The organism is Ensifer sp. LC11, from assembly GCF_001695835.1.
Classification (GTDB): domain Bacteria; phylum Pseudomonadota; class Alphaproteobacteria; order Rhizobiales; family Rhizobiaceae; genus Ensifer.
The window spans coordinates 1-57,671 of sequence record NZ_MBSO01000039.1; the positions used below are offsets into that span (position 1 = coordinate 1).

Below are 57,671 nucleotides of genomic sequence, written 5' to 3' on the forward strand. Positions count from 1 at the left end.
GAACCTTCGACACGCTCTCAAACGCCCTTGGGTCCATCTGCAACCTCTTCAACAGAACCGAGTGCTGGAACTATCTCAAGGCGGCAGGGTATGCGTCTGATTAAACGTACGATGCTTTAAATGTATGTTTTTTAAGGATTATGTGGAACCAAATCGGATTTGGTCATCCCAATTTCGCTCGCGGTATGCGAATAGATTGCGCCCCGCCGTTATCCATGGTCTCTGATGAGACCATGGTGTCGACGGCCCCGGGGCGCCAAAATCCTACCGATCTGAGTTGGCCGGGCGACAAGGGCGTCTGCCGATGATGCGCAGCGGAAACGACGGTTCGCGCGCCTACCGTCGTGCCGATTGCACGGCGATCGCCAACAGATTTTGTAGAACCAGGCTCTCTTCAAGGCTCGCTCGACTGCGGCTCTGATAGATGGTGGTCTGCAGGCGATTGAGTTCGCGTCTTATCGCTGGGGACGACCAATGTTTGAGGGCGGCTTCAACGATCGGCTTGCGCCGGAAATGGAGGCCGCGGCCAAGCGTTGCGATCACCTGACTTGCCTGCTGCCGGCTCGCATCCATCTCGGCGCGCATCACATCGAGCTGCTGAAACTGGCGCAGGCAAGCCTGCAACACCAGAAAGGCTGGCGTCTTCGACGTGGTGATCTTCTGCATCGCATGTAGCAGCCCATCAAGATCGCCCTTCAGGACGGCGTCGACGGCGTCGTCGACGGAAATGGCGCTGGCATCGCCGACGATATCGAGAACGTCTTCCTCGTCCACCGTCGACTTTCCGCGACAATAGAGAGCGAGCTTGCGCAACTCGTTGCGCGAGGCGAGACGATCGCCGCCAAGCGCTTCCAGCAGCCGCTGGCGCGCACCCGGACTGATGCCCAGCTTCTCGTCGCCCAGTTCCTTGTCGATGAGCGCCTGCAGGCTGCGCACGTCGTCGCTGTAGCAGGCAATGCATGCGACCGAACGGGCGGTTTCACCGATCTTGCGGAGTGCTGCACCCTTTTTCAGGTCACCGGCTTCAACGATGACGTAGCTACCGGAAGGAGGCTCGGTGGCGAGAATCTGGAGTGCGTCGACAAGCGCCTTTTCGTTGGCGGCACCGCGAACCCAAACGAGCTTTTCACCGCCGAAGAGGCCGATCGCATTCACCTCGTCAAGCAGCCTGCCTGGCGACAGGGCCAATTCGCTGACGTCGAGTTTGAGGACCGAAAAGGGATCGTCGAGCGGCACGCCGGATCGCGACGCAATTGCCGACGCCCGCTCGGATACGAGCCCGCGGTCGGGCCCGTAGAGAATGAACAGGCGATAGACCCCGGCTGCCTTCTGGAGGAACGAGTCGAACTCGTGCGACTTGACTTCGCTCATTCCGGCACCGGCTAGCGGCTGAGGGCCGCGGCAATGTCGGCGCGGATCAGCTCAGCCAGTTCCTTTGCGGCGCGGTTCTCGCCGTCGCGTATAGCCCGCACCTTGGCAAACTCCTGGACCGGGAAGTCAACAAGGGCGACCGCCGAGCGGTTGCCGGACTTGACTGTCTCACCGGTACCGGTCTTCGTCAGGTTGTAATCCGCCTTGACGACGATGCGACCGGCGCCGGCTCGGTCCTTGGCTTGGTCGTAGAGCACGCCCATCGCCCGGCTGGTGACGTTCAGCGCCAGGTGATACTGCGGGTTTGCAGGCTCACCCTGGCCACCGGCGACCAGGAAGATCAGCGCGTTGCGAACTTCCTGTTCGACGCGGTCATCGGCGTCCGAAATCTCGATCGCTGCCAAGGCCGTGGACGTGCCGACGCTGTCGGAATAGAGCGGCCTGACCTGGCAGCCGGCGAGCGCGGTCAACATAAGCATGCCAGCCAGCACCGGAACAGACCGGATGCGGAAACCAGCTCTATCAGACAACGACATTGACGATCCTCTGGGGCACGACGATGATTTTCTTGGGGGTGCTGCCGTTGAGAGCGGACTTGACGACATCGAGCGCCAGGACGGCGCTTTCGATCGCACTCTGATCCGCATCGCGAGCGATTGTCAAATCGGCGCGCTTCTTGCCGTTGATCTGCACCGGCAGGGTGATTTCGTTCTCGACGACCAGGGCGGCGTCGAAGGACGGCCAGCCTTGTTCCGCGATCAGGCCTTCGCCGCCGATTTCACGCCAGCATTCCTCGGCAAGGTGCGGGGTCATCGGCGCGACGAGATTGATCAGGATCGTCGCAGCGTCTTTCACGGCGCTGGCAAGCGCCGGAGCTGCCTTGCCGGCTGCAACCTGGGTCAGCGGTGCGGCGAGCGTGTTCACGAGCTCGTAGATGCGCGCCACGGCCTTGTTGAAGGCCAGTTTGTCGTAGTCGGCCTCCACCGCGCGCAGCGTCTTGTGGGCGGCTTGTGAAACAGCGAGGCCCTCGCCGTCGAATGCCGGTTGAGCCTCGACCGTGCGCAGCTTCTCCGCTGCCTCGCTGATCAGGCGCCAGACGCGCTGGACGAATCGATGGGCGCCCTCGACGCCCGCTTCGGACCAGATCACGTCGCGATCCGGGGGCGAATCGGAAAGAACAAAGAACCGGGCCGTGTCGGCGCCGTAGGAGGCGATGATATCGTCCGGGTCGACGACGTTCTTCTTCGACTTCGACATCTTCTCGATCGAACCGATGGCGACCTCTTCGCCGGTCTCGATGAGGGTGGCGCGCCGCTGTCCATCAAGCTCTTCGATGCGGATTTCGGCTGGCGTCACCCATTCGCGCTGGGCGCCCTCGCCGCGGCTGTAGGTCTCGTGCACGACCATCCCTTGCGTGAACAGACCCTTGAACGGCTCGTCGACTGCGACGTGGCCGGTCGCCTTCATCGCGCGGGTGAAGAAGCGCGAATAGAGCAGATGCAGGATCGCGTGCTCGATGCCGCCGATATACTGGTCGACCGGCAGCCAGTGGTTGGCAACGGCAGGATCGGTCGGGTTGTCTTCCCAAGGCGCGGTGAAGCGGGTGAAGTACCAAGACGAATCGACGAAGGTGTCCATCGTGTCCGTCTCGCGGCGGGCATCCTTGCCGCAATGCGGGCAGGCGACGTGACGCCAGGTCGGATGGCGGTCAAGCGGATTGCCGGGCTTGTCGAAGGTAACATCCGGCGGCAGGACGACGGGCAGGTCGGCCTTCGGAACCGGCACGACACCGCAATCTTCGCAATGGATGACCGGGATCGGGCAGCCCCAGTAACGCTGGCGGGAGATGCCCCAGTCGCGCAGGCGGAAGTTCACCTTGCGCTCGGCGCGCGGTGTGCCGTCGAGCGTTTCCTTCTCGAGCTTCGAGGCAACGGTCTCGAAGGCCGCTTCGATCGACAGACCGTCGAGGAAGCGCGAGTTGATCATGACACCGTCGCCGACATAGGCCTCGTCACCGATCGCGAAGGTCGCGGCATCGGCATCCGCCGGCATGACGACCGGAACGACCGGAAGATCATATTTGCGCGCGAATTCAAGGTCGCGCTGGTCGCCGGAGGGGCAGCCGAAAATGGCGCCCGTGCCATAGTCCATCAATACGAAGTTTGCGACATAAACAGGCAGTTCCCAGCTCGGATCAAGTGGATGCTTGGCGCGAATGCCGGTGTCGATGCCCTTTTTCTCGGCCGTCTCCAGTGCGGCGAGCGACGTGCCCGCGCGTCGGCATTCCTCGCAGAAGGCATCGACGTCCGCATTGGTCGCCGCCACCTGCTTTGCCAGCGGATGGTCGGCGGCGATCGCCAGGAAGGAGGCGCCGAACAGCGTGTCCGGACGGGTCGTGTAAACCGTAAGCTCGGTCTCGTCGCCGGCGGTACCCTTCACCAGTTCCCAGCGCAGCGACAGGCCCTCCGAACGGCCTATCCAGTTCTTCTGCATCAGGCGGACCTTCTCGGGCCACTGATCCAGCGTGTCCAGAGCGTCAAGCAGTTCCTGGCTGAAGTCGGTGATGCGGAAGAACCATTGCGTCAGTTCGCGCTGCTCAACCAGAGCGCCGGAGCGCCAGCCGCGGCCGTCGATTACCTGCTCGTTGGCAAGCACGGTGTTGTCGACCGGGTCCCAGTTGACCTTGGACTGCTTGCGGTAGACGAGACCTTTTTCCAGGAAATCCACGAACAGGTGCTGCTGGCGCTGATAGTAGGCCGGGTCGCAGGTTGCGAACTCGCGGTTCCAGTCGAGCGAAAGGCCCATGACCTTCAGCTGCGCCTTCATCGAGGCGATGTTCTGGTAGGTCCAGCTCGCCGGATGCACGCCACGCTCCATTGCGGCATTTTCAGCCGGCATGCCGAAGGCGTCCCAGCCCATCGGGTGCAGCACGTTGAAGCCGCGGGCGCGCTTGTAGCGCGCCACCACGTCGCCCATGGTATAGTTGCGCACGTGGCCCATATGAATGCGGCCCGACGGATAGGGGAACATCTCGAGCACGTAGTACTTTTCGCGCGGATCATCGTTCTCGGTCTGGAAGACCTCGTTCTGTTCCCATTCCTGCTGCCAACGGGGCTCGGCATCACGCGGATTGTATCGTTCGCTAGACATGACTTTTCGATGTTCCGGAAGTTCTAGGGGCGCATGAAGCGCGCTCATGATAGTTGGGGTGACCTTCACCACGAAACCGCCTGACGGTCAAGTTTTTGAAGGGTTTGCCGCGACACTTTGGCGGATTTGCGCCCGTCACGAAGGGGGCGGTCTTGGCAAGTCGACCAACTTTGCCTAATCCGCTCGGTGAGTGGTTTGAGAAATCGGTTTCGGAGAAAAGGTCCATGGAAGTCCAAGAGCGGTTGCAGGATGTCGTGAGCCGGATTCAGGCGGCAGAAAAGTCTGCCCATCGCAAGGGCGCCGCTACGCTGGTCGCCGTCTCCAAGACCTTCGACGCTGATGCGATCCGGCCGGTAATAGCTGCAGGCCAGCGCGTGTTCGGTGAGAACCGCGTTCAGGAAGCACAGGGCAAGTGGCCGGAGCTGAAGGCGGAGACATCAGGCCTCGAGCTGCACCTGATCGGCCCGCTGCAGTCGAACAAGGCGGCCGAGGCGGTCGCCCTGTTCGATGTCATCGAAACCGTCGATCGCGAGAAGATTGCCCGCGCGCTCGCTGGTGAGATGCAGAAGCAGGGCCGAAACCTCAGGCTCTACGTCCAGGTGAACACCGGGCTCGAGCCGCAGAAAGCCGGTATCGCTCCGGAGGAAACCGCCGCTTTCGTCGATTTCTGCCGGCAGGAGCTGGGTCTTTCCATCGAGGGGTTGATGTGCATCCCGCCGGTCGAGGAAAACCCTGGCCCGCATTTTGCGCTGCTCGCCAAGCTTGCTGGCACCTGCAAGCTTGAAAAGCTGTCGATGGGCATGTCTGGCGATTTCGAGACGGCCGTCCAGTTTGGCGCCACCAGCGTGCGTGTTGGCTCGGCCATCTTTGGCGCGCGGTAACGCCACTTCGTCGCATTACGCTTTCGTCGGGGTTCCCCTGCTCTCTCATTAGCCTATCCTTGTGCACGAGGAGGCCGGATTTGTCCGGCAGCATGCATAGGGAGGAACGGAAATGGCGAGTCGCTATTCCGAGGTATACGCCGCCTGGAAGGCGGATCCACAGGGCTTCTGGTTGGTTGCCGCCGACGCCATCGATTGGTTCGAAAGGCCGGAGCGCGCCTTCGATGCTGAGCGCGGCATTTATGGCCACTGGTTTGCCGGCGGCACCACCAACACTTGCTACAACTGCGTGGATCGCCACGTGGAGGCTGGTCGCGGCGATCAGATCGCCTTCATCTACGACAGCCCGGTCACCGGGCGGGTCGAGCACATCTCCTATGCGGCACTGCTTGCCGATGTGAGGGCGCTCGCTGCGGTCTATCGCCGGCTCGGTGTCGGCAAGGGCGACCGCATTATCCTCTATATGCCGATGATACCGCAGGCGGCGATCGCGATGCTTGCGGCCGCCCGCATTGGCGCAGTGCATTCGGTGGTGTTTGGCGGTTTTGCCGCCAATGAACTGGCGGTGCGCATTGACGATTGCCAGGCAAAACTCGTGGTCTCGGCAAGTTGCGGCATCGAACCCAGCCGCACGGTTGCCTACAAGCCGCTGCTCGATGCGGCTCTCGAGATCGCGACTCATAAACCGGCCCATTGTCTCGTTTTTCAGCGGGATATGGCGGAAGCCGCCATGACCGATGGTCGCGACATCGATTTCGCGGGGGCGTTGGCATCGGCGAAGGAGGCCGGTGACGAGGCCGAGTGCGTGCCCGTCGCCTCGACCGATCCGCTCTACGTGCTCTATACGTCGGGCACGACCGGCCAGCCCAAAGGCGTGGTGCGCGACAATGGCGGCCACATGGTCGCGCTCAAATGGTCGATGGAGAATTTCTTCGGGGTTCAGCCTGGCGAGGTGTTCTGGGCCGCGTCCGATATCGGCTGGGTCGTCGGACATTCCTATATCGTCTATGGGCCGCTTTTGAACGGCAGCACCTCGATCCTCTTTGAAGGCAAACCGGTCGGAACGCCCGATCCCGGCACCTATTGGCGCATCATTGCCGAGCATGGCGTCGTGGTCATGTTCACCGCCCCGACGGCTCTCCGGGCGATCCGCAAGGAGGATCCGGACGCGACCTTTGCGGTCCGCTACGACCTGTCGCGGTTTCGTGCGCTGTTTCTCGCCGGCGAACGGGCGGATCCGGATACGATCCGATGGGCCGAGAAGGGGCTTGGTGTGCCTGTTATCGATCACTGGTGGCAGACGGAAACGGGCTGGCCCGTTGCCGGCAATCCCATGGGTCTCGGTCTGCTGCCGGTGAAATACGGCTCGCCCGCCGTTCCGCTGCCGGGCTATGACGTGCAGATCCTCGACGATGCCGGGCATCCGGTCGGTCCCGGCACACTCGGCAATGTGGTCGTCAAATTGCCGCTTCCGCCCGGCTGCCTGCCGACACTTTGGAATGCCGACAATCGGTTTCGTGCCGCCTATCTCGAGGAGTTTCCCGGCTACTACAAAACGGCCGACGCCGGCTATCTCGATGAGGACGGTTACATCTTCATCATGGCGCGCACCGACGACATCATCAACGTCGCTGGTCACCGTCTGTCCACCGGAGCCATGGAGGAAGTCTGCGCCAGCCATCCTGATGTCGCCGAATGCGCCGTGATCGGCATTGCCGACGCTTTGAAGGGCCAGGTGCCCGCGGGCTTTCTGGTGATCAACTCCAATGTTTCCCGTGAAACATCGGAAATCGAGCGCGAGGTCATCAGTCTTGTGCGCGAGCGCATCGGTCCGGTGGCCGCTTTCCGCATGGCGATTTGCGTCAAGCGGCTGCCGAAGACGCGATCGGGCAAGATCCTGCGGGCGACAATCCAGAAGATCGCCGATCGCCAACCCTGGAAGATGCCGGCAACCATCGATGACCCGGCCATTCTCGACGAGATCACCCTGGTGCTGCATGGCCGCGGTATCGGTCTCTGACGACTGATGGCCGGGATTGCTGAGCCGGCTCATGAAATGAGCCGGCGTCTCACTTGCATCAGGCCTTAACGATCGCCGAGAACCAATCGCTGAAAGCGGCGACCGCTTTTGAGCGCGTGGTCTTGGTGATGAGAAAATAGCCCTCGTCCTCAAGCGTCGCGATCTCGGACAATACTACGAGGTCGCCGCTTTCGATTTCTCGTCTGAAGACCTCGACCGGACAGAGGGCAACTCCGTGGCCGGCGATCACGGCTGTCGCGAGAAGATTGAAATCCTGGAAGACGGGGCCGCGCAACGTCTGTGTGGCCTCCTGCCCCGCCCGTGCGAACCAATCGCGCCAGCGTGACGTGGTTTCGTCATGCAGCAGATCGGCGGAAGCGATTGCCTGCGGTGAATTCAACGCACCCTTCCGTTCGCGATAGCGCGGGCTCGCGACCGGCCGGTTGATACGTGAAAACAGCCGATCGGAGCGCGTTCCCTCGCTTTTGTCGGCGCCGAGCGTAATGAGGATATCGCAGCCGGTCTCGCGCAGCTGCTGCTCGGCCATGGCATAGACGACCTTTACGTCGACTTCGGGGTGATTGCCGAGAAACCCGCTGAGTGCCGGGATCAGCCAGCGGGTGGCGATCGAGGGAATGCAAGCAACGCTCACCTGCGCCTTGGCGTTGAGCCGCAGAAGCTCGGTTTCCATGGCGATGCGTTCGAACGAGGCTGTCAGCGTCGCTGCCAGGCTTTCTGCTTCCGACGCCAGTCGCACACCGCGTTTCTCACGCAGGAAGAGCGGTCGGCCGAACCATGCCTCCAACAGCCGGATCTGATGACTGACGGCGGCATGCGTTACATGCAGCTCGTCCGCCGCGCGCGAAAAGCTGGCCAGGCGCGCTGCAGCTTCGAAGGCGCGCAGCATCCCGAGCGGTGGCAGTGTCATCTGTAAGATTTCCTCATCTATTGGCCGAGAAATCGTCGTTTGAAAGGCCAAGGATGTCAACGGATACTGATCTCACTGCGGATTTCGGCGAAGACCGAGCCCTCATGCATTAGAAATTCTTACAAAGGAGAGACCCATGTTCGTGCGCAGTCTGCGGGAGATCGAAGCAACGGATCATTTTGTCGAGTGGGGCAGCGGCACCAGCCATCGGTTGTTGACCGAAAGGGATGGCATGGGTTTCACCGTGTGCCACACGGTGGTGCGCGCCGGCACGGTGTCCCTGCTGGAGTACCGAAACCATCTTGAGGCCTGCTACTGCATTGCCGGCCAGGGAGAGGTCGAGGACATGCAGGGCAATGTCTTCCCGATCCGCAAGGGTGACATTTATGTGCTCGACCAGCACGACAAGCACTTTCTGCGCGGCGGACAGGATGAGGATCTGATCCTCGTCAGCGTCTTCAATCCGCCGCTCAAAGGAACCGAGCGCCACAACCTGAACAATCCGGCCGGCTCGGCCTATTGAAACGTACGCAATAAAAAAGCCCGGATCGCCGATCCGGGCTTTGTTCATTGGCCTTGAAGGCGATCAATAGTGATCGTCTTCGTCCTCGTCCTTGCGATCCGACTTCAGCGACTTGAGCTTGGCGAAGACGGCATCGGCATCGATTTCCTTCTCCTCTTCGCGCTCGTAGCTGAAACCGAGCTTCTCGGTTTCCTGGGCCGATTCGAGGGTCGCGCCGAGTTCGGCAGCGGTCGGCAGCGGACGGCCCTTGGAGGCGCGCTCGACTTCGAGATCGAGATCGATCTGCGAGCACAGGCCAAGCGTGACCGGGTCCATCGGCGTCAGGTTGGCCGAGTTCCAATGGGTACGTTCGCGGATCTGCTCGATCGTCGACTTGGTGGTGCCGACGAGGCGCGAAATCTGCGCGTCCTTAAGCTCGGGATGGTTGCGCACCAGCCAGAGAATGGCGTTGGGGCGATCCTGGCGCTTCGAAACCGGCGTGTAGCGCGGACCCTTGCGCTTCGAGTCAGGGACTCGAACCTTCGGCTCCGAAAGCTTCAGCTTGTGATTGGGGTTTCCCTCGGCGCGGGCGATTTCGTCGCGCGAGAGTTGGCCTGTGGCAATCGGGTCGAGCCCCTTGATGCCCTGCGCGGATTCACCGTCGGCGATCGCTTTTACTTCTAGCGGGTGCAGCTTGCAAAACTGCGCGATCTGGTCGAAGGACAGCGCGGTATTGTCAACGAGCCAGACGGCCGTTGCCTTGGGCATAAGCAGTTGCTGAGCCATGGATATAGTCCTTTTGTCCGCCGCGCCGGTGTCGCGGGCCGTGGAGTCTACCACTGATTTCCGGGAAATGTGGGCCTCTATACCGTCCTTGTCGCGAAATTGCAATTCTTCAGTTCCAAATGTCCTTTTGTCTAATTGCGGCGGGCATTTGACCTGCTATGAATGTCCGCGAAACGGGCTTGCCCTAGGAGGGGCGAGCCGCACTAGGAATGCGTAGGGAGGAAAATATGTCCGCCAAGATCTATCCGGTGTTGAAGTCTGCCAAGAGCCGGACTCTGCTCGACAATGCCACTTACCTGAAGTGGTACGAGGAGAGCGTCGAAGACCCGGCAAAGTTCTGGGGCAAGCACGGAAAGCGGATCGACTGGTTCAAGCCCTATACCAAGGTCAAGAACACCTCCTTCAAGGGCAAGGTCTCGATCAAGTGGTTCGAAGACGGCCTCACCAACGTCTCCTACAACTGCATCGACCGCCACCTGAAGACGCATGGCGAAAAGACCGCGATCATCTGGGAAGGCGACAACCCCTATATCGACAAGAAGATCACCTACAACCAGCTCTACGAGCAGGTTTGTCGCCTCGCCAACGTGTTGAAGAAGCACGGGGTCAAGAAAGGCGACCGCGTCACCATCTACATGCCGATGATCCCCGAAGCGGCCTATGCGATGCTTGCCTGCTCCCGCATCGGCGCCATCCATTCGGTCGTCTTCGGCGGCTTCTCGCCGGATGCGCTCGCCGGCCGCATCGTCGACTGCGAATCCACCTTCGTCATCACCTGCGATGAGGGCGTTCGCGGCGGCAAGCCTGTCCCGCTCAAGGAAAACACCGACACAGCGATCGACATTGCCGCCAAGCAGCATGTCATCGTCAACAAGGTACTGGTCGTGCGCCGCACGGGCGGCAAGACCGCCTGGGCACCGGGCCGCGACCTCTGGTATCACCAGGAAATCGCGACCGTGAAGCCGCACTGCGAGCCGGCGAAGATGAAGGCGGAAGATCCGCTGTTCATCCTCTACACCTCCGGCTCGACCGGCAAGCCGAAGGGCGTGCTGCATACGACCGGCGGCTATCTCGTCTACGCGTCGATGACGCACGAATATGTCTTCGATTACCGTGACGGCGAAGTCTACTGGTGCACGGCGGACGTCGGCTGGGTCACGGGCCACTCCTATATCGTCTACGGGCCGCTCGCCAATGCGGCGACGACGGTCATGTTCGAGGGCGTGCCGAACTTCCCCGATGCCGGCCGTTTCTGGGAAGTGGTCGACAAGCACAAGGTCAACGTCTTCTACACGGCGCCGACCGCGATCCGTTCACTGATGGGTGCCGGCGACGACTTCGTCAAGCGCGCGTCGCGCTCGTCGCTGCGCCTGCTCGGCTCGGTCGGCGAACCGATCAACCCGGAAGCCTGGGAATGGTACTACAACGTCGTTGGTGAGCAGAAGTCGCCGATTGTCGATACCTGGTGGCAGACCGAGACCGGCGGCATCCTGATCACGCCGCTGCCGGGCGCGACGGATCTCAAGCCCGGTTCGGCCACCCGGCCGTTCTTCGGTGTTCAGCCACAGCTCGTCGATAATGAAGGCAACGTGCTTGAGGGTGCCGCCGACGGCAACCTCTGCATCACCGACAGCTGGCCGGGCCAGATGCGCACGATCTACGGCGACCATGCGCGCTTCGGCCAGACCTACTTCGCCACCTACAAGGGCAAGTATTTCACCGGTGACGGCTGCCGTCGTGATGAGGACGGCTACTACTGGATCACCGGTCGCGTCGACGACGTGCTTAACGTGTCCGGCCACCGTCTCGGCACGGCCGAAGTGGAATCGGCGCTGGTCTCGCACCACCTCGTTTCGGAGGCCGCCGTTGTCGGCTACCCGCATCCGATCAAGGGCCAGGGCATCTATTGCTACGTTTCGCTGATGGCCGGTGAAATCGGCAATGACGAGCTTCGCCAGGCGCTGGTGAAGCATGTTCGTTCGGAAATCGGCCCGATCGCCACGCCGGACAAGATCCAGTTCGCACCGGGTCTTCCCAAGACCCGTTCGGGCAAGATCATGCGGCGCATTCTGCGCAAGATCGCCGAGGATGATTTCGGCGCGCTCGGCGATACCTCGACGCTCGCCGATCCGGCCGTTGTCGACGACCTGATCGCCAATCGGCAGAACAAGGCCTGACGTGTAAAAACCGCTGCACGTTGATTGGGCGTGCAGCGGGCTCTCCGCTGCAAACAGGCATAACCGCAGGGCTGCCACAATGAAGCGCGTTGGCTCGCAGATAATTTTGTGAGCCGGATTCAGATCGTCACGTAAGCGGCTGCGATTGTCAGCCGCTGCGTCAAAATCTAGAAATCGATCGCGCGACCCTTGATCTCCCAGTCGCCGAAGCGGGCCGGATCTTCACCGCCGCGACCACCGATCTCGGGCGGCAGCTCCTTCTTTTCCTCGGCCTGGCGTCGCTCCTCGGCTTCCTTCAGTGCCCGCAGCGCCGCGGGCGGCAACGGCCGTTTTGGCCGATCGGGGGCATTGTCATTGTCGTTTTGCATCTGAACGGTATCCGGATTCGCGCATCAATATTGAAGAATGGAGCGTTTGTACCCATCATATAGGGTGCTGTTCCCGTGACGGGAACCCTGATTCACGTGAAACATCGACGTCCCGGAGCCCGCTGATGAACCTTGTCCGTACCGCCATGCTGCTTGCAGTCATGACCGCCCTGTTCATGGCCGTCGGCTTTGCTATCGGCGGACGTGGCGGGATGATGATCGCCTTCGTCATGGCTGCGGCCATGAACTTCTTCTCCTACTGGAATTCCGACAAGATGGTGCTGCGCATGTATCGCGCGCAGGAGGTCGATGAGCGCAGCGCCCCGGAATATTACGGCATCGTGCGTGACCTCGCCGGCAATGCCGGCCTGCCGATGCCGCGCGTCTATGTGATTGACAGCCCGCAGCCAAACGCGTTCGCCACTGGACGCAATCCGGAAAATGCCGCGGTTGCGGCGTCGACCGGCCTGCTTCACGCCCTCAACCATGATGAGGTTGCAGGCGTGATGGCGCACGAGCTTGCCCACGTGCAGAACCGCGATACCCTGACGATGACGTTGACGGCGACCCTTGCGGGCGCCATTTCCATGCTGGGCAATTTCGCGTTTTTCTTCAGCGGCAACCGCGAAAACAACAACCCGTTGGGCTTCGTCGGCACATTGGTCGCCATGATCGTCGCACCCATGGCCGCGATGCTGGTGCAGATGGCCATCAGCCGCACGCGGGAATACTCCGCAGACCGTCGTGGTGCGGAAATCTGCGGCAAGCCGCTGGCTCTGGCCTCGGCGCTGCAGAAGATTGCCGGCGCTGCCCACCAAATTCACAACGACGATGCCGAGCGCAATCCGGCGACGGCGCATATGTTCATCATCAATCCGCTTTCCGGCGAGCGCATGGACAACCTGTTTTCGACCCACCCGAACACCGAGAACAGGATCGCTGCGCTCATGCAGATGGCGCAGGAGATGCCTTCGGTCTCGACGCCGCCGGTTCGTGCTGATAATCCCGTGCGCAAATCGCGCTCTGTGCCTTCTACCGGTTGGGGTCGCGGTGGTTCCGAACCGCCCAAAGGTCCCTGGTCCTGATGTCCGCAGAAAACAAAAACGATTCACGCCCGAAACGATCACCGCACAAAGGTGGCGCAAAATCCAGAAAGCCGGCACCAGAGCCGCGCGGTCCGGAAAAGCCGGGCATGAAGGCACGGCAGGCAGCGGCAAAGATCCTCGCCGCCGTCATCGACCGCAAGACGTCACTCGATGGCATGCTCGATCACGAACATGGCAATCCGGCCTATCGCGAGCTCAATGAGGCCGACCGCGCGTTGGTGCGCGCAATCCTGAACTCTGCCCTTCGTCATCTGCCGCGCATGCAGGCTGCCATCAATTCGCTGTTGCAGACACCGTTGCCGGAAGGCGCGCGCGCTCTTGAGCATGTGCTTGCCGTGGCGGCGGCGCAAATCCTCTATCTCGATGTGCCTGATCATGCCGCGGTCGACCTTGCCGTCGAGCAGGCGCAGGCAGATCCGCGCAATCGCCGGTTCGCCAATCTGGTCAATGCCGTTCTGAGGCGCCTTTCGCGCGAAAAGGATGCTCTTCTCGAGGCCACGCGTGACGTGCCGGCCATGCCGGAATGGTTTTACGAACGCCTTGTCAGCCGCTATGGCCCTGGCCAAGCCGAACAGATCGCAGAAGCGCAGTTGACGCCGGCGGCGATCGATCTGTCAGTCAAGTCGGATGCCACGATCTGGGCGGAGCGGCTCGGCGGCACGGTGCTGCCGACTGGCTCCGTTCGTCTCGGGGAATTTTCCGGAACCATTCCTTCCTTAGCCGGATTCGATGAAGGTGCCTGGTGGGTTCAGGATGCTGCGGCATCGATCCCGGCGCGGTTGTTTGGCGACCTCCGCGGCAAGAGGACGGTCGATCTTTGCGCGGCACCTGGCGGCAAGACCGCCCAGCTCATCCTCGCCGGCGCCGAAGTCACCGCACTCGATCAGTCCGGCAGCCGGCTTCGTCGTCTCAAGGGCAATCTGAAGCGGCTGGGACTGGAGGCCGAGACAAAGGAAGTCAACATGGCCGACTTCCAGCCGGAGACGCTGTTCGACGCGGCATTGCTCGATGCACCCTGCTCCTCCACCGGCACGACGCGGCGCCACCCCGACGTGTTATGGACTAAGGGGCCGGAGGATATCGAAAAGCTCGCCGCCTTGCAGGAACGGCTGCTGCGCCATGCGCTCACCGTGGTCAAGCCTGGTGGTATCGTCGTCTTTTCCAACTGTTCTCTCGATCCTCTCGAAGGCGAAGAGGTTGTCGACCGGGTCGTCGGTTCCGGCGCAGCCTATGAACGGGTCCCGATTTCGGCGGCGGATTGGCCGGGACTTGAGGACGCAATCACGCCGCTTGGTGAAATGCGGACGACACCGGCAATGTTGCCGCTCGACGCACCGTTCGCGAGCGGCCTTGATGGCTTCTACGCGGCAGTGATTCGCCGCAAATAGGATCTCTAGCTTGGTTTCGATGCTACAAGACGGGGCTCAAGCCCCTGTCTTGCCGCGTCATTTGACGCTTTCAAGCCAGAAGCCTATCAAAGATGGCAAGATTGATAAAAGTTTAATGGTCTTTCCAGCACCATGTCTTGGCTGCGCGAGGCCATGGCCCGCTCGGATACTATGAGCGGTCGTGCCAGAAATGAGGAAACCGGCGGCGTTGATGTTTTCCGGCAGGCGAAGGCTTTCTTACCTGTATATGCGTGAAGGCTGGCGCCGTGTGTCGCGTCGTCTGTCGATCGGGCGTGTTTCCGCCTTGCGTTTTGCCGGCTCGACGCCGAACCGCCTGATCGTTGCACCAACCGATCTGAGAGCCGTCGACCCGTTTGTTGCCGAAGAGATTCTCTCCGGGCGTTTCCCGCTTGCCGGTCGTGTTCTCGACACGGAGGGCGAATCGCCGTTCGAGATCGACCTTCCGTCGCGCGAGTTTGCATCTCGGCTGCATTCCTTCGGGTGGCTGAGGCATCTGCGGGCGATCCGCGAAGATGCCGGGTTTGTGCGCCTGCGCCAGATCGTTGACGACTGGATCGCCACCCATGGCCGCGACTTCGGCGGCGTTGCCTGGGATGCCGATATCATCGCCCAGCGCATCATAGCCTGGCTTTCTCATTCGCCCGTCGTCCTGCGCAACGCCGAGCACGGTTTCTATCGCCGTTTCCTGAAGAGCCTCGCCCTTCAGGTGCGCTATCTTCGCCATATCGCCGAGACGGTGCGTGACGGTGAGGCACGGCTTAGAGTGCGGCTCGCACTCGCCATGGCCTCCGTTGCCATGCCTGCCTCCCCCAGTGTCATTCGCAAAGCCGCGCGCCACCTTGACTACGAACTCGACCGCCAGATTCTGCCTGATGGCAGCCACTGCTCCCGCAGCCCACGGGCGGGCCTCGAGCTCTTGCTGGACCTGCTGCCGCTCCGGCAGACCTACGTCAATCTCGGTCACGATGTACCGTCGCGCCTGATACCTTGCATCGACCGCATGTACCCAGCCCTGCGTTTCTTTCGACATCAGGGGGGCGAACTGGCGCTGTTTAACGGTGCGACTTCGGTTCTGGCGCATGAGCTTGCTTCAGTGCTTCGCTACGATGAGACGGCCGGCGAACCTTTCCGGACGCTGCCGCATGCGCATTACGAGCGCCTGGCGATGGAAAAAACGGTTGTCATCATCGATACGGGCCGGCCGCATTCCGTCGATCTTTCGCGCAGCGCCCATGCGGGGTGCCTGTCCTTTGAAATGTCTTCGGGCAAGACGCGCTTCGTCGTCAATTCGGGTGCCCCAAAATTTGCCGGCGAACGTTTCCGGCAGATGTCGCGGATGACGGCGGCGCATTCGACGGTTACGGTCAACGACACCTCATCCTCGCGCTTCTCCCAGTCACGCTTTCTTGGACCGATCATGACGACCGGCGTTTCCAAGGTGATGGCGGCGCGCAAGGATGAACCAGGCGGGCTCGAGTCGGTAGCGGCAAGTCACGATGGCTACCTTGCCGCTTTCGGCCTGATGCACGAGCGCGACATCGGCGTCTTGAACGGCGGCCGCATGATCCGCGGTCGCGATCGGCTGACGCGCGCCGATGGCAGTGATCCCGAGGAAGGCAACACCGCCGTTGCGATCGCCCGCTTCCACATTCATCCGGCGGTCGCCATCCGTCCGAACAATGCGCGCGAGGTTTTTCTGACGGCGCCGGACGGTGAGGCCTGGCTGTTTGCGTGTCAGGACGGCGAACTCGCAGTCGAGGAGGATATCTTCTTTGCCGATCCCTCCGGCATCCGGGCCTCGTCGCAGCTGACCGTGACCTTCTCGGTCGCAAGCCACCCTGAGATCCAATGGACCTTCTCGCGGGCGAACTGAAGCGCTTATTTTAGCGCCGTGCGCATGCCTAAGGTTTCTTCGGCGGACAAGCTATGCTAACGGGCAGCCATCCCAACCGCCGGAGCTTTCTCCCGGGCTTCCGGCGCCGTCAAAGGAGCATGGTTGATGGCTGTCGCCTCCAAGAAAATCCCCGCCCCGAACGAGGTTCCGGTCCGCACCGCCCTCCTCTCCGTGTCCGACAAGAAAGGCGTCGTCGAGCTGGCGCGTGCGCTTAACGAAAAGGGCATCCGGCTCGTTTCGACCGGCGGCACGCACAAGGCGCTGTCCGAAGCCGGCCTGCCGGTGAGCGACGTTTCTGAACTGACGGGCTTTCCCGAGGTCATGGACGGCCGCGTCAAGACGTTGCATCCAGGCGTTCACGGCGGTCTGCTGGCGATCCGCGACGACGCCGATCATGTAGCGGCAATGTCGACCCATGGCATCACGGCGATCGACCTTGCGATCATCAACCTATATCCCTTCGAAGAGGTTCGCGCCCAGGGCGGCGACTATCCGACGACGGTCGAGAACATCGACATCGGCGGCCCGGCGATGATCCGCGCATCGGCCAAGAACCACGCCTATGTGACGATCGTCACCGATCCGGCCGACTATCCGCTGCTGCTGGAAGAACTGTCTGCCGGCAAGACGACCTATGCTTTCCGCCAGAAGATGGCGGCCAAGGCCTATGCCCGCACCGCGGCCTATGACGCTGCCATCTCCAACTGGTTTGCCGAGGCGCTCGACACGCCGATGCCGCGTCACCGGGTCATTGGTGGCGTGCTGAAGGAAGAAATGCGCTACGGCGAGAACCCGCACCAGAAGGCCGGCTTCTACCTGACCGGTGAGAACCGTCCGGGCGTGGCCACAGCAGCGCTGCTTCAGGGCAAGCAACTCTCCTACAACAACATCAACGACACGGACGCGGCCTTCGAGCTGGTCGCCGAGTTCCTTCCGGAAAAAGCGCCGGCCTGCGCGATCATCAAGCACGCCAACCCCTGTGGCGTTGCGACCGCACCGACGCTCGTTGAAGCGTATCGCCGGGCGCTTGCCTGCGATTCGACCTCGGCCTTCGGCGGCATCATCGCGCTCAACCAGGAGCTCGATGCGGAGACCGCTGAAGAGATCGTCAAGCTCTTTACCGAAGTGATCATCGCGCCGTCGGTCAGCGATGCGGCAAAGGCGGTCATTGCCCGTAAGCCGAACCTGCGCCTTCTTGCGACCGGCGGTCTGCCGGACCCACGGATTCCGGGTCTTGCCGCCAAGACCGTTTCCGGCGGCCTGCTCGTGCAGACGCGTGACAATGGCATGGTCGAGGATCTTGAGCTGAAGGTCGTGACCAAGCGTGCGCCAACGGCCCAGGAACTGGAAGACATGAAGTTCGCCTTCAAGGTGGCCAAGCACGTGAAATCGAACGCGATCGTCTATGCCAAGGAGGGCCAGACGGCCGGCATCGGCGCCGGGCAGATGAGCCGTGTCGACTCCGCCCGTATCGCGGCCATCAAGGCTGAGGAAGCGGCCAAGGCGCTGGGCCTTGCGACGCCGCTCACCAAGGGCTCTGCCGTTGCGTCCGAAGCCTTCCTGCCGTTTGCTGACGGTCTGCTCTCGGCGATCGCGGCCGGCGCCACGGCCGTCATCCAGCCGGGTGGCTCGATGCGCGACGAAGAGGTGATTGCGGCGGCTGACGCGCATGGCGTTGCCATGGTCTTCACCGGCATGCGCCACTTCCGCCACTGACTCAGTTCCGGAGAGGCGCTTCACGCCTATCCCGGAATCCCGGGTTATCCGTCTGAAACTTAGAAGCCGTCGCGTCCGAAGGATGCGGCGGCTTTTTTGCGTCCGTCGTCGGCCGGATAGGGCGTGCGCAGAAGAATGAGCAGGCCGACGACCAGGAAGGCGATGAGCGCCATCATGCCGATGCGGGCCGAGCCGGTGGCAAGCGTGATCGTGGCGACCGACGCAGGGGCGAGGAACGACGTGGCACGGCCGGAAAGCGCATAGAGGCCGAAGTAACGGCCCGCCTCATCCAGGCTGACGCTGCGGGCGAGGTAGGATCGCGACGAGGCCTGCACCGGGCCGAAGGCGACGCCGACCAAGAGGCCATAGAGAATATAGGCCTTCTCGGCCGCCGTGCCGAACAGGCTGCCGGAATCCTCTGTCGACAGCGGGACGAGGCCGAAGAGCGTGAAACCGGGGCCGGTTGAGACGATGCCGATCGTTGCCAGTGTCAGGCAGACGAGACTTGCGGTGACGATGACTTTGGAGCCGAGCCGTGTATCGAGCCTGCTTGCATAAAGGCAGCCGCCGATGGCGACGACGTTCAAGATAATGCCGTAGATGCCGAGCTCCAGCGTCCGCCAGCCGAACATCGCCGCGGCGAATGTGCCACCAAGCGCCAGAAGCCCGTTCACGCCGTCCTGGAATATCATGCGGGCGATCAGGAAACGCAGAATGCCCGCTCTTTCCTTGAGTTCGCCGAGCGTGCCCTTCAGTTCTCGAAGGCCAGTGACGGTCGCCTTTCCAAGCGACATGGTGGCCTTGGTCGCATCAGGGGTGAAGAGGAACATCGGCAAGATGAAGACGAGATACCAAGCAGCCGAGATCGGTCCGGTGATGCGTGCATCCTCTCCTTGCGCCGGATCCAGACCGAACAGGGGGTCGATGCCAGCCGCGGTCTTGCCGGTTTCCGGGCTGCCGGCAAGAAGCGCCACGACGGCGATGAGCACGATCATGCCGCCGAGGTAACCGAGACCCCAGGCGATGTTGGAGATGCGGCCGACGTCCTTCTCCGGGACGAGGCGCGGCATCATCGAATCGTTGAAGACGATCGAGAACTCTGCCGCGACCGTTGCGAGGATCATGAAGATTGCCGGATAGAGGATTGGCGAGCCTGGGGCCGCGAACCAGAGCATGGCCAGCGATACGATCTTGATCACCGCGAAAAAGGCGATCCAGGGTTTGCGCGGCCCGGTCGCATCGGCGATCGCGCCGAGCACGGGCGAAAGGACCGCGATGATGATGCCGGAAACGGTCAGCGTGTAGCCCCACATCGCCTGGCCGAGCGCATGATCCTCGGTCAGGCGGGAGACGAAATAGGGGCCAAAGATGAAAGTGGTGATGACCGTGAAGAACGGTTGTGCCGCCCAATCGAACAGCATCCAGCCGGCGATGCCCGCACGTGACGTGCGCGGTTGTTCTTCAGTCCGCTCGGCCGAAATCTGCAAAGTCCCCTCCCGAAAACGCCTGCGCCGCGCGTCCCTTCGAACGCGCGGCGCAGCCTATCTTCAATCTCATCGATTCCAAACGGCCTGGTGCGCGATGCGGGCGAAAAAACCGCCTGCATCTCAGCTCCTCCCCATGGATCAATTCCGAAGGGCTCGGATCACTTCGCCCTTGCGCGCGCCAAGTCGTTGAGGAGGCCGGCGGCAACCGTGATCTTGGCGAGCGTCGTTTCGCCCTTCTCGGTCAGCAGCCGCAGCTGGCCCGTTGCCTGGGCGACGCGTTCGCGTTCGTTCTCCCCCCAGGCGGCAACGGGGTTGCGCTCCTTCTTCTGCTCGCGCAGCGCTGCCTTGGTGATATCCCGCCTTGCGGCGGCGATATCGGATACGGCGCGCGACACAGCCATCGCCTCGAACTGTTCGGTTGCCGGTACGCGATCGGACGCCGCCAGAAGCCGGTTGATCCGAAGCGTCTCGGTGACGGCGAAGTAACCCTGTGCCGTGCGGCTCAGCGTCTCGCCGGTCTCGGTGGCGATCTGCATGATCTCCGGCACCAGAGTCATCAGCGCCAGTTCCGAAATTTCCTCGGCGAGCTTGGCGGGCACACCACCCTCGACGAAGGCCGCCGTCTTCAGACGCGCCTCTTCGGCGCTCTCGCCGGAGACCGCGGTCCGCATCGTGCCGCGCAGCTTCTGCAGGCCGTCACGCAGCCGTGAAACCGCCTCGGAGACCGAACCGGTCGCCGCATGGGTACGCAGCGCCCGCTCTGTGACCAGCGTGAAGATGCGACCGACTTCCTGGTAGAGGATGTTCTGCAGGCCACCGCCGATCTTGTTATCGAGCGCGTCGATCTCGTCATAGATCCGCGGCAGATCGAAGCCGTCGAGTGCCAGCACGGCAGCCTTGACGACGTCGGCCGAGAGGAAGCCCGTCGCGTCCGTCAGCGTCGAGACGAAGGCCGGGCCACCGCGGTTGATAACCTCGTTGGCAAGGATCGTCGCGATGATTTCGCGGCGCAGGCGATGGCCGTGAATGTCACCTGCATAGGTCTTGCGCATCTTCGCCGGGAAGTAACGCTCTACCGTTGCGGTGAAATATGGATCGTCAGGCAGCTTGCTTGCAATCAGCTCGTCGAAGAGAACGAGCTTGGAGTAGGAAAGCAGCACGCCAATTTCGGCACGGGTCAAGGGCTTGCCCGCCTGGTAGCGCTCGGTCATCGCCTGGTCGGTCGGCAGCGTCTCGACCTTGCGGTTGAGGTGGCCATCGGCCTCGAGGCGCGTCATGAGCCGGCCAAGCGTCGTGCGGTTGCCGAGCCCCTGCATGGCGGTCAGCGAAATCGCCAGCGATTGCTCGTAGTTGTTGCGCAGCACGAGATGGCCGACTTCCTCGGTCATCGAGGCAAGCAGCGTGTTGCGCTTCGGTCGGGTCAGGCGGCCATCGCGCATGGCAGAAGCGAGCGCGATCTTGATGTTGACCTCGACGTCGGAGGAGTTGACGCCGGCGGAGTTGTCGATGGCGTCCGAGTTGCAGCGGCCGCCATTGAGGCCGAAGCCAATACGGCCTTTCTGGGTGACGCCGAGGTTGGCGCCTTCGCCGATGACACGGGCGCGGACCTCTTCAGCCGTCACGCGGATCGCATCGTTGGCGCGATCGCCGACTTCCGCGTCGGTTTCGGAGCTGCCACGAATATAAGTGCCGATACCGCCGAACCAGAGCAGGTCAACCTGGCTCTTCAGGATCGCATTCATGATCTCGAAGGGCGTCGCCTTGGGCTTGTCGAGGCCGATCGCGGCCATCGCCTCAGGCGTCAGCGTCACGGACTTCTCGGCGCGAGAGATGATCATCGCACCATCCGACAGGGTCTTGCGGTCGTAGTCCTGCCAGCTCGAACGCGGCAGCGCGAACATGCGTGTGCGCTCGGCGAAGGAGCCATCGATATCCGGTGACGGATCGATGAAGATGTCGCGGTGGTCGAAGGCGGCGATCAGGCGGATCTTCTCAGAGAGAAGCATGCCGTTGCCGAAGACGTCGCCGGACATGTCACCAACGCCGGCGACCGTGAAGGGCGTCGTCTGGATATCGATATCCATTTCGCGGAAGTGCCGCTTGACGGTTTCCCAGGCGCCGCGAGCGGTGATGCCCATCTTCTTGTGGTCGTAACCGGCCGAACCGCCCGAAGCAAAGGCGTCGTCGAGCCAGAAGCCGGCTTCTTGAGCCAACCCGTTGGCGGTGTCGGAGAAGGTCGCGGTGCCCTTGTCGGCGGCAACGACGAAGTACGGGTCGTCGCCGTCGTGGCGCAGTGTGTCAGCCGGCGGCACGACGTCCTGGCCGACGATGTTGTCGGTGACCGAAAGCAATGTGCGGATGAAGGTCTTGTAGGCCTCCGTCCCCGCCTTGAAGATGTCGTCGCGGGTGCCGCCAACCGGAAGCAGCTTCGGATAGAAGCCGCCCTTGGCGCCCACGGGCACGATGACGGCGTTCTTGACCTGCTGCGCCTTGACGAGGCCCAGCACCTCCGTGCGGTAATCCTGGGCACGGTCCGACCAGCGCAGGCCACCGCGGGCGACCTTGCCGAAGCGCAAATGCACGCCTTCGACCTCGGTGCCGTAGACGAAGATTTCGCGGAATGGACGCGGCTCCGGCAGGCCTTCGAGCTGCTTCGGATCGAGCTTGAAGGCGAGAACCGCGCGCGGTTTGCCCTCGGCATCGTGCTGGAAGTAGTTGGTGCGAAGTGTTGCTTCGATCGCGTTGACGTAGCGGCGCAGGATGCGATCTTCGTCAAGGCTCGGAACCGCCGAAAGCGCATCCTCGATCGAGGCAAGCAGCGTATTGCACTTCTTGGCGCGCGGCTTGTCCTCGAGCTTCGGATCCATACGGGTGACGAACAGCTTGAAGATATCGGCGGCAATCGCCGGATACTTGTTCAGCGTGTCGGCGATGTAGCCCTGCGAATAGGTGATGCCGGCCTGGCGCAGGTAGCGGGCGTAAGCACGCAGCACCGTTACTTCCCGGGCGTTGAGCCCTGCAAGCAGGATCAGCCGGTTGAAGTTGTCGTCCTCGATCGTGCCGTTCCAGGCGGCAAGGAAGGCCTCTTCCAGGGGCGCACCCGTCTTGTCGAGGTTCAGCGCGTGCCCGTCGCGATGGATCAGCTCCATGTCATGCAGGACGACCTTGCGCTGCTCTTCACCGTGCGGGTTGACGCCGATGTCGTAGGTCTGTTCGCTGATGACCCGGAAGCCGAGATTTTCGAGCAGCGGCACGCGACGCGACAACGATACCGGCTCGCCGGCGTGGAAGATCTTCAGCTCGGCCGTGTCCGGACGGGTGACGGCGCGCGGGTAGTTGTAGAACGAGATCCGGATCGGATCGGGTCCCTTGCAGGCGGCAATGTCGGCCAGATCGGCATAGGCTTCCGCCGGCGTGAAGAACGACTGGTAGGCGCCATCGACATCGAGTTCGATGCCGTCCTTGCGGGCGAGCAGGTCGAACCGGTCGATCCAGCGGGTGACGATGCCGCGGACCGCTTCTTCGAGCTTTGCCTGCGGAATGCGTGGTGTTTTGCCGGCAGAGCGGCCGATGATGAAGTGGACGCGCGCCAGGCCGCCTTCGGGGAAGGCCGGGTAGTAGGCGGAGACGCGGCCGTCATAGACCGTCTTCAGATAGTCGCCGATCTTCTCGCGAACATCGGAATCATATTGCTCGCGCGGTACGAAGACGATGACCGAGACGAAGCGGTCGAAATGGTCGATGCGTGGCAGCACGCGGATGCGCGGCCGATCACCCAGCTCGTTGATCTGTTCGCAGAAGGCGGCGAGCAGGCCGACATCGATCTGGAAGAGGTCGTCGCGCGGGTAGGATTCCAGCGTGTTTGCCAGCATCTTGCCGGAATGGCTCTGCGGATCGTAGCCGAAATGATCGACGATCTTCTCGATCTTGTGGCGCAGCAGCGGGATTTCGGCCGCCTGGCGGGTATAGGCCGACGAGGTGAACAGGCCGACGATGCGCAATTCCCCGGCGACGTTGCCGTCGGCATCGAAGCGCTTGACGCCGATATAGTCCATATAGGCGCGGCGATGGACGACAGACTTGACGTTGGCCTTGGTGACGATCAGGAAATCCGGGCTTTCGAGGAAGGCGAGGATTTCCGGCGTCGTCAACACGGCGTCCTTGCCCTGGCGCAAAACGCGCACATCGGGATTGGAGAGGATGCCGAGCCCCCTGCCCTTGCCGCGCTCGACCGTCGCCTTTCCGCCCTTGCCGGAATAGGTGTACTCGCGCATGCCGAGGAAGGTGAAGTTGTTGTCGCGCAGCCAGCGAAGGAAGGCGAGCGCCTCGTCGCGGTCGCTCTTCTTGCGCGACGCGTTGTATGCCTCGAGTTCCTGCATGGCATGGTCGAGCAGCGCCGTCATCGCCGGCCAGTCGTGCACCGTCTGGTGCACCTGCTCCAGCACGTCGCGGATGCGGTTGCTGAGATGCTCCGCCTCGACCGGCGCAAGCTTTGTCAGATGGATCTGGATGTGGCTGACGCGGTGCGCCGGATCGCTTGGCTCATCGGCATCGAAGAGCTTGGCGGGCTTGCCCGGCTCCTGGACCAGGATGGGGTGGATTGCGAGGTGAATGTCGCGGTGGGTGCTGGTGATTTCCCCCATGACCGAATCATAGAGGAAAGGCATGTTGCGTTCGGTGACCGCAATGACCGAAACCTCGGTGCCGCCGGGTGCTACGCCAGCGACGGTCTCGACCGAAACCTGCGGCTTGCCGCCGTCCCAGCGGGCGAGTTCGCGGTGTGCATGGGCCGCGGTCAGCGCCAGCATGTCCGCCGAATAAAGATCGAGGTCGTCGTTGCTGGCTCCACCGAAGAGGATCTCCGGCGCCAGCGCCTCGACGCCCAGTTTGATGGCGGCCGCCTTCGCTGCGTCGATGTGTCTGTCCCGCTTCGGATTGTATTTCACGCCCATGAAGTCTCTCCCACTCATGATAGGCCAAACCCTATCAGAACCATGGCTAATGGCGACCGCTTTTTACGCCGATTTCGGCAAAATCGAGCCAAAAATTGGAGAATTTCACGTGAAAACAGCTTAAATCCATTTAAATCGAAGGCAATTTCGCGAAAATTGCTCGAAAATCGATGAAAAAGCACGAAAACGCCAGCGGCTTCCACGGGAGCTATCTGCCATCGCCTGTTGACAGGGCAGTGACAGTCGGGTGATCAGAGTTCCTAGATCGAAGGATTGGACTGGTCGATGCCCGAAATGCCCTCTCTACCCGGCGCAGTCATCGTTATCTCGAGCCATGTCGTGCGCGGCAAGGTCGGCAACCGGGCCGTGGTCTTTGCGCTGGAGACATTGGGACACCCTGTCTGGGCGTTACCGACCGTTATCCTGCCCTGGCATCCGGGCCATGGCCGCTCCACACGCATTGTCATCCCGGATGCGGATTTTCAGTCGGTAATCGACGATCTCATCGCTGCGCCGTGGGCCGGCGAGGTGCGGGCCGTGCTTTCGGGCTATCTCGGTTCGGCGGGTCAGGCAGAGGGGGTTGCCCGACTGGTTACGGCCCTGCGGCAGCGCGATCCCAAGCTGATCTATGCCTGCGATCCGGTCATTGGGGATGCCGGTGGGCTTTACGTTCCGGAAGCGACCGCAATTGCCATTCGCGATCAGTTGCTGCCGCTTGCCAGTCTGGCGACGCCGAACCGTTTCGAGCTTGCGTGGCTCGCCGGCGCGACGCTGGAAAGCAATACGGCCATCCTCGATGCTGCCCTCGGCCTTGGTCCGGCCCGTGTGCTGGTGACCTCGGCGGTGCCGATGATGAGCGGAGGCACTGGCAATCTCTTTCTGTCCGGCAATCATGCCCTGCTCGCCGAACACAGGCTCGTCGAAAATCCGCCGAACGGCACGGGCGACTTGCTGGCGGCGGTGTTTCTGGCGCGGCTTCTCGAAGGACATTCAGAGGAACGTGCGCTACAAATGGCGACGGCGAGCGTGTTCGAGATCATCGCGCGCAGCGTCAAGCGCGGCGCGGACGAGCTGACGATCGAGCAGGACGCGTCGAGCCTTTCGACGCCCATGGCGATGGTGCAGATGCGCCGCTTGGTTCATCCGAACCAGATACGCCGAAAATAGAAGAAGCTGTTCATGGACGATCGCCTGATGGCATCGTGGATTGAACTTTAGATCATGATGATTTTCATGACTTCGAGCGTGATGCGGGCGAAAGGCCGGTCATCACGCCTGAAGCAGCAGCGGAGTAAGCGATGGACAAGCAGCAGCGTTTTCCGGACCACCTTCTGAACGGCTATCACAATTTCATGAACGGCCGCTTCAGCGAGCAGCAGAAGCGCTACAAGGTGCTGGCGGAAACCGGCCAGAAACCGAAGACGATGGTCGTTGCCTGTTGCGATTCGCGGGCGGCGCCGGAAACAATCTTCGACAGCGGGCCGGGCGAGCTCTTCGTTGTCCGCAACGTTGCCAATCTCATGCCGCCCTATGAGCCTGATGGCCACTACCATTCGACCTCGGCTGCGCTCGAGTTCGCCGTGCAGTCACTGCGCGTCAGCGATATCGTCGTCATGGGGCACGGCCGCTGCGGCGGTATCAAGGCGGCGCTCGATCCGGATGCCGAGCCTTTGTCGTCCGGTGATTTCATCGGTCGCTGGATGCACCTCCTGAAGCCGGCCGCAGAGCAGATCCAGAGCAACGATGTCATGACCCAGGCCGAGCGGCAGCGAGCGCTCGAACGGGTGTCGATCCGCAACTCGCTTGCCAATCTTCGCACTTTCCCCTGCGTTCAGATCCTCGAATCCAAGGGCAAGCTGAACCTGCATGGCGCCTGGTTCGACATCTCGACCGGCGAGCTCTGGATCATGGATCCGACGACCGGCGATTTCTTGCGCCCGGGCATGTGATCGACGCCCGGTGATCGGCAAAAGGCCCGGCTCTTTCGAACCGGGCCTTTGACAATTCAGATTTTCGAAAGCGCCAAGCGCCCCTAACGGCGCAGGGCCTAAAGACCGTCGATTTCGGCGCCGATGATGGCGATCGCCTGCTGGTAGACGCTTGCGGCGTTCCAGCCCTGGATCGCGCCGTAATTCGCCTGGCCCTGTTGATAGCCGGCGCCCGGCTGCCAGCCATGGCCGCGCAGGAAGTTGGCGGTGGAAGCAAGCGCATCCGCCTTGGAGCGAACCATGTCGACATGGCCGTTGCCGTCGCCATCGACGCCGTACTTCAAGACATTGGCCGGCAGGAACTGGGTCTGGCCGATCTCACCATGGGCAGCACCGCGTGCATCCGGGCTCAGATCGCCGCGCTGCACCAGTTGCAACGCTGCATAGAGCTGGTTGGTGAAATAGTCCGAGCGGCGGCAGTCATAGGCAAGCGTCGATACGGCCGAGAGCGTATGCTCCTTGCCCATGAAACCGCCGAAACCGGTTTCCATGCCCCAGATTGCGATCAGCGGGCCGGCCGGAACGCCGTAGCGCCGTTCAATGCTGTTGAAGAGTGCGGCGTTCTGCTGCTTCATCTTCTTGCCGCGCGAAATGATCGTCTGGCCGCCGCGCTTCTGCATGAACTGCTCAAGCGACAGCTTGAAGCTCTTCTGGCCACGGTCGGCACGGATCGTCGCCTTGTTGTAGGAGACGCCCGACAAGGCGCGATCGAGGACCGCAGGGCTGATGCCGTTGCCGGAAGCTTCCTGCTTGAAGTTCTGCACCCAGGCGGAAAAGCCGCTTCCGTCGTTGCCGCATTGCGCGGCGGATGCCATCGTCGGAAAGATTGCCGTTGAAATCAGGGCAGCAAGCCCCACCGCTGCGCACTTTGCCCTGTGCATGAAATACCCCGTCATAGCCCGAATCTCTTGCTTTCAAAAATGCCAGCCTTCGCTGGCCCTGTCACCTGCCGAGAGCGCTGGTCACATTTTCGTGGTTTCACGTGAATCCTGGGATTGGCCGGTACCCCGTGAAACAGGAAACCCGCCAGGCCCCGGACGGGCCTGGCGGGAATGAATTGCCCTATTGCCGTTCTCAGGCCGCCTGCTTGCGCGGCTTGATGAGGCCGCGGTTGACGAGCAGCTCGGCGATCTGGATCGCGTTGAGTGCTGCACCCTTGCGCAGGTTGTCGGAAACGACCCAGATGTTGAGGCCGTTCTCGACGGTTGCGTCTTCGCGGATGCGCGAGATGTAGGTCGCGTCTTCGCCGGCGCACTCGTATGGCGTCACGTAGCCGCCGTTCTCATGCTTGTCGACGACGAGGCAACCCGGTGCTTCGCGCAGGATATCGCGCGCTTCGTCAGCGGTGATCTCGTTCTCGAACTCGATGTTGACCGATTCCGAATGGCCGATGAAAACAGGGACGCGCACGGCCGTGCAGGTGACCTTGATCTTCGGATCGAGCATCTTCTTGGTTTCGGCCAGAACCTTCCACTCTTCCTTGGTGTAGCCGTCTTCCATGAACACGTCGATGTGCGGGATGACGTTGAAGGCGATGCGCTTGGTGAACTTCTTCGATTCGATCGGATCGGCGACGAAGACCGCGCGGGTCTGGTTGAAGAGTTCGTCCATTCCGTCCTTGCCGGCGCCGGAAACCGACTGATAGGTCGAGACGACGACACGCTTGATCTTGGCGTGGTCATGCAGCGGCTTCAGGGCGACCACGAGCTGGGCCGTCGAGCAATTCGGGTTGGCGATGATGTTCTTCTTGGTGAAGAGCGAGATCGCATCCGGGTTCACTTCCGGCACGATCAGCGGCACTTCGGCGTCGTAGCGCCAGGCCGAGGAATTGTCGATGACGACGCAACCCTGCTGGCCGATCTTCGGCGAGTACTTGAGCGAAACAGCGCCCCCGGCCGACATCAGGCAGATATCGGTGTCGGAGAAGTCGTAGTTTTCGAGATTCCTGACCTTGAGCGTCTTGTCGCCGAAGGAAACTTCCGTGCCCTGGGAGCGGGCGGAAGCAAGAGCGACCACCTCATCGGCGGGAAATCCGCGCTCCGAAAGGATATTCAGCATCTCCCGGCCGACATTGCCGGTGGCGCCTGCAACTGCAATCTTGAAACCCATGATCTAAGCTCTCTTTCTGTCTCTCCTCTTCGGGTGGAGGGGGAACCGCGCACGTTGCCGCGAAGGTTCCTGTCCCCGGCCTTACCGGGGAGAGAGCGGTGGCCAGAGACGTCAGACGGTTTTCGTCGTCGTTTTGGCCGTTGTTTTGCAAGCGAACGAAAAATCGCAATCCCGCCACGCGGCAAGAGCCGGCAGGATCAAAGCAGCGATGGCTGGACCGATCGGTCGCATGGTGATTTTCCTCGTTCGTCGCTGCTCTTACGCGGTTTTGGAGAAGAGTCAAGATAGGGCGGCATCGCCGTGGCCCCGCGACGGGCTTCCGCGGTCGATCGCCGCATTAGACGAAAGTCATAAGCCGAAAGCATCTCTGCCTGCGCCGCTGGTTTTCTGACATCCTCTTCATCAGGCGCACCACGTCCGGCCATTCTCGGGAGGAATACCGGACCAGCCAATGGGCGCTCCAACAGACTGTTTTGGAGTGGAGGATAAACAAAATGGCAAATGTCGCGACAGCGGACGACGTAAAAACGCGTCCGATGACCGGCGAGGAGAAGAAGGTCATCTTCGCCTCGTCGCTCGGTACCGTCTTTGAATGGTACGATTTCTATCTCTACGGTTCGCTCGCCGTTTACATCGGCGCAACCTTCTTCAGCTCCTACCCGGAAACGACGCGAAACATCTTCGCGCTTCTGGCCTTTGCCGCGGGCTTCCTGGTACGCCCCTTCGGCGCACTGGTCTTCGGTCGCCTCGGTGACCTCGTCGGCCGTAAATACACCTTCCTCGTGACGATCCTGATCATGGGTCTGTCGACCTTCCTGGTCGGCATCCTGCCCGGCGCTGCCTCGATCGGCATTGCCGCCCCGATCCTGCTCATCGTCTTGCGCATGCTGCAGGGTCTGGCGCTCGGCGGCGAGTATGGTGGTGCCGCGACCTATGTCGCAGAACACGCGCCGAATGGTCGCCGCGGCTACTTCACCTCATGGATCCAGACGACCGCAACGCTCGGTCTGTTCCTGTCGCTGGTGGTGATCCTGCTCGTGCAGTTTGCGCTCGGCAAGGAAGCCTTTGCTGCCTGGGGCTGGCGCATTCCGTTCCTGCTGTCGTGCGTGCTCCTCGGTATCTCGGTCTGGATTCGTCTGAAGATGAACGAATCGCCGGCCTTCAAGAAGATGAAGGAAGAGGGCAAGGGCTCCAAGGCACCGCTGTCGGAAGCCTTCGGCCAATGGAAGAACGCCAAGATCGCGCTGCTCGCGCTGTTCGGTGCCGTCGTTGGCCAGGCCGTCGTCTGGTACTCCGGCCAGTTCTACGCGCTGTTCTTCCTGACCGGCGTGCTCAAGGTGGACGGTCAGTCGGCCAACATCATGGTCGCCGTTTCGCTTTTGATCGGCACGGGCTTCTTCGTGCTCTTCGGTTGGCTTTCCGACAAGATCGGCCGCAAGCCGATCATCATGGCCGGCCTTTTGCTTGCCATGCTGACCTACTTCCCGCTGTTCAAGGCGCTGACCTGGGCCGGCAACCCGGCACTCGCACAGGCTCAGGCGACCGTTCGTGCAACGGTGACCGCGGCCCCGGGCGACTGCAAATTCCAGTTCAACCCGACCGGTACCGCGAAATTCACGACCTCGTGCGATATCGCAACCGCGTTTCTCACCAAGAACTCGGTTCCCTATGACGTTGTGACGACGGCTGCTGCCGGCACGGCCGCAACGGTCAAGGTCGGCGAAACCACGATCAACAGCTACGATGCGATCGCCGCAGGCGATGGCGCCAAGGCTGCCAACGGTGCCTTCGAAAAGCAGGTCAACACGGCACTTCACCATGCCGGCTACCCGCTGGTTCGTGGCGCGGCCAAGGTTGCGGAATCGAAGCTCGACGGCTTCGTTGCCGCAAACCCGGAACTGTCGCTCGATGCGGCCGCCGTCCGCGGCGGCGAAAAGACCATGGTTCCGGCCGAAAAGCTCATCGCCGACAAGCTGCTGACGAAGGATGAAGTCGGAGCTGCCACCGAAATGGCCGTCTACACGATTGCCGGCGGCGGAACCTACGCGATGGTGGCGGATCCCGCCAACGTCAACTGGACGACGATCATCGCCGTTCTGACCGTACTCGTCATCTACGTGACTATGGTCTACGGCCCGATCGCCGCGCTGCTGGTGGAACTCTTCCCGACCCGCATCCGTTACACCGGGATGTCGCTGCCCTACCATATCGGCAACGGCTGGTTCGGCGGTCTGCTTCCGGCAACGGCATTCGCGATGAGTGCTGCCCAGGGCGATATCTATTACGGCCTCTGGTACCCGATCGTCTTTGCAGGCATCACGCTGGTCATCGGCATGCTGTTCCTGCCGGAAACCAAGGATCGCGACATCCACGCGATGGACTAACGTTTGAAGTGGTGCGGTTCCGGGAAAACCAGTCCCGTTTTTCCCGGAACCGATCAAATTCTTCCCCGAGCTATCACGGCTCTCCTGACTCCGGCGCGGTCTTCCGCGCCGGCTTTTTTATTCGCGGGGACCGCCGCGTTCCACCAGTGGCCATCCGCCTGGACCCAGGTCGAACAATCGGCCGTACTTGGCGAAGAGAAACGCCGTCATCACGGCTGACCAAAGGCCGAGCAGCAGCCCGGCGGCGACGTCGCTTGGGTAGTGCGCGCCGACGACGACGCGGGAAACGCCGATCGTCAGCGCCAGGACGAGGAAGAGCGGTCTGAGCTTCGGCAACAGCATGGCGAAGACGCCGAAAAAGGCACCGGCGGCAGTCGAATGGCCGGATGGAAAGCTCTCGTAGAGATCGGTGGTCGCAAACGGCGTCAGACTGTAGGCGCCAAGCTCGGCGAAGAGTTCCGGTCGGGCCCGGCCAAAGAGAAACTTCAGCGTATGGACCAATGCGCTGGCGGTGCCGATCGTCAGAAGGAAATAGGCGGCAAGATCACGGGCTGTGCGCGCCTTGCGCTGCAGCGGGGCCTGGCTTGCCGCCCGGCGCAGGACGAAAGCGACAGCAAGAACACCGCCGGAAAGGTAGATCATCCAGCCGAACGTGCCGAAGTCGGTGATCATCTCGTTGAAGTCGATGATGCTGTCCGGCAAGCCCTGCGCCCTTTGGGACAGGAACGGATCGAGCGGGATGAGAGCGAACACGAGGATGAGTGTCGTCAGCACGATCCATCCGGTGGCCGCAAGGGGGCGGTTCATCATTCTCCGTCCTGCCGCCGTGCATCGTGGCTTGCGGCAATCGCTTTCTGTTGGACGGCGTAGACCGTCTTCTCTGCCCGATGTGTCGGTTCTTTTGGCAATTTCAAGGCCGCGAAACGCAAAACCCCTCCGGCGGTGATCCGGAGGGGGTGTTTTCACGGTACCGGCGGGCGTCGGCGTGACGCCTTCAGGGGCGTCCGTCGCTCAGGCCGACAGCGCCTTGAATTCGGCAAGGATGGCGTCGCCCATCTCGGATGTGCCGACCTTCTGCGCCCCTTCGGCCATGATGTCGCCGGTGCGGATGCCCTGGTCGAGCACGGCGGCGATCGCCTTTTCGAGATTGTCGGCTTCCGTCACCAGGTTGAAGGAATAACGCAGGCACATCGCAAACGAGGCGATCATCGCGATCGGGTTGGCAATGCCCTTGCCGGCAATGTCGGGGGCCGAGCCATGCACCGGCTCGTAGAGCGCCTTGCGCTTGCCGGTGACACCATCCGGGGCGCCGAGCGAGGCCGACGGCAGCATGCCGAGCGAACCGGTGAGCATCGCCGCCACGTCCGACAGCATGTCGCCGAACAGGTTGTCGGTGACGATGACGTCGAACTGCTTGGGCTGACGCACCAGCTGCATGCCGCCGGCATCGGCCAGCATGTGCTCGAGCTGGACGTCGGCATATTTCGCCTTGTGCGTCTCGGTCACCACCTGGTTCCACAAGACGCCCGACTTCATGACGTTGCGCTTTTCCATCGAGCAGACGCGGTTCTGCCGGGTGCGGGCGAGCTCGAAGGCGACGCCGGCGATGCGTTCGATCTCGTAGGTGTCGTAGACCTGGGTGTCGATGCCGCGCTTCTGGCCGTTGCCGAGATCGATGATCTGCTTCGGTTCGCCGAAATAGACGCCGCCGGTGAGTTCACGCACGATCAGGATGTCGAGGCCTTCGACCAGTTCTGGCTTCAGCGACGAGGCGGCCGCCAGCGCCGGATAGCAGATCGCCGGACGCAGGTTGGCGAACAGTTCGAGATCCTTGCGCAGCCGCAACAGCCCGGCTTCCGGACGGACCTCGTAGGGCACCGCATCCCACTTCGGACCGCCGACGGCGCCAAACAGCACCGCATCGGCGGCAAGCGCCTTTTCCATGTCCGCTTCCGAGATCGCCTGGCCGTGGGCGTCATAGGCCGAACCGCCGACCAGGCCCTCGTCGGTCACGAAGCCGGCGCCAAGCTCGGCATTCATGTAGGCGATGATCTTGCGGACTTCCGCCATGGCTTCCGGGCCGATGCCGTCGCCGGGCAGAAGGAAGAGGTTGCGCACAGTCATGGAAAGTCCTTCTCGCGGGGGAAAACCGGCTGCATGTTTCCTGAAATCGCAGTCGATTTAAGGAAACATGCAGCCCTCTTAAGTTCTGCAGCGGCCGCGGTGCGTCTGAACAGGCGCACGGCGCTGCCGGGCGCGTTCTAGCGCAACTTCGTATCGAGGGAAATCGGCGAAACGAAAGATTTGTGCGCGCTCGCGAGCGACGCGTTCCCGACGGAACAGCTGCGCTGCCAAGGGAGTGCCATGCTCCTTTTAAGGTCGCACCTGCCTGGTCATCGACCCTTCTAGGAGAAGAACATGCGCAATTTCGTCCACGCAGTCGCCGCACATATCTGCGCCACGGCCAAGAGCTTGATCTTTGCTGACAGGCAGGCTGGCAAGCGGCCACCCGCATCGTCATATAGCTGGCTTAGCTTTCCTCTTGACTGAATCGGTGCCTCCGGATCGAATGCGGGCAACACAACCGGGAACCCGCCATGTCCGAGACGCTGCTGATCGGAGCTTTTCTCGCTGCCCTTTCCTATGTCCTCATTCCCGGACCGGCGTTTCTGGCGCTGCTCGGCATTGGCGCTGGCCAGGGGCGCAAGGCAGGCGCCCTGTTCATGGGCGGACACCTCGCCGGTGATATCCTCTGGTCAACCCTGGCGCTGGTCGCAATTGTCGGCGCGCGCTCGGTCGGCACGACCATCTTCGATATTCTCGGGCTGTTCTGCGGTGCCTATCTCGGCTGGATCGGCTGGACGGCACTCCGTGCGAGGCCGGCCGGTGAGAACCGCGCACTCCTGACGGTCGAGCGTCCCTTGCGCCGTGGACTGATCTTCGGGCTCACCAATCCCAAGGGCTATCCGGTGGCGCTCGCAACCTTCACCGCCCTGCTTGCCAGCTCGGCCAACGCGCTCGAATTCGACGCCCTGCCGGCGCTGCTTGGCGTTTCGCTCATCGGCTTTCTCGTTGCCGACCTGATCCTGATCATCGTCATCGGCACCTCTGTGGTGCGGCGTTTCTACCGACGCCACGAACTGGCGATCGTCAGGCTCTCCGGTCTCCTGTTCATGGGCTTCGCCGTTCAGGCGATCTGGCACGCTGCGCCCGGTCTTCTCGGCCTGCGCAAACCTTGAAGCCCTCCCTGCCGGCAACCACCTTCATTTTCGCCGCTTCCTGATGTCATGGGTCAGCGGCGCCCCTCCCCGGCCCCACGCCGGACCGCATGCGAAAGGATTTCTGATGACCACCAGCACCCCGCTCAATCCCGCACTTACGTCATGGACAGGCCACGAGGGTCTGCCGCGTTTCGATCTGGTGAAGGACGAGGATTTCGCGCCGGCATTCGAGGCGGCTTTCAAAGAGCATGAGGCGGAGATCGACGCGATTGCCGAAAATTCCGCCGCTCCGACCTTCGAGAACACCGTCGTTGCTCTCGAAATCGCCGGCGATGCACTTTCGCGTGTATCCTCGATCTTCTGGAACAAGGCCGGGGCCGACACCAACGAGACGATCCAGGCGCTGGAGCGCGAGATCGCGCCAAAGATGTCGCGGCATTATTCCAAGATCGGCATGAACGCGGCGCTGTTCAAGCGTATCGACACGCTGTGGGAAGCACGCGAAACGCTTGGCCTCGATCTCGAAGCGACCCGCGTGCTGGAACGGCACTGGAAGGGTTTCGTCAAATCCGGCGCCAAGCTTGCGAAGCCCGAGCAGGAGCGACTGGCGGCAATCAACGAGAAACTCGCGGGCATCGGTGCCAAGTTCGGCCAGAACGTGCTTGCCGACGAAAAGAACTGGGTGCTGTTCCTGGAAAGTGAGGAGCAGCTCGCCGGTCTGCCTGATTTCCTGCGCGACGCGATGGCTGCGGTGGCCGAGGATCGGGGCCAGAAGGGCAAATATGCCGTCACCCTGTCGCGCTCGATTATCGAGCCGTTCCTGACCTTCTCGGACAATCGCGAAATCAGGGAACAGGCTTTCCGCGCCTGGATCGCGCGCGGCGAGAACGGCGGTGACACCGACAATCGCGGGCTTATAGCCGAGATGCTGGCCCTTCGGGCGGAAAAGGCGAAGCTGCTCGGTTATGAAAACTTCGCTTCGCTGAAGCTCGACGACACCATGGCGAAGACGCCGGCAGCCGTGAACGGTCTGCTGATGCAGGTCTGGGAAAAGGCCGTTAGCCGCGCCCGTGAGGAAGAGGCCGAGCTTGCACGGCTCGTTGCCGCAGAGGGGCGCAACCACGACGTCATGCCGTGGGACTGGCGCCATTACGCGGAAAAGCTCCGGGCAGAGAAGTTCAATTTCTCCGAAGGCGAACTGAAGCCCTATCTGCAGCTGGAAAAGATCATCGGCGCCTGCTTCGATGTTGCCAAGCGTCTGTTCGGCATCACCGCGACGGAAAAGAAGGGTGTTGCCGGCTATCACCCCGATGTCCGGGTTTTCGAAATCAAGGACGCATCCGGCAAGCTGGTGGCGCTCTTCCTCGGCGACTATTTCGCTCGGCCGTCGAAGCGCTCTGGAGCGTGGATGAGCTCGTTCCAGTCACAGCACAAGCTCAAGCTTAAGAACGGTGCTGAAGGCGAGTTGCCGATCATTTATAACGTCTGCAACTTTGCCAAACCCGCCGAGGGCAAGCCGGCACTGCTGTCGCTTGATGATGCTCGCACCCTCTTCCACGAGTTCGGCCATGCGTTGCATGGCATGCTATCCAACGTCACCTATCCTTCCGTTTCGGGTACCGGGGTGTCGCGCGACTTCGTTGAACTGCCGTCGCAACTTTACGAACATTGGCTGACGGTGCCCGAGATCCTGAAGCGTTACGCGGTTCACTATCAGACCGGCGAAGCGATGCCTCAGGCCTTGCTCGACAAGGTGCTGGCGGCGCGAACCTTCAATTCGGGATTCGCGACTGTCGAGTTCACTTCGTCCGCGCTCGTCGACATGGCCTATCATACGGCCGAAACGGTAACGGATCCGCTGGCGCTTGAGGCGAAGAAGCTCGCGGAGATCGGCATGCCGAAGTCGATCGTCATGCGCCACCGCAGCCCGCACTTCCTGCATGTCTTCTCCGGCGACGGCTATTCGGCGGGTTATTATTCCTACATGTGGTCGGAAGTGCTCGATGCCGATGCCTTCGCAGCCTTCGAGGAGACCGGTAACGCCTTCGATCCGGCGATGGCTGCGCGGCTCAAGGACAACATCTATTCGGTCGGCGGCTCGATCGATCCCGAGGATGCCTACAAGTCCTTCCGCGGCAAGCTGCCGAGCCCGGATGCGATGCTGGCGAAAAAGGGCCTTGCCGCCTGACGGCTGCTTGATGGTTGAGCATTTGATCGGTCACGCCATCCGGCGTGATCGGTTCGTCCAGAGGGCCTGCGCGGTTTCGCAGGCAACGTCGAAGTCATCGGCGTTGCCAAGGCTGAGCAGTGCGGCGGCGGCGGTGGTGATGACGGTTGTCTCCGTCCGCTCGTTACGTGCGGCACCGGTCCAGACCGCCTGCCAGTATTCGCGGTTGCTAAGCCCGATCCGTGGTTCAGCCGGTGGCGCTGTTCTCGCCGGCACGATGAAATCGCAGGCCACGCCATCGGTGAGCCGAAAGAGTGTCGTCTGGCGATAGGGCGTGAACTCGGCATGGTCGCGCGTGTTGCCGAGGATCGTCAGTTGCCTGTCACCGAGCCGCAGCGCGATGTCGCGGCTCAACGTCAGGCTCGACGGGTTGGAGACCCCGAGCAGGCTCGCCCGCGCGCCCATCGGATTGACAAGGTGGATGGCGGCGTTCAGCGGCATGCGCATCTCCATCAGCCGATAGAGTCCAAGCAAGCGATAGATCTGCGGTGATAGGGCCGAAAGCGGCAGATAGGCGATGCCTGCTGAATCGAGTGCCGTCGTCGCCGCGCCGATCGAGTTGCAGATCGGGATGCCCGCCGCACTGGCGGCGATCTCAAGCTTGTGCCGTTGTTCACTGTCCTCGCCGCAGCTGCCGCGCAGCACGACGCGGTGCCCGGCTTCAGCGAACCAGGGCGCAGTCTTCAGCTTCGGCGAAAGATAGCAGGGCCAATCGAGGTCGGCGATGCCTTGCCGAGGGATAATGGCCCCGACGTGGCTGCGCAGTGCGCGCACGAAGCCCGCGATCACCGTGGCTGTTGGGCCGCGATAGTGCGGCACGGTCATCAGCGCGCCGATTTGCACCGGGTCTGCCTCACCGGCGAGGATGATTGCCAGCGCGTCTTCCGCTTCGCTCTCGGCCAGCGGCCGGCTGCGGCCGGCGCCCGTGCCGATTGTGGCAATGCAGCGGGCCAGCCGCCGCTCCGGTGCCGCGTCGCTGCCGATTTCGGCAAGTTTCGCCGCAAAGGCCTCCGGCGCCGGCTCGCCCTCGAGAAGGCGGGTCGGCCGGACCGCCAGAGGCGGCGTATCGGTCAGTCCCGGCCCTTCCCAGCCGGAATGCCTGGTTTGCGCGGGCGCAGTTTGGCTCGCGCGTGCGTCGAGCAAGGCTTCGGTTTCTGCGGCAAGAGCACGCACCCGCAGCCGCAGCGCTTCGGCAAGCGGCGTCGGACGCAGCCCGTGACCGGTGCGCAGGAACAGCGGATCGGCATAGTCTTCGCGCAATTGGCCGAGCAGCCGGCTTGACCGCCTCCGTCGCCAATATCTAAGTGGAGTTCATTACTCAAGATATATGCGGGGCGAAAGATGATGAAGCGGGTGGGGCTTGCGATGGAAACCGGTGGTCGACGGCAGAAGGCCGACCATTCGATCCAGAGCGGCTCAGATGGCTGGCAGCGTCGCTTCGTCTGCGCCTGCCTTGCCGGCACGGCGCTGACGATGCCGGTGGAGGCGCTGGCGCAAAAGGCCAAGGAAAAGGACAAGGAAAAGGCGACCGAACTCGAGCAGATCGTGGTGACGGCGGCAGGCTTCGAGCAAAACGTCAAGGAGGCGCCGGCGAGCATTACGGTCATTACCGGCGAGGACCTGCAGAAGCGGTCGTTTCGCGATCTGACCGATGCGCTGAGGGACGCTCAAGGCGTGGCGGTGACCGGCGTTGCCAACGAGCGCGACATTTTCATCCGCGGCCTGCCCGGCTCCTACACCTTGATCCTCGTCGACGGCAAACGCCAGAGCACGCGCGACGCGCGCACCAACGGCAATTCCGGTTTCGAGCAGAGCTTCATTCCGCCTGCCGCCGCCATCGAGCGGATCGAGATCGTGCGCGGCCCGATGTCGTCGCTCTACGGTTCGGATGCCATGGGTGGCGTCATCAACGTCATCACGCGCAAAGTGGCCGACACCTGGACCGGCTCGGTGACGACAGACGGTACGGTGCAGCAGCACAAGCGCTTCGGCAATGCCGGGCAATTGTCGTTCTACACCAGCGGCCCGATCCTCGAAGATACGCTTGGCATGCAGATCTGGGGCCGTGGCCTGAAGCGCGGCGAGGACAAGTTCCTCTCCGGCATCACCGGCTCGCGTGAGCATGACCTGACGGCCCGGCTTGCCTATACGCCGAACGAGGATCACGACTTCTTCCTCGAAGGCGGCACGGCGCGGCTCAGGCGCGATGCGAATGTCGGCAACACCATCGCGCTTGGTCCGCGGGCAGTCAGCACCTACAACGACAACGACCGCGATCATTGGTCGTTCTCCCATACCGGGCGCTGGGGACCGACGACCTCGGACTTCTCCATGCTTCAGGAATGGGCCGAGCGGCGGAACTACAACTACAGCCAGGCTGACGGCCGCTTCATCAAGCAGCCCCGCGCACCGGAGGTGCGCAACACCGTCATCGACGGCAAGTTCACCACCCCGTTCGAGCTTGGCGGCAGCCACACGCTGATGACCGGCGGGCAATATTTCGAAGCACGGCTTTCCGACCAGAACCCGGGCCGGCGCACCGGGAGAAACGAAACCTTCTCGGCGACGCAGTCGGCGCTGTTTGCCGAGGACGAGTGGCGCATGGCCGACAGCTTCGCGCTGACCACTGGCCTGCGCCTGGATCACCACGAGGAATACGGCTACCACTTGAGCCCGCGCATCTACGGCGTCTGGGACGCGACCGATATGCTGACGGTGAAAGGTGGCATTTCCACCGGATTCCGCGCGCCCGATATCCGCAGCATCGCGCCGGGCTATGCCTATACGACCGGCGGCGGCAGTTGCACCTATGGGCCGACCGGCACCTGCGGCGTTATCATTGCCGATCCGAGCCTGAAAGCCGAGTCGAGCACCAGTTATGAAATTGGCGCCATCTGGGACAATGGCGACGTCATCCTCGGCGGCACCTATTTCTATACGGATTTCAAGGACAAGATCACCAACATGCCGGTAGTGGATGCCGCCGGCAATCCGGTACGCTGGAGCGAGGACCCGAATTACCGCCTCTGGTACAACTACAATATCGACGATGCGGTCATTCAGGGTGTGGAGCTGACGGCGACCTGGAATGCGACCGCGGATCTGACGTTTCGCGCCAGCTACACCTATACTCAGTCTGCGCAGAAGACCGGAGATTTCGCCGGCTTCCCGCTGGCACGCACGCCCGAGCACATGGCCAATCTCAGGGCCGACTGGTACACGCCGGTCGAGGGGTTGGAGGCCTGGGCCTCCGTCAACTACCACGGCGAGGAGATCGGTGCGGGCCCGCGTATCCCAACCAATGGCAAGCCGGTGACGATCAACGGCAAGCTGGGTCGCAAGTACGACGCCTACACGACCGTCGACATCGGCACGAAGTACGACGTCGGCGAGGGGCTGACGCTCAATGCCGCCGTCTACAACCTCTTCGACAAGGAGGTCGAGCAGACCGACTTCAACGCTGTCGGAGAAGGCCGCCGCTTCTGGATGAGCCTGACGGCAACATTCTGAACCCGGCCCAGCCGGCCCCTGCCCGTCTCGGCGTGATCACGGAACGGCGCCACGTGGCGCCGTTCTGCCTTCTGCTCAAGCGCCCTGATCGATCCCGAGGGTTGATAGCAGGCTCTGCATCCGCTGTACTGCCAGTTCCGGCCGGTCGAGCACGTTGGCCCGGTCGGCGAGGCGGAAGATGTCTGAATAGTGCAGCACCCCACGGGCGGACTGCATGCCGGCGGGCATGGTGAAGTGGCGCTGGTGGCCGTTCAGCCAGGCGAGAAAGACGACGCCCGCCTTGTAATATTGCGTCGGCGCTTCGAAAATCTTGCGCGACAGAGGTACGGTCGGCTCGATCACGCCTCGGAAGGTCTTGACATCCCCGCCTGCGAGGGCGGCCAATGCCTTGGAAGCGGAGGGTGCCACCGCATCGAAGATGCCGAGCAGGGCGTGGCTATACTTCGTGCCGTCGCCTTCGATCAGTTCGGCATAGTTGAAGTCGTCGCCGGTGAAGCAGAGAACGCCTTCCGGCAGCCGATTGCGCAGCGCCACTTCCTTGGCATTGTCGAGCAGCGAGATCTTGATGCCTTCGATCCTGTCGCGGTTCGCCTCGATGATCGACAGCACGGTATCAAGCGCCTGGTCGAAGTCCTCCGAGCCCCAGTATCCCTTCAGTTGTGGGTCGAACATGTCGCCGAGCCAATGCAGCACCACCTTGTGCTGCGTCTGACCAAGGATGCGCCCGTAGACATGGCGGTAGTCGTCGGCCGAGCGGGCGACGCGGGCGAGCGCCCGGCTCGCCATCATGATCGCCCTGCCCCCCTCGCCTTCGACGAAACCGACCTGTTCCTCATAGGCCGCAATCACGCCGTCCAGCGACCGCGCGTCGGCCGGCACCAGATGGTCGGTGCCGGCGCCGCAGGCGAGATCGGCGCCCGGAACCTGCCGCGCGTCCGCAAGCGACCGGCGGATCAGCTGCTGTGCGCCCGGCCAGGCAAGGCCCATGCCACGCTGGGCGGTGTCCATCGCCTCGGCGATCTTGAAACCGAGGCTCCAGAGATGATGGCGAAACGCCATTGTCGCCTCCCAGTCGATCGCCGGATTGCCCCAGGGGTCGAGATCGCGAAGCGGATCGGAGACCACATGGGCGGCGGCATAGGCGATGCGGCTGAAAGCGGGCGGCGTTTGTGGTCGTTCGATCGGCGTTCCCGCCAAGCGGTATTCTTCGAGCGAGCCGTCTTGGCGTGGCAGCGTCAGGCTTGTCATCGGGATTTGTCTCCTCCGCAGAAGTTTGTCTTGAAATACTTTGGATCGTTCCAAATGGCAAGCAGCAATGTTTTTAGGAACTCGCCACCGGCGTTTTACGTCGTGGCAATCATGCGAAAATAGCGTTGATTTACATATATTTATACCGCTCTAAAGGTATCGATTGCGGTGCTATTCCAATAGCGATTAGCGGCACGAAGTTCCATGGAGTCGGAAAAAGTGATCAATCATCTCTTGACGAAATTGGAACGTTCCAATTATGAAGGAGAAAAGCAGGCAGGAAAATTCGGGAGGATGCTGTGGTCAAGGAAAGGGTGACGGTCATCGATATTGCGCGCGCCGCCGGCGTGTCGAAGTCGACCGTGTCGCTCGTTCTCCAGGGCAGCTCGCTCGTCAATGAGGCGACTCGCGCCAAGGTGAACGCCGCCATCCGCGATCTCGGTTATGTCTATAACCGCAGTGCCGCCAATCTTCGTCAGTCGACGTCCAAGATCATCGGCATCGTCGTCAACGACCTGACCAACAGCTTCTTTGCGGAGCTTGCCGTCGGCGTCGATGCCGTCGTTCAGTCGGCGGGTTTCGTGCAGTTTCTTGCCAATACCGGCGAAAAGATCGAGCGCCAGCGCGAAGTGGTGGCGTCGATGCGCGAACACGGCGTTTCCGGCCTGATCGTGTCGCCGGCGCGCGGCACCGAGGCGGTTGATCTTGCGCCTCTGGTCGAGAGCGGCATTCCCGTTGTGCTCGTTGTGCGCGATATCGCGGGTGCCGCGGTTTCCTCTCTCACTTCCGACAATCATGCCGGTGCCATGGCCGCCGTGCGGCATCTGATCGAGCGCGGCCATCAGCGCATCGCCTTCCTTGGCGGCTTTCCCGACACCGCCGTCTTCGAGGCGCGCATGCGCGGCTACCGCGATGCCCTGACCGAGGCCGGCATTCCGGTCTCCGATGCGCTGATCATCGGTTCGGCGCCGTCGCGCGCCGGCGGGGTGACGGCGGTCGAGCAGGCGATGATGCTCGCCGACCGGCCGACGGCGGCGCTCTGTTTCAACGACGCGGTCGCCTTCGGTGTCTGCGACGGCCTTCGGGCGCGGCGGCTGGAGCCGGGCGCAGACTTCGCCGTCATCGGCTTCGACGACGTGATCGAGGCAAAGACCGCGGTGCCGGCACTGACAACGGTTTCCGTCGATCCTCAAGGGATGGGCCAGCGGGCTGCCGAATTGCTGCTGAAGCAGATCAAGGCCGGAAAGGCGGAGCCCGAGGCGATCGTCGGTTCGGTCCGCCTCGTCGTCCGCCAGAGCTGCGGCGCTGCGGTCGAGAGAAAACGGGAGGTTTTGGCATGACGCGGTGGGGTCTGATCGGCGCAAGCACGATTGCGCGCGAATGGGTGATCGGCGCGATCCGCGCCGCCGGCGGCGAGGTCGTCTCCGTCATGAGCTCCAGCGCTGAGCGCGGCGCGGCTTACGCTGAAGAGAACGGCATCGCCAAGTCGGTGACCTCGGTCGCGGACCTGGTCGGCGACCCCGACATCGATGCTGTCTACATATCGACGACCAACGAACTGCATCGCGAGCAGACGCTGGCAGCGATCGCTGCCGGCAAGCACGTGCTTTGCGAAAAGCCGTTGGCGATGAATCTCAATGATGGCTGCGAAATGGTGCTGAAGGCGTGTGAGGCCGGCGTCGTGCTCGCCACCAATCATCACCTGCGCAACGCCGCCACGCACCGCGCCATGCGTGAGGCGATCGCCGAAGGATGGATCGGCCGGCCGATCGCCGCGCGCGTCTTTCATGCCGTGTATCTGCCGCCGCATCTTCAGGGCTGGCGGCTGGAGCGGCCGGACGCCGGCGGCGGTGTCATTCTCGACATCACCGTACATGATGCCGATACGCTTCGTTTCATTCTCGATGATGATCCGATCGAAGCGATCGCCATCAGCCACAGCGCCGGCATGAGCAAGGAGGGGCTGGAGGATGGCGTCATGGGCGTGCTTCGCTTCCGCTCCGGTGTCATCGCCCAATTCCATGATGCCTTCACCACCAAATTCGCCGAGACCGGCCTCGAAGTGCACGGTACCGAGGGTTCGTTGATCGGCCGCAAGGTCATGACGCAGAAGCCGGTGGGCACGGTCACGCTGCGCAATACGGATGGCGAGACTGAGCTGACGCTCGACCATCGCAACCTCTACGAAACAGCGCTTTCCGCCTTCCATGCTGCCGTCAAGGGCAATGGCCGCCCGTCGGCGACGGGTGAAGATGGCGTCTGGTCGCTGGCAACGGGTCTTGCCGTCGTCAAGGCAGCGGCGACCGGCCAGGCCGTGGCGATCGAAACGGGACTTTGAACTGATGTCGATGAACAAGCATATCTCGCCGGCCGAAGCGGCCGCCCTGATTCCCGATGGCGCGGTGATTTCCGTCTCGTCGTCCAGCGGTCTTGGCTGCCCGGACCTGATGCTGAAGGCGATCGGCGAACGCTTCGAGACGACCGGCCACCCGCGCGACCTCACGACCCTGCATCCGATTGCCGCCGGCGACATGAGCGGCATCAAGGGCGTCGACTACATCGCCAGGAAAGGTCTCCTGAAGAAGATCATCGGCGGCTCCTATCCCTCCGGCCCGTCGAGTGCTGAACCGCCGCTGATCTGGCAGATGATCGGCGCTGACGAAGTGGCCGCCTACAACATTCCCTCCGGTATTCTCTTTGACATGCATCGCGAGGCAGCAGCCAAGCGGCCGGGCGTGTTGACCAAGGTCGGGCTTGATACCTTTGTCGATCCGTCACGCGAAGGCTGCGCCATGAATGCTTCGGCTGCGGCCGAGCCGGTCGTAAAGAAGGTTTCCTTCGAGGGTGAGGATTGGCTCTATTTCAAGGCGATCGCGCCTCAGGTGGCGATCATCCGGGCGACGACGGCGGACGAGCGCGGCAACCTCACCTATGAGCACGAGGGCGCTTATCTCGGCGGCCTCGATCAGGCGCTCGCCGCCCGCAACAATGGCGGCATCGTCATTGCCCAGGTCAAGCGCATCACCAAGGAAGGCTCGCTGAAGCCGCACGACGTGCGGGTGCCGGGCGTGCTGGTGGATTACGTCATCGTCGATCCCGATCAAAAGCAGACGACCCAGACGCTCTACGATCCGGCGATCTCGGGTGAAATCTTCCGGCCGCTCGACAGTTTCCGCCTGCCGGAATTCAACATCCAGAAGGTGATTGCCCGCCGCGTGGCGCAGGAGCTGCAAGCCGGCAGCGCCGTCAATCTCGGCTTCGGCATCTCGGCCAACGTGCCGCGCATCCTGCTCGAAGAAGGCCTGCACGGTGCGGTCACCTGGGTGATCGAGCAAGGCGCCGTCGGCGGCGTCCCGCTGCTCGACTTCGCCTTCGGGTGTGCCTCCAATGCTGACGCTTTCATGCCTTCCCCCTACCAGTTCACCTATTTCCAGGGGGCCGGCTTCGATGCTTCGCTGCTTTCCTTCCTCGAGATCGACCGTCACGGCTCGGTCAACGTGTCGAAGCTCTCCTTCCGTCCGCATGTGACGGCCGGCGCCGGTGGTTTCGTCGACATCACCGCGCGGGCCAGGAAGATCGTCTTTTCCGGCATGTTCAATGCCGGCGCCAAGCTCGCAATCGCGGACGGCAAGCTGGTGATCGAGAAGGAAGGCAAGCTGAAGAAGCTGGTCAACGAGGTGGAACACGTCACCTTCTCCGGCCGTCGCGGCATCGAGCAGGGCCAGGAGATCACCTATGTGACCGAGCGCTGCGTGATGAAGCTCACGCCCGAGGGCGTCATGCTGACGGAGATCGCGCCGGGCATCGACCTGCAGGCGCATATCCTCGAGCAGTCCGAGTTCCCGCTGATCGTGTCTGACACGCTGAAGACGATGGATGCCGCGCTGTTCCAGGATGCACCAATCGGGCTCGAGCTTCCCAAGAAGGCGCAACGCCGGCTCGACGGAGGCCACAATGGCTGAGGGTCGTATCCGCATCGAGGTGGAGGGCGCGATCGCGATCATGACGATCGCCCGTCCGGAAAAGCTCAATGCCTTCGACATCGACATGCTGAAGGCGCTGTTCGCCGCCTGCGATACGGTCGAAGCCGACCGCAATATCCGCGTCGTGATCCTCACCGGCGAAGGCAAGGCGTTTTCGGCCGGCGGCGACATCAAGGCCTGGGGCGGCATGGACGCGCCCGAGTTTGGCCATGACTGGGTGCGCTTCGGCCATCGCGTCTTCGAGCGGCTGGCGACATTGCGCATGCCTGTGATCGCCGCGCTCAACGGCCATGCGCTCGGTGGCGGGCTGGAGCTTGCCGCGGCCGCCGACATCCGTCTGGCCGAAGCCCAGATCAAGATCGGCCTGCCGGAGACGAGCCTCGGCATGGTGCCCGGCTGGTCGGGCACGCAGCGCCTGGTCTCTCGCTTCGGTGCCCAGATTGTCAGGCGCATGGTGCTCGGCGGCGAGATGTTCACCGCCGAGACTGCCCTCAAGGAAGGCCTGGTCGATGCCGTTGTCGAGACCGGTACGGCGCTCTCATCCGCCCGCGATTATGCGGTGCGTGTCGCCAAGCGTGGCCCCGCGGCGCTTGAAATTTCGAAACTGATGATCGCTTCGGCGAATGGCGAGGACAATGGCGCGGCCGTCGAGGCGCTCGGCTCGATCCTCGTTGCCAAGACCGGCGACCTCAAGGAAGGCGTCGCTGCCTTCTCCGAGAAGCGTGAAGCCCAATTCAAGGGAGAATGGTAATGACCGTGCTCGTGAAACCCAAGCCGATCGAGGGCCACAAGGTCCACGCCTTCCAGATGCTGATCGACGGCAAATGGGTGGATAGCGCCGAGGGGCGCACGATCGAGCGCGTGGCGCCCGGCCATGGTGTCGTCGTCAGCCGCTACCAGGCAGGCACGAAGCTTGACGCCGAAAAGGCGATCGCCGCCGCACGCCGCGCGTTCGATGAGGGGGCATGGCCGCGTATGACCGCCTCGCAGCGTTCGCTCGTGCTGCTGCGCGCCGCCGATATGATTGCAGAGCGCGCGGACGAACTGGCCTATCTCGATGCGATCGAATCCGGCAAGCCGATCAGCCAGGCAAAGGGTGAGCTTGGCGGTGCCGCCGATATCTGGCGCTACGCCGCAGCCCTTGCCCGCGACCTGCATGGCGAAAGCTACAACACGCTTGGCGACGGCACGCTCGGCGTCGTGCTGCGCGAGGCAATCGGTGTCGTCTCGATCATCACGCCCTGGAACTTCCCGTTCCTGATCGTCAGCCAGAAACTGCCATTCGCGCTAGCTGCCGGCTGCACCACGGTCGTCAAGCCGTCGGAACTGACATCGGCTTCGACGCTGCTGCTCGGCGAAATCCTCGAAGCGGCCGGTGTTCCTGCCGGTGTCGTCAACATCATCACCGGCACGGGGCCGGAGGTCGGTGCGCCGATGACGACGCACCCTGATGTCGACATGGTGTCCTTCACCGGTTCGACCGGTGTTGGCCGCCTGACCATGGCCAATGCCGCGCAGACATTGAAGAAGGTTTCGCTGGAACTCGGCGGCAAGAACCCGCAGATCGTCTTCCCCGACGCCAATCTCGACGAGTTCATCGATGCCGCCGTCTTCGGCGCCTATTTCAACGCCGGCGAATGCTGCAATGCCGGTTCGCGGCTGATCCTGCATCGCGATATCGCCGACGAGGTGACGCGCCGCATTGCCGAACTCTCGGCAAAGGTGAAAGTTGGCGATCCGCTCGATCCGGAAACCCAGGTCGGTGCGATCATCACGCCGCAGCATTTGGAAAAGATTGCCGGCTATGTTTCTGCAGCGTCGAAAGAAGGCGCGGCGGTCGCCCATGGTGGCACGGCGCTCGATCTCGGTATGGGCCAGTTCATGGCGCCGACGATCCTTTCAGCCGTACGCCCCGACATGGCGGTGGCGCGTGAAGAAGTGTTCGGCCCGGTTCTCTCGGTGCTGACCTTCGAGACGGCGGAAGAAGCGATCCGCATTGCCAATGCGATCGACTACGGTCTTTCGGCCGGCGTCTGGAGCCGCGACTTCGACACCTGCCTGACGATCGGTCGTCGCGTGCGCGCCGGCACCATCTGGATGAACACCTTCATGGATGGTGCGTCGGAACTGCCGTTTGGCGGCTATCGCCAGTCCGGCCTCGGCCGCGAGCTCGGCCGGCATTCGGTTGAGGATTACACCGAGACCAAGACGCTCAACATGCATATGGGCCCGCGCACCGGCTGGTGGATGCCGCGCTAAAGCTGAAAAGCGGAGGAGGAGAGAGCATGCGGACCTGGGATGGAGTAGGGAGGCAAGAGGCGGCGCCACGCGGCGCCTTCCTGCGCGCCCGTTCCGTCCGCTCAGCCAGCCATGCCGAAGCTCGAGGGGATCTGCGGACAGAGCAGCAACTGCAGCTTGCTGACGTCGCTCTCGCCGCCAATCTTCTGCAGGAGCACCCGGCCCATATCCTCGCCCGTCGCCGTCAGGTCCTCGTAGATCGTCTCGACCTGCGGCTGGATGGCGCTCAAGAGATGAGAGGTCTGCTTGGCGACGATGTCGTATTCGCGGCCGAGCGTCAGGCCGCAGTCGCTCATGCCGGTGATGGTTGCAAGCGCGCAGACCTCGCCGCCGCACATGAAGCTGTCGGGCGGATCAGACTCGGCGTAACGCTGGCGGACTCGGTCGCGGATCGCGCCTGCCGGGCTGTCGAGATCGATGCCCGAGAGGATTTCGTAGGCGCAGCCAGCTTCACGCACGGCGGTCATGAACCCGTGCTGCAAATGGCCGGCGAACGTGAAGTCGGCCGGGCCGCTGATCAGCGCCGGTTTGCGCCGGCCCTTGGCGATCAGTCGCTTCGTCGCCTGATAGGAGAAGGTGAAATTGTCGTAGTCGACATAGGGATGCGGAGTGGAAAGCTCCGTGCGCCCGTGCGTGACGAAGGGAAAGCCCAAATCGGAAAGCAGCCGGACGCGCGGATCGAGCGGTTCAGTGCGCGAAAAGATCAGGCCGTCGGCCATGGCATTGCGGGTGATGTAGTGCACCGCCTCGACATTGGTCTTGTTGAGGAAGTTCGGCATGACGATCAGGTGATAGGCAGTCCCTTGCAGCGCCTTGGCGATGCCGCTCATGATCGAGGTGCCGTAGCCGAGGATTTCCTCGTGCGGGTCGAGCAGCACGCCAATCACATTGGTGCGGCCGGTCTTCAGGCGCTGGGCGGCGCGATCAGGCGAATAGCCGATCTCGTTGGCAATCTCGCGCACGCGCTTGCGGGTCTCGAGCGAGATCTGCGGCGCGTCGGAAAGCGCACGGGAAACGGTGGTGACCGCAAGGCCGGTGATTTCCGCGATCGTGCGAAGGGTCGGCTTGCCGCGTCTGGCGGCAGAACCACTGTCTTCGGTGTGAGCGGGCTTGGAGTGATCGGCCAATGCTAGTCATCCTGAAAGCGGGCGAGAGCGGTTTTTGTAACGTGGTGCGAACGCTTAGGCAATCGAATCATGAAAACGTTTTAAATCTCGCAATGCGACATGGATTGCTGCAGCGCAAAAGCCAAAGTGTGCTATATAATTCTGTAAATTCAATCGGTTCCGAAGGTGCTAAAATACAAAATGGCGGAATGCTTGACTTGCTGAATTTATAACGTTTTAAATGGCCAGCCGCTGGCTCAAGCGGTGCGAATTCCGGGGTGGAGGAGGTTCCGCCTCGTTAACTTGCAAACGGGAGGATAACGATGCGCAAGTTGATGACGACGACGGCCGTTGTGGCGCTGATGATGGCGGCCACCGCCGCGCGCGCAGCCGAAAATGTAGAAGTTCTGCACTGGTGGACATCCGGTGGCGAAGCCGCCGCACTTGACGTTCTGAAGAAGGACCTGGAAAGCAAGGGTATTTCCTGGACCGACATGCCGGTTGCCGGTGGTGGTGGTACCGAAGCGATGACCGTTCTGCGCGCTCGCGTTACCTCGGGCAACGCTCCGACCGCGGTGCAGATGCTCGGCTTCGACATTCTCGACTGGGCCAAGGAAGGTGCGCTCGGCAATCTCGACGAGACCGCTGCCAAGGAAGGCTGGGACAAGGTCGTCCCGACGGCTCTACAGCAGTTCTCGAAGTATGACGGCCACTGGATTGCAGCGCCGGTCAACGTGCATTCGACCAACTGGGTCTGGATCAACAAGGCTGCCCTCGACAAGGCCGGCGGCAAGGAACCGACCAACTGGGACGAACTGATTGCGCTGCTCGACAACTTCAAGGCCCAAGGGATCACGCCGATCGCCCATGGCGGCCAGCCCTGGCAGGATGCGACGATCTTCGACGCGGTCGTGCTTTCGCTCGGCACGGATTTCTACAAGCAGGCCTTTATCGACCTCGACCCGGCAGCGCTCGGCGGCGATAAGATGAAGGAAGCCTTCGATCGCATGACGAAGCTGCGCTCCTATGTCGACGACAACTTCTCGGGTCGCGACTGGAACCTCGCTTCCGCCATGGTCATCGAGAACAAGGCCGGCCTGCAGTTCATGGGTGACTGGGCGAAGGGCGAGTTCCTGAAGGCCAAGAAGGTACCGGGCACTGATTTCGTCTGCATGCGCTTCCCGGGCACGCAAGGGTCGGTCACCTTCAACTCCGACCAGTTCGCGATGTTCAAGGTTGCTGACGACAAGGTTCCGGCCCAGCTCGCCATGGCTTCGGCGATCGAGAGCCCGACCTTCCAGTCGGCCTTCAACGTGGTCAAGGGTTCGGTTCCGGCCCGCACCGACGTTCCGGACACGGACTTCGACGCTTGCGGCAAGAAGGGCATCAAGGACCTCGCCGAAGCCAACACCAACGGCAAGCTCTTCGGTTCCATGGCCCATGGCCATGCCAACCCGGCTGCCGTCAAGAACGCGATCTACGACGTGGTGACGCGTGAGTTCAACGGCGAACTGACGTCCGAAGAGGCCGTCAAGGAATTGGTCGCTGCCGTCGCGGCTGCGAAGTAACGGGCTCGCTCCGGGGCGCCGCTAGCGCCCCGGACACCCACTCCGACATGCAAGCGCCGTCGAACCGCCGTGGCCAATGGGACGCGGGGAAGGGCGTTTTGATACCCAGAACCTCGCGCGGTGCCGATATCAGGGTCTTCCCGGCGGCCGAGCGCCCGAAATGGTGAACGTCCATGGATAGCCGCAGTCGACTGCAGGAACTGGTGCCGAAGCTGGTCCTTGCCCCGAGCTTCCTTATCGTCCTCGTCTTTGTTTACGGTTTCATCGCCTATACCGGCTTTCTGTCGATGACGGACAGCAAGATGCTGCCGTCCTACAATTTCGTGGGCTTCAGCAACTATGCGAAGCTGTGGGCGCTGCCGCACTGGTGGCGGGCGGTGAGCAACCTGGCGATCTTCGCCGTGCTCTACATTGCCATCTGCTCCGTACTCGGCCTCGGCCTGGCGATCCTGCTCGACCAGAAGATCCGCGCCGAAGGGTTCTTAAGGCCGATCTATCTCTATCCCATGGCGCTCTCCTTCATCGTCACCGGCACCGCCTGGAAGTGGTTCCTCGACCCCGGCATCGGCCTGGAAAACACCATGCATCTCTGGGGCTGGGAGAGCTTCTCCTTCAACTGGATCAAGGATCGCAACTACGCGATCTACTGCGTCGTCATCGCCGCGGTCTGGCAGTCGACCGGTTTCATCATGGCCATGTTCCTGGCGGGGCTTCGCGGCGTCGACAACGAGATCATCAAGGCGGCGCAGATCGACGGCGCCAAGACCTCGACGATCTATCGCCGGATCATCATTCCCTTGATGCGGCCGGTGTTCCTCTCGGCTTTCGTCGTGCTCGCCCACCTCGCGATCAAGGCCTATGACCTGATCATCGCCTTGACCGGCGGTGGCCCGGGGCAGGCGACCGAACTGCCGGCGACCTTCATGTATTCCTACACCTTTACCCGCAACCAGATGGGCATCGGCGCGTCCTCGGCGATCATCATGCTGGTGATGATCTTCTCGATCATCGTTCCCTATCTCTACTCCGAAATCCGGGGAGCAAAACGCTGATGAGCGCTCCGAGCCCAGACAACATCATCTCGCACAACCGCCTCACCCGGGCGCTGATCTATACCGCGCTGATCCTCTTTGCGCTGTATTCGCTGCTGCCGCTCTACGTGATGCTGGTCAACTCGCTGAAGCCGCTTGACGAGATCCGCCAGGGCGGCATGCTCAACCTGCCGCAGACCTGGACGATCGAGCCCTGGCTTCAGGCCTGGTCGACGGCGCAGATCGGCGTGCAGCCGACCGGCCTCAAGCCCTTCTTCCTCAACTCGATCCTGATGGTCGTGCCGGCCGTGGCGATCTCGACGATCGTCGGCGCGCTCAATGGTTATGTGTTGACGAAATGGCGCTTTCCCGGTGCCAACATCTTCTTCGGCATGCTGCTGCTCTCGTGCTTCATCCCGTTCCAGATCGTGCTGATCCCGATGGCGCGCATCCTCGGCATCCTGGGGATCGCCGGCTCAATCTGGGGCCTGATCATGGTTCACGTGGTCTACGGTATCGGCTTCACAACGCTCTATTTCCGCAACTACTACGAGGCGTTTCCGACTGAGCTGGTGCGTGCGGCCCAGATCGATGGCGCGAGCTTCTTCCAGATCTTCTGGCGCATCCTGCTGCCGTCCTCCGGCCCGATCATCGTCGTTTCGGTCATCTGGCAGTTCACCAACATCTGGAACGACTTCCTGTTCGGCGCGTCCTTCTCAGGGCCCTATTCAACGCCGATGACGGTCGCGCTCAACAACCTCGTTTCGTCCTCGACTGGCGTCAAGGAATACAACGTTCATTTCGCGGGCGCGATCCTCGCCGCCCTGCCAACGCTCATCGTCTACATCGTGTCCGGCCGCTACTTCGTTCGCGGGCTGATGTCGGGCGCCGTGAAAGGATAAGCTCATGTCTTTCTTGAAAATCAGCAATCTGCGCAAATCCTACGGCTCGCTCGAGATCCTGAAGGACATCAATCTGGAGATCGAAAAGGGCGGCTTCCTCGTGCTCGTCGGCCCCTCCGGCTGCGGCAAGTCCACCCTGCTCAACACCATCGCCGGGCTGGAGCCGATCACCTCGGGCGAGATCGCCATCAACGGACGGTCGGTTGCCGATCTGCATCCCTCCAAGCGCGACATCGCCATGGTGTTCCAGTCCTACGCGCTCTATCCGAACATGACGGTCGCCGGAAACATTGCCTTCGGCATGGAGATTCGCGGCGTGCCGAAAGAGGAGCGCGAGAAGGCGATCAAGCAGGTCGCCGACATGCTGCAGATCGGCCATCTGCTCGACCGCAAGCCGAGCCAGCTTTCCGGCGGTCAGCGCCAGCGCGTCGCCATGGGCCGCGCGCTGGTACGCAACCCGCAGGTCTTCCTGTTCGACGAGCCGCTTTCGAACCTCGATGCCAAGCTGCGTGTCGACATGCGCACGGAGATCAAGCGCCTGCACCATCGCATGAAGACGACGATCGTCTACGTCACCCACGACCAGATCGAGGCGATGACGCTGGCGACCAAGATCGCGGTCTTGAAGGACGGCGTGCTGCAGCAGTTCGGAACGCCGGCGGATATCTACAACAATCCGGCCAACATGTTCGTGGCCGACTTCATGGGCTCGCCGGCCATGAACCTGTTGACGGCGCGCATCGAAAAGAGCGGTTCCGACGTTGCCGTCACGCTCGCGCGCCCGAACGCCGAGCCGATGAAGCTGGCGGTGCCGCATAACGGCGCCCTTGCCGCCTATGCCGGCAAGGACGTCGTCTTCGGCATCCGTCCGGAAGCGCTGACCGATCCTGACGGGGCCGACCGCAATGCCAAGGCGATCGTCGAAGGCGATTGCCTGATCGAAGTGGTCGAGCCCGCCGGTTCCGATACTTTCGCGGTGACCCGTCTCGGCGGCAAGGAGGTCGTTGCTCGCCTGCGCGCCGATGCGCGCATCGCCCCCGGCCAGACCTCGCGGCTTGCCTTCAACCTCGACAAGGCGGTGTTCTTCGACCCGCAGAGCCAGCAGCGGATCGCGTAACCGACGATGCAGACGCAGCCGGATATCGTCATCATCGGGTCGGGGATTGGCGGCTCCACCCTTGCGGCGGGACTTGCCGGATCAGGTGCTCGCATAGCCATACTCGAACGTGGCGAACGCCTGCCCGACACACCGGAAGCGCGCAGCTATAGCTCGATCTTCGTCAAGGGCCATTTCCGACCCAAGGAGATGTGGCGTGAAGCTGATGGTACGGAGTTCAATCCGGGAAACTTCTATTTCGTCGGCGGCAATTCCAAACTCTTCGGCGCGGTGCTCCTGCGCTACCGTGCCGAGGATTTCACCGAGATGCAGCATCTCGGCGGCATCTCGCCTGCCTGGCCCTTTCCGTACGAAGAGCTGGAGCCGTGGTACGGCAAGGCCGAGCAATTGTTCGAGGTGCGCGGCGAACTGGGCCAGGACCCGACCGAGCCGTTCCACGCCACGCCTTACCCTCACGGTCCGGTGCCGGACGAGCCCGCCATCGCCCGCGCTCGCGCCGAGCTGAAGGCGCAGGGGCTCAACCCGGCGACGCTGCCGCTTGGTGTCGACATCGACACGTGGCTCGCCGGCGGGCGCACGCCATGGGACGGGTTTCCGAATACCGGTAAGGGCAAGAAGGATGCGGAGACCGCATCGCTTGCCGCCGCAATGAATGATCCGAACATCGAGCTGATCACGTCAGCGCATGTCGACACGCTGGAGGCCGGTCCGGGCGGCCGGATCGAGGCAATCCACTACACCCACCGGGGCGAGAAGAAGAAGCTGTCGCCGAAGCTGGTGATCCTGTCGGCGGGTGCGATCAACTCAGCCGCCATCCTTTTGCGCTCCGGTGACGGTAAGGGCTTGGCCAACGCCTCCGACCAGGTCGGACGCAACTTCATGAACCACAATTGCAGCGCCATGCTGGCGATCAATCCGTTCAAGCGCAATGACAGCATCTACCAGAAGACGCTGATGTTGAACGACTATTACCTGACCGGGGGCAGGGGCGGTTTGCCACTCGGCAACGTCCAGCTGCTCGGCAAGATCAACGGCGACATCCTCAAGGCCAATGCACCGGTCTGGGCGCCGCGTTTCGCCTTCGACTTGATGGCCGGTCACGCGGTCGACTGGTACATGATGACGGAGGATCTGCCGAACCCGGAAAGTCGCATCATGGTCGACGGCAAGGGCATCATCATGCAGTGGCGGCGCTCCAACATGGAGGCGCTTTCCGGGCTCGAAGCGAAGATGCGCGCGCACTTCAAGGCGGCTGGCTATCCGATCGTGCTTTCCCAGGCCTTCGACAAGCGCACGCCGTCGCACCAGTGCGGCACGGTGCGGATGGGCACGGACCCGAAGGATGCGCCGCTCGATGTCTATTGCCGGGCCTTCGAGCATCCGAACCTCTTCGTCGTCGATGCCGGCTTCCTGCCGACCTCAGCCGCTGTCAACCCGGCGCTGACGGTTGCCGCCCAGGCGCTGCGCGTCGCCGACCATATCGCCACGAAGGAGATCCGATCATGACGTCATCGACGCGCCCCGTCGCCGTCGTCACCGGCGGCCGCCGCGGCATCGGTCTCGGCGTTGCCCGTGCGCTTGCGCGAGAAGGGTTCGACATCGCCATCACCGGTCTAGGGACGGCAGACGGCGCCACGGCTCAGACGCTCGCCGAACTGTCGGGTGACGGCGGCCGCGCGATCTACATCGAAGCCAACCTCGCCGATGTCGGTGGTCATGCCGCAACCGTCGAGCGTGTCCACGCCGAACTCGGCCCGATCCGTTGCCTGGTCAACAATGCCGGCATCGCCTCGGTCGTCCGGGGTGATTTCCTCGACCTGCTGCCGGAGAATTTCGATGCGATCGTCGCCACCAACCTGCGCGGCACGGTGTTCTTCACCCAGGCCGTTTTGGTGTCGATGCTGACCGATCCGGCCGATCTGACGCCGCGGTCGATTATCAACATCACCTCGGTCTCGGCGACGATGACATCGCCCGAGCGGCTTGACTATTGCATGACCAAGGCCGGGCTTGCCGCCTTCAGCCAGGGGTTGGCGCTTCGCCTTGCCAATACCGGCATCTCGGTCTTCGAGATCCGCCCGGGCATCATCCGCTCCGACATGACCGCCGGTGTCTCGACGAAGTACGATACGTTGATCGATGGCGGACTGGTGCCGATGCGGCGCTGGGGCGAGCCCGATGATATCGGCAACATCGCGGCGGGGCTTGCCGGCGGCAAGTTCGGCTTTGCCACCGGCTCGGTCATCCAGGCGGATGGCGGCCTTTCGATCGGCCGGCTCTAGGAAGCAGGCAGGACATACGAACGCTCGCAAGCGGGCAGGCTTTGGAGTTATCACGCCGAAAATTTGGAACGTTCCAAATGACGGGCGGCGGAGGAAGACAGGGAAATGACCTACGACTATATCATCACCGGCGCCGGTCCGGCCGGCTGCGTTCTTGCCAACCGGCTCTCCGAGGATCCGTCGGTCCGCGTTCTCTTGCTGGAAGCCGGTGGCGGCGACTGGAACCCGCTGTTCCACATGCCGGCGGGCTTCGCCAAGATGACCAAGGGCGTCGCGAGCTGGGGCTGGGAGACCGTGCCGCAGAAACACATGAAGGGCAGGGTGCTGCGCTATACCCAGGCCAAGGTTGTCGGTGGGGGCTCGTCGATCAACGCCCAGCTCTATACCCGCGGCAACGCCGCTGATTATGACCTCTGGGCCTCGGAGGATGGCTGCGCCGGGTGGGATTATCGCAGCGTGCTTCCCTACTTCAAGCGCTGCGAGGACAACCAGCGTTTCGCCGACGACTACCACGCCTATGGCGGGCCGCTCGGGGTCTCGATGCCGGTTTCGGCGCTGCCGATCTGCGATGCCTATATCCGCGCCGGCCAGGAACTCGGCATTCCCTACAACCATGATTTCAACGGCCGCCAGCAGGCGGGCGTCGGCTTCTACCAGCTGACCCAGCGCAACCGCCGCCGCTCCAGCGCATCGCTCGCCTATCTCTCGCCGATCAAGGATCGCCGCAACCTGACGGTCCGCACCGGCGCGCGTGTCGCCCGGATCGTCCTTGAGGGCACCCGCGCCGTCGGCGTCGAAGTCGTCACTGGCAAGGGCAGCGAGATCATCCGGGCGGATCGCGAAGTGCTCGTCTCCTCCGGCGCCATCGGTTCGCCGAAGCTGCTCCTGCAGTCCGGTATCGGTCCGGCCGATCACCTGAAATCGGTGGGTGTCTCGGTGAAGCACGACCTGCCCGGTGTCGGCGGCAACCTGCAGGACCACCTCGATCTCTTCGTCATTTCCGAATGCACCGGCGATCACACCTATGATGGCGTGGCGAAACTCCATCGTACGCTATGGGCTGGCCTGCAATATGTGCTGTTCCGTTCGGGTCCAGTCGCCTCCTCGCTCTTTGAGACCGGCGGCTTCTGGTATGCCGATCCCAACGCCCGTTCGCCGGATATCCAGTTCCACCTGGGGCTTGGCTCCGGCATCGAGGCCGGCGTCGAAAAGCTGAAGAATGCCGGCGTGACGCTGAACTCCGCCTATTTGCATCCGCGCTCGCGCGGCACGGTCCGGCTTTCCTCCTCCGATCCGGCGGCAGCGCCACTGATCGATCCCAATTACTGGGAGGACCCGCACGATCGCAAGATGTCGATCGAAGGGTTGAAGATCGCCCGCGAGATCATGCAGCAGGCGGCGCTGAAGCCCTTCGTGCTGGCAGAGCGTCTGCCGGGCAACTCGGTCATGAGCGATGAGCAGTTCTTCGATTACGGCTGCGCCAATGCCAAGACCGACCACCACCCGGTCGGCACCTGCAAGATGGGCACGGACGCCATGGCCGTGGTCGGTCTTGACCTCAAGGTGCGCGGACTGGAAGGTCTGCGCGTCTGCGACAGCTCGGTGATGCCGCGCGTTCCCTCTTGCAACACCAACGGGCCGACGATCATGATGGGGGAGAAGGGCGCCGACATCATTCGCGAGCGCCAGCCTTTGCCGCCAGCGATCTTCGCCCACGAACGTAACGACAGCCGCCCGCGCGCCCGCGCCGATATCCGTTGAGGTCCCATGATCCGCCACTGCGTCTTCATCCGTTTCCGTCCTGAAATCACCAGCGGGGAGAAGGCGGCGATCTTCGACGAGATCGTCGCGCTGAAGTCCCGGCTGCCCGGGTTCATGGCGGCCCATATCGGCGGCAATGTCAGCCCGGAAGTGGGCATGGACAAGGGCCATGGACTGGGGTTCATCGTC

General features: G+C 62.5%; 42 protein-coding genes (1 of these 42 running past the window's edge). 27 read left to right on the plus strand and 15 right to left on the minus strand.

Translation table 11 applies throughout. The features are described from left to right. Positions 1-336: 336 nt before the first annotated feature. The 3 genes from holA to leuS are packed head-to-tail and all read right to left on the minus strand — an operon-like array spanning position 337 to position 4,521. On the minus strand, positions 337-1,371 hold the full coding sequence (gene holA / locus BBX50_RS23320) for a DNA polymerase III subunit delta (protein ID WP_065777702.1): 1,035 nt from the start codon (positions 1,369-1,371) through the stop codon (positions 337-339). A gap of 11 nt (positions 1,372-1,382) precedes the next feature. After that, positions 1,383-1,907 carry an LPS assembly lipoprotein LptE gene (lptE, locus tag BBX50_RS23325; protein ID WP_065777703.1) on the minus strand — a complete coding sequence of 175 codons (525 nt, stop codon included), beginning with the start codon at positions 1,905-1,907 and terminating at the stop codon, positions 1,383-1,385. Beyond that, positions 1,894-4,521 carry a leucine--tRNA ligase gene (gene leuS / locus BBX50_RS23330; protein WP_065777704.1) on the minus strand — a complete coding sequence of 876 codons (2,628 nt, stop codon included), beginning with the start codon at positions 4,519-4,521 and terminating at the stop codon, positions 1,894-1,896. The genes lptE and leuS overlap by 14 nt, the downstream gene beginning before the upstream one ends. 224 nt (positions 4,522-4,745) lie before the next feature. On the opposite strand from leuS, the gene BBX50_RS23335 reads away from it, so the two are divergent. After that, positions 4,746-5,402, plus strand: coding sequence for a YggS family pyridoxal phosphate-dependent enzyme (locus tag BBX50_RS23335; protein ID WP_065777705.1), 657 nt, complete (start codon positions 4,746-4,748; stop codon positions 5,400-5,402). 112 nt (positions 5,403-5,514) lie between these two features. Beyond that, on the plus strand, positions 5,515-7,422 hold the full coding sequence (locus BBX50_RS23340; RefSeq protein ID WP_065777706.1) for a propionyl-CoA synthetase: 1,908 nt from the start codon (positions 5,515-5,517) through the stop codon (positions 7,420-7,422). A 58-nt stretch (positions 7,423-7,480) separates the two neighbouring features. Here BBX50_RS23340 and BBX50_RS23345 read toward each other — a convergent pair whose 3' ends face one another. Next, positions 7,481-8,350 (minus strand): LysR substrate-binding domain-containing protein, encoded by an 870-nt coding sequence (locus BBX50_RS23345; protein ID WP_065777707.1) that lies wholly within the window; start codon positions 8,348-8,350, stop codon positions 7,481-7,483. Positions 8,351-8,486: 136 nt separating this feature from the next. Here BBX50_RS23345 and BBX50_RS23350 point away from each other — a divergent pair, with 136 nt between their 5' ends. Beyond that, positions 8,487-8,873 carry an ectoine synthase gene (locus BBX50_RS23350; protein WP_065777708.1) on the plus strand — a complete coding sequence of 129 codons (387 nt, stop codon included), beginning with the start codon at positions 8,487-8,489 and terminating at the stop codon, positions 8,871-8,873. A gap of 63 nt (positions 8,874-8,936) precedes the next feature. Here BBX50_RS23350 and BBX50_RS23355 read toward each other — a convergent pair whose 3' ends face one another. Continuing rightward, complete coding sequence (locus tag BBX50_RS23355; protein ID WP_065777709.1) at positions 8,937-9,638, minus strand: DUF1013 domain-containing protein; 702 nt, start codon at positions 9,636-9,638, stop codon at positions 8,937-8,939. A gap of 227 nt (positions 9,639-9,865) precedes the next feature. Here BBX50_RS23355 and acs point away from each other — a divergent pair, with 227 nt between their 5' ends. Continuing rightward, entirely contained in the window at positions 9,866-11,815 is a 1,950-nt protein-coding gene (acs, locus tag BBX50_RS23360; protein ID WP_065777710.1) for an acetate--CoA ligase, read from the plus strand. 167 nt (positions 11,816-11,982) lie between these two features. On the opposite strand, the gene BBX50_RS23365 is transcribed toward acs, so the two are convergent. Beyond that, positions 11,983-12,183: a DUF1674 domain-containing protein gene (locus BBX50_RS23365; RefSeq protein WP_065777711.1), complete on the minus strand. Its 201-nt coding sequence runs from the start codon at positions 12,181-12,183 to the stop codon at positions 11,983-11,985. 125 nt (positions 12,184-12,308) lie between these two features. Here BBX50_RS23365 and htpX point away from each other — a divergent pair, with 125 nt between their 5' ends. The 4 genes from htpX to purH all read left to right on the plus strand — a co-directional run bounded on the left by htpX (position 12,309) and on the right by purH (position 18,308). Continuing rightward, a complete protein-coding gene (htpX, locus tag BBX50_RS23370; RefSeq protein WP_065777712.1) occupies positions 12,309-13,268 on the plus strand; it encodes a zinc metalloprotease HtpX in 960 nt (319 codons plus the stop codon). Continuing rightward, positions 13,268-14,677, plus strand: a complete 1,410-nt coding sequence (locus BBX50_RS23375; RefSeq protein WP_065777713.1) for an RsmB/NOP family class I SAM-dependent RNA methyltransferase — start codon at positions 13,268-13,270, stop codon at positions 14,675-14,677. Before htpX ends, BBX50_RS23375 begins: the two co-directional genes overlap by 1 nt. Positions 14,678-14,885: 208 nt before the next feature. Continuing rightward, positions 14,886-16,571, plus strand: a complete 1,686-nt coding sequence (locus BBX50_RS23380; RefSeq protein ID WP_065777714.1) for a heparinase II/III family protein — start codon at positions 14,886-14,888, stop codon at positions 16,569-16,571. A gap of 126 nt (positions 16,572-16,697) precedes the next feature. Next, the gene (gene purH, locus BBX50_RS23385; RefSeq protein ID WP_065777715.1) at positions 16,698-18,308 is read left to right on the plus strand and encodes a bifunctional phosphoribosylaminoimidazolecarboxamide formyltransferase/IMP cyclohydrolase; all 1,611 of its coding nucleotides are present in this window, start codon (positions 16,698-16,700) and stop codon (positions 18,306-18,308) included. 59 nt (positions 18,309-18,367) lie between these two features. Here purH and BBX50_RS23390 read toward each other — a convergent pair whose 3' ends face one another. Both BBX50_RS23390 and BBX50_RS23395 read right to left on the minus strand, forming a co-directional pair. After that, positions 18,368-19,795, minus strand: a complete 1,428-nt coding sequence (locus BBX50_RS23390) for an MFS transporter (protein WP_065777716.1) — start codon at positions 19,793-19,795, stop codon at positions 18,368-18,370. 158 nt (positions 19,796-19,953) lie between these two features. Then, the gene (locus BBX50_RS23395; RefSeq protein ID WP_065777717.1) at positions 19,954-24,747 is read right to left on the minus strand and encodes an NAD-glutamate dehydrogenase; all 4,794 of its coding nucleotides are present in this window, start codon (positions 24,745-24,747) and stop codon (positions 19,954-19,956) included. Between the two features lie 285 nt (positions 24,748-25,032). On the opposite strand from BBX50_RS23395, the gene pdxY reads away from it, so the two are divergent. Together pdxY and BBX50_RS23405 are read left to right on the plus strand one after the other, a co-directional pair. After that, a complete protein-coding gene (pdxY, locus tag BBX50_RS23400; protein ID WP_065777718.1) occupies positions 25,033-25,914 on the plus strand; it encodes a pyridoxal kinase PdxY in 882 nt (293 codons plus the stop codon). A 131-nt stretch (positions 25,915-26,045) separates the two neighbouring features. Next, entirely contained in the window at positions 26,046-26,696 is a 651-nt protein-coding gene (locus BBX50_RS23405) for a carbonic anhydrase (RefSeq protein WP_065777719.1), read from the plus strand. Positions 26,697-26,794: 98 nt separating this feature from the next. Here BBX50_RS23405 and BBX50_RS23410 read toward each other — a convergent pair whose 3' ends face one another. Both BBX50_RS23410 and BBX50_RS23415 read right to left on the minus strand, forming a co-directional pair. Beyond that, on the minus strand, positions 26,795-27,616 hold the full coding sequence (locus tag BBX50_RS23410) for a lytic transglycosylase domain-containing protein (protein WP_065777740.1): 822 nt from the start codon (positions 27,614-27,616) through the stop codon (positions 26,795-26,797). 193 nt (positions 27,617-27,809) lie between these two features. Further along, positions 27,810-28,844, minus strand: coding sequence for an aspartate-semialdehyde dehydrogenase (locus BBX50_RS23415; protein WP_057251996.1), 1,035 nt, complete (start codon positions 28,842-28,844; stop codon positions 27,810-27,812). Between the two features lie 494 nt (positions 28,845-29,338). Here BBX50_RS23415 and BBX50_RS23420 point away from each other — a divergent pair, with 494 nt between their 5' ends. Further along, positions 29,339-31,228 carry an MFS transporter gene (locus tag BBX50_RS23420; RefSeq protein WP_065777720.1) on the plus strand — a complete coding sequence of 630 codons (1,890 nt, stop codon included), beginning with the start codon at positions 29,339-29,341 and terminating at the stop codon, positions 31,226-31,228. 117 nt (positions 31,229-31,345) lie between these two features. On the opposite strand, the gene BBX50_RS23425 is transcribed toward BBX50_RS23420, so the two are convergent. After that, positions 31,346-32,035 carry a phosphatase PAP2 family protein gene (locus BBX50_RS23425; protein ID WP_065777741.1) on the minus strand — a complete coding sequence of 230 codons (690 nt, stop codon included), beginning with the start codon at positions 32,033-32,035 and terminating at the stop codon, positions 31,346-31,348. Positions 32,036-32,239: 204 nt separating this feature from the next. Next, positions 32,240-33,352 carry a 3-isopropylmalate dehydrogenase gene (gene leuB / locus BBX50_RS23430; RefSeq protein ID WP_065777721.1) on the minus strand — a complete coding sequence of 371 codons (1,113 nt, stop codon included), beginning with the start codon at positions 33,350-33,352 and terminating at the stop codon, positions 32,240-32,242. A 473-nt stretch (positions 33,353-33,825) separates the two neighbouring features. Here leuB and BBX50_RS23435 point away from each other — a divergent pair, with 473 nt between their 5' ends. After that, positions 33,826-34,467, plus strand: a complete 642-nt coding sequence (locus tag BBX50_RS23435) for a LysE family translocator (protein WP_065777722.1) — start codon at positions 33,826-33,828, stop codon at positions 34,465-34,467. A 106-nt stretch (positions 34,468-34,573) separates the two neighbouring features. Next, a complete protein-coding gene (locus BBX50_RS23440) occupies positions 34,574-36,637 on the plus strand; it encodes a M3 family metallopeptidase (RefSeq protein WP_065777723.1) in 2,064 nt (687 codons plus the stop codon). A gap of 30 nt (positions 36,638-36,667) precedes the next feature. Here the strand turns inward: BBX50_RS23440 and BBX50_RS23445 are convergent, their stop codons facing one another. Continuing rightward, positions 36,668-37,936, minus strand: coding sequence for a glycosyl transferase family protein (locus BBX50_RS23445; RefSeq protein WP_244513224.1), 1,269 nt, complete (start codon positions 37,934-37,936; stop codon positions 36,668-36,670). A 105-nt stretch (positions 37,937-38,041) separates the two neighbouring features. On the opposite strand from BBX50_RS23445, the gene BBX50_RS23450 reads away from it, so the two are divergent. Further along, complete coding sequence (locus tag BBX50_RS23450) at positions 38,042-40,186, plus strand: TonB-dependent receptor (RefSeq protein ID WP_065777743.1); 2,145 nt, start codon at positions 38,042-38,044, stop codon at positions 40,184-40,186. Between the two features lie 75 nt (positions 40,187-40,261). Here the strand turns inward: BBX50_RS23450 and BBX50_RS23455 are convergent, their stop codons facing one another. Next, positions 40,262-41,434, minus strand: a complete 1,173-nt coding sequence (locus BBX50_RS23455) for a dihydrodipicolinate synthase family protein (RefSeq protein WP_065777724.1) — start codon at positions 41,432-41,434, stop codon at positions 40,262-40,264. A 299-nt stretch (positions 41,435-41,733) separates the two neighbouring features. On the opposite strand from BBX50_RS23455, the gene BBX50_RS23460 reads away from it, so the two are divergent. From BBX50_RS23460 to BBX50_RS23480, 5 genes are read left to right on the plus strand one after another with little or no spacing between them, the layout of a single operon-like run. Continuing rightward, positions 41,734-42,774, plus strand: a complete 1,041-nt coding sequence (locus tag BBX50_RS23460) for a LacI family DNA-binding transcriptional regulator (protein ID WP_065777725.1) — start codon at positions 41,734-41,736, stop codon at positions 42,772-42,774. After that, entirely contained in the window at positions 42,771-43,772 is a 1,002-nt protein-coding gene (locus tag BBX50_RS23465) for a Gfo/Idh/MocA family oxidoreductase (protein ID WP_065777726.1), read from the plus strand. The genes BBX50_RS23460 and BBX50_RS23465 overlap by 4 nt, the downstream gene beginning before the upstream one ends. Before the next feature lie 4 nt (positions 43,773-43,776). Continuing rightward, complete coding sequence (locus tag BBX50_RS23470) at positions 43,777-45,396, plus strand: acyl CoA:acetate/3-ketoacid CoA transferase (RefSeq protein WP_139108847.1); 1,620 nt, start codon at positions 43,777-43,779, stop codon at positions 45,394-45,396. Beyond that, positions 45,389-46,168 (plus strand): enoyl-CoA hydratase/isomerase family protein, encoded by a 780-nt coding sequence (locus BBX50_RS23475; protein WP_065777727.1) that lies wholly within the window; start codon positions 45,389-45,391, stop codon positions 46,166-46,168. Before BBX50_RS23470 ends, BBX50_RS23475 begins: the two co-directional genes overlap by 8 nt. Then, positions 46,168-47,676, plus strand: a complete 1,509-nt coding sequence (locus BBX50_RS23480; protein WP_065777728.1) for an aldehyde dehydrogenase family protein — start codon at positions 46,168-46,170, stop codon at positions 47,674-47,676. The genes BBX50_RS23475 and BBX50_RS23480 overlap by 1 nt, the downstream gene beginning before the upstream one ends. Before the next feature lie 101 nt (positions 47,677-47,777). Here BBX50_RS23480 and BBX50_RS23485 read toward each other — a convergent pair whose 3' ends face one another. Next, complete coding sequence (locus BBX50_RS23485) at positions 47,778-48,842, minus strand: LacI family transcriptional regulator (protein ID WP_065777729.1); 1,065 nt, start codon at positions 48,840-48,842, stop codon at positions 47,778-47,780. Between the two features lie 302 nt (positions 48,843-49,144). Here BBX50_RS23485 and BBX50_RS23490 point away from each other — a divergent pair, with 302 nt between their 5' ends. From BBX50_RS23490 to BBX50_RS23525, 8 genes are all read left to right on the plus strand, one after another. Next, positions 49,145-50,389, plus strand: coding sequence for an ABC transporter substrate-binding protein (locus tag BBX50_RS23490; protein ID WP_065777730.1), 1,245 nt, complete (start codon positions 49,145-49,147; stop codon positions 50,387-50,389). 173 nt (positions 50,390-50,562) lie between these two features. Continuing rightward, positions 50,563-51,441, plus strand: coding sequence for a sugar ABC transporter permease (locus BBX50_RS23495; protein ID WP_065777731.1), 879 nt, complete (start codon positions 50,563-50,565; stop codon positions 51,439-51,441). Next, positions 51,441-52,322 (plus strand): carbohydrate ABC transporter permease, encoded by an 882-nt coding sequence (locus tag BBX50_RS23500; RefSeq protein ID WP_065777732.1) that lies wholly within the window; start codon positions 51,441-51,443, stop codon positions 52,320-52,322. The genes BBX50_RS23495 and BBX50_RS23500 overlap by 1 nt, the downstream gene beginning before the upstream one ends. A 4-nt stretch (positions 52,323-52,326) precedes the next feature. Continuing rightward, positions 52,327-53,439, plus strand: a complete 1,113-nt coding sequence (gene ugpC / locus BBX50_RS23505) for a sn-glycerol-3-phosphate ABC transporter ATP-binding protein UgpC (protein ID WP_065777733.1) — start codon at positions 52,327-52,329, stop codon at positions 53,437-53,439. 6 nt (positions 53,440-53,445) lie between these two features. Next, positions 53,446-54,945: a GMC family oxidoreductase gene (locus BBX50_RS23510; protein ID WP_065777734.1), complete on the plus strand. Its 1,500-nt coding sequence runs from the start codon at positions 53,446-53,448 to the stop codon at positions 54,943-54,945. Then, a complete protein-coding gene (locus tag BBX50_RS23515; protein ID WP_065777735.1) occupies positions 54,942-55,721 on the plus strand; it encodes a 3-ketoacyl-ACP reductase in 780 nt (259 codons plus the stop codon). Before BBX50_RS23510 ends, BBX50_RS23515 begins: the two co-directional genes overlap by 4 nt. A 105-nt stretch (positions 55,722-55,826) precedes the next feature. Next, entirely contained in the window at positions 55,827-57,482 is a 1,656-nt protein-coding gene (locus BBX50_RS23520) for a GMC family oxidoreductase N-terminal domain-containing protein (protein ID WP_065777736.1), read from the plus strand. Between the two features lie 6 nt (positions 57,483-57,488). After that, positions 57,489-57,671, plus strand: the 5' portion of a protein-coding gene (locus BBX50_RS23525) for a Dabb family protein (protein WP_065777737.1). The gene runs 135 nt beyond the window's last position; 183 of the gene's 318 nt are visible here — the first part of the coding sequence; it begins with the start codon at positions 57,489-57,491; its stop codon lies off the right edge, out of view.

Bases quoted from the DNA above. Each gene is read 5' to 3' on its own strand.
- BBX50_RS23490 (WP_065777730.1), top strand. From the start codon at position 49,145: ATGCGCAAGTTGATGACGACGACGGCCGTTGTGGCGCTGATGATGGCG.
- BBX50_RS23345 (WP_065777707.1), bottom strand. From the start codon at position 8,350: ATGACACTGCCACCGCTCGGGATGCTGCGCGCCTTCGAAGCTGCAGCG.
- BBX50_RS23410 (WP_065777740.1), bottom strand. From the start codon at position 27,616: ATGCACAGGGCAAAGTGCGCAGCGGTGGGGCTTGCTGCCCTGATTTCA.
- BBX50_RS23405 (WP_065777719.1), top strand. From the start codon at position 26,046: ATGGACAAGCAGCAGCGTTTTCCGGACCACCTTCTGAACGGCTATCAC.
- BBX50_RS23510 (WP_065777734.1), top strand. From the start codon at position 53,446: ATGCAGACGCAGCCGGATATCGTCATCATCGGGTCGGGGATTGGCGGC.
- BBX50_RS23500 (WP_065777732.1), top strand. From the start codon at position 51,441: ATGAGCGCTCCGAGCCCAGACAACATCATCTCGCACAACCGCCTCACC.
- BBX50_RS23470 (WP_139108847.1), top strand. From the start codon at position 43,777: ATGTCGATGAACAAGCATATCTCGCCGGCCGAAGCGGCCGCCCTGATT.
- leuS (WP_065777704.1), bottom strand. From the start codon at position 4,521: ATGTCTAGCGAACGATACAATCCGCGTGATGCCGAGCCCCGTTGGCAG.
- BBX50_RS23350 (WP_065777708.1), top strand. From the start codon at position 8,487: ATGTTCGTGCGCAGTCTGCGGGAGATCGAAGCAACGGATCATTTTGTC.
- BBX50_RS23475 (WP_065777727.1), top strand. From the start codon at position 45,389: ATGGCTGAGGGTCGTATCCGCATCGAGGTGGAGGGCGCGATCGCGATC.
- BBX50_RS23425 (WP_065777741.1), bottom strand. From the start codon at position 32,035: ATGAACCGCCCCCTTGCGGCCACCGGATGGATCGTGCTGACGACACTC.
- ugpC (WP_065777733.1), top strand. From the start codon at position 52,327: ATGTCTTTCTTGAAAATCAGCAATCTGCGCAAATCCTACGGCTCGCTC.
- lptE (WP_065777703.1), bottom strand. From the start codon at position 1,907: ATGTCGTTGTCTGATAGAGCTGGTTTCCGCATCCGGTCTGTTCCGGTG.
- BBX50_RS23365 (WP_065777711.1), bottom strand. From the start codon at position 12,183: ATGCAAAACGACAATGACAATGCCCCCGATCGGCCAAAACGGCCGTTG.
- BBX50_RS23455 (WP_065777724.1), bottom strand. From the start codon at position 41,434: ATGACAAGCCTGACGCTGCCACGCCAAGACGGCTCGCTCGAAGAATAC.
- BBX50_RS23520 (WP_065777736.1), top strand. From the start codon at position 55,827: ATGACCTACGACTATATCATCACCGGCGCCGGTCCGGCCGGCTGCGTT.
- BBX50_RS23435 (WP_065777722.1), top strand. From the start codon at position 33,826: ATGTCCGAGACGCTGCTGATCGGAGCTTTTCTCGCTGCCCTTTCCTAT.
- BBX50_RS23375 (WP_065777713.1), top strand. From the start codon at position 13,268: ATGTCCGCAGAAAACAAAAACGATTCACGCCCGAAACGATCACCGCAC.
- BBX50_RS23355 (WP_065777709.1), bottom strand. From the start codon at position 9,638: ATGGCTCAGCAACTGCTTATGCCCAAGGCAACGGCCGTCTGGCTCGTT.
- leuB (WP_065777721.1), bottom strand. From the start codon at position 33,352: ATGACTGTGCGCAACCTCTTCCTTCTGCCCGGCGACGGCATCGGCCCG.
- purH (WP_065777715.1), top strand. From the start codon at position 16,698: ATGGCTGTCGCCTCCAAGAAAATCCCCGCCCCGAACGAGGTTCCGGTC.
- BBX50_RS23480 (WP_065777728.1), top strand. From the start codon at position 46,168: ATGACCGTGCTCGTGAAACCCAAGCCGATCGAGGGCCACAAGGTCCAC.
- holA (WP_065777702.1), bottom strand. From the start codon at position 1,371: ATGAGCGAAGTCAAGTCGCACGAGTTCGACTCGTTCCTCCAGAAGGCA.
- BBX50_RS23450 (WP_065777743.1), top strand. From the start codon at position 38,042: ATGGAAACCGGTGGTCGACGGCAGAAGGCCGACCATTCGATCCAGAGC.
- BBX50_RS23440 (WP_065777723.1), top strand. From the start codon at position 34,574: ATGACCACCAGCACCCCGCTCAATCCCGCACTTACGTCATGGACAGGC.
- BBX50_RS23340 (WP_065777706.1), top strand. From the start codon at position 5,515: ATGGCGAGTCGCTATTCCGAGGTATACGCCGCCTGGAAGGCGGATCCA.
- BBX50_RS23495 (WP_065777731.1), top strand. From the start codon at position 50,563: ATGGATAGCCGCAGTCGACTGCAGGAACTGGTGCCGAAGCTGGTCCTT.
- BBX50_RS23515 (WP_065777735.1), top strand. From the start codon at position 54,942: ATGACGTCATCGACGCGCCCCGTCGCCGTCGTCACCGGCGGCCGCCGC.
- BBX50_RS23335 (WP_065777705.1), top strand. From the start codon at position 4,746: ATGGAAGTCCAAGAGCGGTTGCAGGATGTCGTGAGCCGGATTCAGGCG.
- BBX50_RS23420 (WP_065777720.1), top strand. From the start codon at position 29,339: ATGGCAAATGTCGCGACAGCGGACGACGTAAAAACGCGTCCGATGACC.
- htpX (WP_065777712.1), top strand. From the start codon at position 12,309: ATGAACCTTGTCCGTACCGCCATGCTGCTTGCAGTCATGACCGCCCTG.
- BBX50_RS23395 (WP_065777717.1), bottom strand. From the start codon at position 24,747: ATGGGCGTGAAATACAATCCGAAGCGGGACAGACACATCGACGCAGCG.
- BBX50_RS23465 (WP_065777726.1), top strand. From the start codon at position 42,771: ATGACGCGGTGGGGTCTGATCGGCGCAAGCACGATTGCGCGCGAATGG.
- BBX50_RS23415 (WP_057251996.1), bottom strand. From the start codon at position 28,844: ATGGGTTTCAAGATTGCAGTTGCAGGCGCCACCGGCAATGTCGGCCGG.
- pdxY (WP_065777718.1), top strand. From the start codon at position 25,033: ATGCCCGAAATGCCCTCTCTACCCGGCGCAGTCATCGTTATCTCGAGC.
- acs (WP_065777710.1), top strand. From the start codon at position 9,866: ATGTCCGCCAAGATCTATCCGGTGTTGAAGTCTGCCAAGAGCCGGACT.